This window comes from Gordonia sp. GN26, assembly GCF_054823965.1.
In genome coordinates this window covers 1-57671 of record NZ_JSYC01000151.1, presented here as the reverse complement: position 1 = coordinate 57671, position 57671 = coordinate 1, and the positions used below count along the sequence as shown (strand labels likewise).

The 57671-nt window shown below is 67.1% G+C and carries 56 protein-coding genes; 27 read left to right on the top strand and 29 right to left on the bottom strand.

Translation table 11 applies throughout. The annotated features are described in order from the left end of the window. Positions 1-125: 125 nt before the first annotated feature. Both OK17_RS20930 and OK17_RS20925 read left to right on the top strand, forming a co-directional pair. Entirely contained in the window at positions 126-560 is a 435-nt protein-coding gene (locus OK17_RS20930; protein WP_232717840.1) for a hypothetical protein, read from the top strand. A gap of 1 nt (position 561) precedes the next feature. Then, a complete protein-coding gene (locus tag OK17_RS20925; protein ID WP_461418633.1) occupies positions 562-1740 on the top strand; it encodes a zinc-dependent alcohol dehydrogenase in 1179 nt (392 codons plus the stop codon). An 81-nt stretch (positions 1741-1821) separates the two neighbouring features. On the opposite strand, the gene OK17_RS20920 is transcribed toward OK17_RS20925, so the two are convergent. Further along, on the bottom strand, positions 1822-2625 hold the full coding sequence (locus OK17_RS20920; RefSeq protein ID WP_232717838.1) for a SigB/SigF/SigG family RNA polymerase sigma factor: 804 nt from the start codon (positions 2623-2625) through the stop codon (positions 1822-1824). A gap of 415 nt (positions 2626-3040) precedes the next feature. Here OK17_RS20920 and OK17_RS20915 point away from each other — a divergent pair, with 415 nt between their 5' ends. Next, complete coding sequence (locus tag OK17_RS20915) at positions 3041-3487, top strand: STAS domain-containing protein (RefSeq protein WP_461418632.1); 447 nt, start codon at positions 3041-3043, stop codon at positions 3485-3487. A 24-nt stretch (positions 3488-3511) separates the two neighbouring features. Here the strand turns inward: OK17_RS20915 and OK17_RS20910 are convergent, their stop codons facing one another. After that, positions 3512-4195: a GAF and ANTAR domain-containing protein gene (locus OK17_RS20910; protein WP_461418631.1), complete on the bottom strand. Its 684-nt coding sequence runs from the start codon at positions 4193-4195 to the stop codon at positions 3512-3514. 166 nt (positions 4196-4361) lie between these two features. Between OK17_RS20910 and OK17_RS20905 the strand changes: the two genes are divergently transcribed. Continuing rightward, positions 4362-5336, top strand: a complete 975-nt coding sequence (locus OK17_RS20905) for an isopenicillin N synthase family dioxygenase (protein ID WP_461418630.1) — start codon at positions 4362-4364, stop codon at positions 5334-5336. Between the two features lie 81 nt (positions 5337-5417). Here the strand turns inward: OK17_RS20905 and OK17_RS20900 are convergent, their stop codons facing one another. Together OK17_RS20900 and OK17_RS20895 are read right to left on the bottom strand one after the other, a co-directional pair. Further along, positions 5418-6554: a CaiB/BaiF CoA transferase family protein gene (locus OK17_RS20900; RefSeq protein WP_461418629.1), complete on the bottom strand. Its 1137-nt coding sequence runs from the start codon at positions 6552-6554 to the stop codon at positions 5418-5420. After that, positions 6551-7738 carry an acyl-CoA dehydrogenase family protein gene (locus OK17_RS20895; protein ID WP_461418628.1) on the bottom strand — a complete coding sequence of 396 codons (1188 nt, stop codon included), beginning with the start codon at positions 7736-7738 and terminating at the stop codon, positions 6551-6553. The genes OK17_RS20900 and OK17_RS20895 overlap by 4 nt, the downstream gene beginning before the upstream one ends. 136 nt (positions 7739-7874) lie before the next feature. Between OK17_RS20895 and OK17_RS20890 the strand changes: the two genes are divergently transcribed. Next, complete coding sequence (locus OK17_RS20890; RefSeq protein WP_461418627.1) at positions 7875-8882, top strand: LacI family DNA-binding transcriptional regulator; 1008 nt, start codon at positions 7875-7877, stop codon at positions 8880-8882. 32 nt (positions 8883-8914) lie between these two features. Here the strand turns inward: OK17_RS20890 and OK17_RS20885 are convergent, their stop codons facing one another. Further along, a complete protein-coding gene (locus tag OK17_RS20885; protein ID WP_461418626.1) occupies positions 8915-9727 on the bottom strand; it encodes a mycofactocin-coupled SDR family oxidoreductase in 813 nt (270 codons plus the stop codon). Between the two features lie 53 nt (positions 9728-9780). Further along, positions 9781-10269 carry a nuclear transport factor 2 family protein gene (locus OK17_RS20880; protein WP_232717830.1) on the bottom strand — a complete coding sequence of 163 codons (489 nt, stop codon included), beginning with the start codon at positions 10267-10269 and terminating at the stop codon, positions 9781-9783. Between the two features lie 119 nt (positions 10270-10388). On the opposite strand from OK17_RS20880, the gene OK17_RS20875 reads away from it, so the two are divergent. From OK17_RS20875 to OK17_RS20845, 7 genes are all read left to right on the top strand, one after another. Next, a complete protein-coding gene (locus tag OK17_RS20875) occupies positions 10389-11015 on the top strand; it encodes a TetR/AcrR family transcriptional regulator (protein ID WP_461418625.1) in 627 nt (208 codons plus the stop codon). Between the two features lie 86 nt (positions 11016-11101). Further along, positions 11102-12295, top strand: coding sequence for an acyl-CoA dehydrogenase family protein (locus tag OK17_RS20870; protein WP_232717828.1), 1194 nt, complete (start codon positions 11102-11104; stop codon positions 12293-12295). Next, positions 12292-13026, top strand: coding sequence for a hypothetical protein (locus OK17_RS20865; protein ID WP_232717827.1), 735 nt, complete (start codon positions 12292-12294; stop codon positions 13024-13026). The genes OK17_RS20870 and OK17_RS20865 overlap by 4 nt, the downstream gene beginning before the upstream one ends. After that, the gene (locus OK17_RS20860; protein WP_461418624.1) at positions 13023-13895 is read left to right on the top strand and encodes an alpha/beta fold hydrolase; all 873 of its coding nucleotides are present in this window, start codon (positions 13023-13025) and stop codon (positions 13893-13895) included. The genes OK17_RS20865 and OK17_RS20860 overlap by 4 nt, the downstream gene beginning before the upstream one ends. Further along, entirely contained in the window at positions 13892-15589 is a 1698-nt protein-coding gene (locus OK17_RS20855; RefSeq protein WP_461418623.1) for an AMP-binding protein, read from the top strand. Before OK17_RS20860 ends, OK17_RS20855 begins: the two co-directional genes overlap by 4 nt. After that, positions 15586-16824 (top strand): acetyl-CoA C-acetyltransferase, encoded by a 1239-nt coding sequence (locus OK17_RS20850; protein WP_461418622.1) that lies wholly within the window; start codon positions 15586-15588, stop codon positions 16822-16824. Before OK17_RS20855 ends, OK17_RS20850 begins: the two co-directional genes overlap by 4 nt. A gap of 40 nt (positions 16825-16864) precedes the next feature. Then, positions 16865-18370 carry a UDP-N-acetylmuramoyl-L-alanyl-D-glutamate--2,6-diaminopimelate ligase gene (locus tag OK17_RS20845; RefSeq protein ID WP_461418621.1) on the top strand — a complete coding sequence of 502 codons (1506 nt, stop codon included), beginning with the start codon at positions 16865-16867 and terminating at the stop codon, positions 18368-18370. Between the two features lie 301 nt (positions 18371-18671). On the opposite strand, the gene OK17_RS20840 is transcribed toward OK17_RS20845, so the two are convergent. Then, the gene (locus tag OK17_RS20840) at positions 18672-19415 is read right to left on the bottom strand and encodes a tyrosine-protein phosphatase (protein WP_461418620.1); all 744 of its coding nucleotides are present in this window, start codon (positions 19413-19415) and stop codon (positions 18672-18674) included. 67 nt (positions 19416-19482) lie between these two features. On the opposite strand from OK17_RS20840, the gene OK17_RS20835 reads away from it, so the two are divergent. Beyond that, complete coding sequence (locus tag OK17_RS20835; RefSeq protein ID WP_461418619.1) at positions 19483-20115, top strand: flavin reductase family protein; 633 nt, start codon at positions 19483-19485, stop codon at positions 20113-20115. Here the strand turns inward: OK17_RS20835 and OK17_RS20830 are convergent. Further along, a complete protein-coding gene (locus tag OK17_RS20830) occupies positions 20112-21062 on the bottom strand; it encodes a PfkB family carbohydrate kinase (protein WP_461418618.1) in 951 nt (316 codons plus the stop codon). The genes OK17_RS20835 and OK17_RS20830 overlap by 4 nt on opposite strands. 262 nt (positions 21063-21324) lie before the next feature. Here OK17_RS20830 and OK17_RS20825 point away from each other — a divergent pair, with 262 nt between their 5' ends. Then, positions 21325-22143, top strand: coding sequence for a GAF and ANTAR domain-containing protein (locus OK17_RS20825; RefSeq protein ID WP_461418617.1), 819 nt, complete (start codon positions 21325-21327; stop codon positions 22141-22143). Beyond that, positions 22140-22925 carry a GAF domain-containing protein gene (locus tag OK17_RS20820; RefSeq protein WP_232717818.1) on the top strand — a complete coding sequence of 262 codons (786 nt, stop codon included), beginning with the start codon at positions 22140-22142 and terminating at the stop codon, positions 22923-22925. Before OK17_RS20825 ends, OK17_RS20820 begins: the two co-directional genes overlap by 4 nt. Positions 22926-22930: 5 nt before the next feature. Here OK17_RS20820 and OK17_RS20815 read toward each other — a convergent pair whose 3' ends face one another. The 3 genes from OK17_RS20815 to msrB form a co-directional block, all read right to left on the bottom strand. Then, positions 22931-23599 carry a GAF and ANTAR domain-containing protein gene (locus OK17_RS20815; RefSeq protein WP_461418616.1) on the bottom strand — a complete coding sequence of 223 codons (669 nt, stop codon included), beginning with the start codon at positions 23597-23599 and terminating at the stop codon, positions 22931-22933. 150 nt (positions 23600-23749) lie between these two features. Continuing rightward, positions 23750-24298 carry a peptide-methionine (S)-S-oxide reductase MsrA gene (gene msrA, locus OK17_RS20810; RefSeq protein ID WP_461418615.1) on the bottom strand — a complete coding sequence of 183 codons (549 nt, stop codon included), beginning with the start codon at positions 24296-24298 and terminating at the stop codon, positions 23750-23752. Next, positions 24295-24780, bottom strand: a complete 486-nt coding sequence (gene msrB, locus OK17_RS20805; RefSeq protein WP_232717815.1) for a peptide-methionine (R)-S-oxide reductase MsrB — start codon at positions 24778-24780, stop codon at positions 24295-24297. Before msrB ends, msrA begins: the two co-directional genes overlap by 4 nt. Before the next feature lie 247 nt (positions 24781-25027). Between msrB and OK17_RS20800 the strand changes: the two genes are divergently transcribed. From OK17_RS20800 to OK17_RS20790, 3 genes are all read left to right on the top strand, one after another. Then, a complete protein-coding gene (locus OK17_RS20800) occupies positions 25028-26434 on the top strand; it encodes an amino acid permease (protein WP_461418614.1) in 1407 nt (468 codons plus the stop codon). 86 nt (positions 26435-26520) lie between these two features. Then, positions 26521-27162 carry a TetR/AcrR family transcriptional regulator C-terminal domain-containing protein gene (locus OK17_RS20795; protein ID WP_461418613.1) on the top strand — a complete coding sequence of 214 codons (642 nt, stop codon included), beginning with the start codon at positions 26521-26523 and terminating at the stop codon, positions 27160-27162. After that, positions 27162-28844, top strand: a complete 1683-nt coding sequence (locus OK17_RS20790) for an acyl-CoA dehydrogenase family protein (RefSeq protein WP_232717812.1) — start codon at positions 27162-27164, stop codon at positions 28842-28844. Before OK17_RS20795 ends, OK17_RS20790 begins: the two co-directional genes overlap by 1 nt. Positions 28845-28916: 72 nt before the next feature. Here the strand turns inward: OK17_RS20790 and OK17_RS20785 are convergent, their stop codons facing one another. The 4 genes from OK17_RS20785 to OK17_RS20770 form a co-directional block, all read right to left on the bottom strand. After that, positions 28917-29276, bottom strand: a complete 360-nt coding sequence (locus OK17_RS20785; RefSeq protein ID WP_461418612.1) for a hypothetical protein — start codon at positions 29274-29276, stop codon at positions 28917-28919. Next, entirely contained in the window at positions 29273-30082 is an 810-nt protein-coding gene (locus tag OK17_RS20780; protein WP_461418611.1) for a hypothetical protein, read from the bottom strand. The genes OK17_RS20785 and OK17_RS20780 overlap by 4 nt, the downstream gene beginning before the upstream one ends. Before the next feature lie 16 nt (positions 30083-30098). Further along, a complete protein-coding gene (locus OK17_RS20775) occupies positions 30099-31346 on the bottom strand; it encodes a hypothetical protein (RefSeq protein ID WP_461418610.1) in 1248 nt (415 codons plus the stop codon). Between the two features lie 490 nt (positions 31347-31836). Beyond that, entirely contained in the window at positions 31837-32748 is a 912-nt protein-coding gene (locus OK17_RS20770; protein WP_232717808.1) for a LysR family transcriptional regulator, read from the bottom strand. Between the two features lie 294 nt (positions 32749-33042). Here OK17_RS20770 and OK17_RS20765 point away from each other — a divergent pair, with 294 nt between their 5' ends. Then, positions 33043-34251: a GGDEF domain-containing protein gene (locus OK17_RS20765; protein WP_461418609.1), complete on the top strand. Its 1209-nt coding sequence runs from the start codon at positions 33043-33045 to the stop codon at positions 34249-34251. Here the strand turns inward: OK17_RS20765 and OK17_RS20760 are convergent. Then, positions 34229-35593, bottom strand: a complete 1365-nt coding sequence (locus OK17_RS20760; protein ID WP_461418608.1) for an FAD-binding oxidoreductase — start codon at positions 35591-35593, stop codon at positions 34229-34231. The genes OK17_RS20765 and OK17_RS20760 overlap by 23 nt on opposite strands. Before the next feature lie 87 nt (positions 35594-35680). Here OK17_RS20760 and OK17_RS20755 point away from each other — a divergent pair, with 87 nt between their 5' ends. Continuing rightward, entirely contained in the window at positions 35681-36106 is a 426-nt protein-coding gene (locus OK17_RS20755) for a nitroreductase/quinone reductase family protein (RefSeq protein WP_461418607.1), read from the top strand. A gap of 86 nt (positions 36107-36192) precedes the next feature. Further along, a complete protein-coding gene (locus OK17_RS20750; protein WP_232717804.1) occupies positions 36193-37137 on the top strand; it encodes a serine/threonine-protein kinase in 945 nt (314 codons plus the stop codon). Positions 37138-37172: 35 nt separating this feature from the next. On the opposite strand, the gene OK17_RS20745 is transcribed toward OK17_RS20750, so the two are convergent. Further along, positions 37173-38300, bottom strand: a complete 1128-nt coding sequence (locus OK17_RS20745) for an amidohydrolase family protein (protein WP_232717803.1) — start codon at positions 38298-38300, stop codon at positions 37173-37175. Positions 38301-38431: 131 nt separating this feature from the next. Here OK17_RS20745 and OK17_RS20740 point away from each other — a divergent pair, with 131 nt between their 5' ends. Then, the gene (locus OK17_RS20740; RefSeq protein ID WP_232717802.1) at positions 38432-39583 is read left to right on the top strand and encodes an FAD-binding oxidoreductase; all 1152 of its coding nucleotides are present in this window, start codon (positions 38432-38434) and stop codon (positions 39581-39583) included. A 15-nt stretch (positions 39584-39598) separates the two neighbouring features. Here OK17_RS20740 and OK17_RS20735 read toward each other — a convergent pair whose 3' ends face one another. The 8 genes from OK17_RS20735 to dnaK form a co-directional block, all read right to left on the bottom strand. Beyond that, complete coding sequence (locus OK17_RS20735; protein ID WP_461418606.1) at positions 39599-40678, bottom strand: hypothetical protein; 1080 nt, start codon at positions 40676-40678, stop codon at positions 39599-39601. A gap of 84 nt (positions 40679-40762) precedes the next feature. Next, a complete protein-coding gene (locus tag OK17_RS20730) occupies positions 40763-41857 on the bottom strand; it encodes a hypothetical protein (protein ID WP_461418605.1) in 1095 nt (364 codons plus the stop codon). 39 nt (positions 41858-41896) lie between these two features. Next, positions 41897-42199, bottom strand: coding sequence for an antibiotic biosynthesis monooxygenase family protein (locus tag OK17_RS20725; RefSeq protein ID WP_006868930.1), 303 nt, complete (start codon positions 42197-42199; stop codon positions 41897-41899). A gap of 75 nt (positions 42200-42274) precedes the next feature. Then, complete coding sequence (locus tag OK17_RS20720; RefSeq protein ID WP_232717799.1) at positions 42275-42742, bottom strand: SRPBCC family protein; 468 nt, start codon at positions 42740-42742, stop codon at positions 42275-42277. 54 nt (positions 42743-42796) lie between these two features. After that, positions 42797-43195, bottom strand: a complete 399-nt coding sequence (locus OK17_RS20715) for a heat shock protein transcriptional repressor HspR (RefSeq protein ID WP_005195171.1) — start codon at positions 43193-43195, stop codon at positions 42797-42799. Between the two features lie 3 nt (positions 43196-43198). Next, positions 43199-44398, bottom strand: a complete 1200-nt coding sequence (gene dnaJ / locus OK17_RS20710) for a molecular chaperone DnaJ (protein ID WP_461418604.1) — start codon at positions 44396-44398, stop codon at positions 43199-43201. 136 nt (positions 44399-44534) lie between these two features. Next, entirely contained in the window at positions 44535-45158 is a 624-nt protein-coding gene (grpE, locus tag OK17_RS20705; protein WP_461418603.1) for a nucleotide exchange factor GrpE, read from the bottom strand. Continuing rightward, positions 45155-47002: a molecular chaperone DnaK gene (gene dnaK, locus OK17_RS20700; RefSeq protein ID WP_461418602.1), complete on the bottom strand. Its 1848-nt coding sequence runs from the start codon at positions 47000-47002 to the stop codon at positions 45155-45157. The genes grpE and dnaK overlap by 4 nt, the downstream gene beginning before the upstream one ends. A gap of 351 nt (positions 47003-47353) precedes the next feature. Between dnaK and OK17_RS20695 the strand changes: the two genes are divergently transcribed. From OK17_RS20695 to OK17_RS20680, 4 genes are all read left to right on the top strand, one after another. Continuing rightward, entirely contained in the window at positions 47354-48547 is a 1194-nt protein-coding gene (locus OK17_RS20695; protein ID WP_461418601.1) for a hypothetical protein, read from the top strand. After that, positions 48544-49629 carry a DUF1214 domain-containing protein gene (locus OK17_RS20690; protein WP_232717795.1) on the top strand — a complete coding sequence of 362 codons (1086 nt, stop codon included), beginning with the start codon at positions 48544-48546 and terminating at the stop codon, positions 49627-49629. The genes OK17_RS20695 and OK17_RS20690 overlap by 4 nt, the downstream gene beginning before the upstream one ends. After that, the gene (locus OK17_RS20685) at positions 49629-50894 is read left to right on the top strand and encodes a sulfotransferase (protein WP_232717904.1); all 1266 of its coding nucleotides are present in this window, start codon (positions 49629-49631) and stop codon (positions 50892-50894) included. The genes OK17_RS20690 and OK17_RS20685 overlap by 1 nt, the downstream gene beginning before the upstream one ends. 117 nt (positions 50895-51011) lie before the next feature. Beyond that, positions 51012-51830: a DUF1353 domain-containing protein gene (locus OK17_RS20680; protein ID WP_461418600.1), complete on the top strand. Its 819-nt coding sequence runs from the start codon at positions 51012-51014 to the stop codon at positions 51828-51830. Positions 51831-51890: 60 nt separating this feature from the next. Here OK17_RS20680 and lon read toward each other — a convergent pair whose 3' ends face one another. From lon to OK17_RS20665, 3 genes are all read right to left on the bottom strand, one after another. Continuing rightward, positions 51891-54218, bottom strand: a complete 2328-nt coding sequence (lon, locus tag OK17_RS20675) for an endopeptidase La (protein ID WP_461418599.1) — start codon at positions 54216-54218, stop codon at positions 51891-51893. Between the two features lie 162 nt (positions 54219-54380). Next, positions 54381-54986 carry a glyoxalase gene (locus OK17_RS20670; protein WP_461418598.1) on the bottom strand — a complete coding sequence of 202 codons (606 nt, stop codon included), beginning with the start codon at positions 54984-54986 and terminating at the stop codon, positions 54381-54383. A gap of 191 nt (positions 54987-55177) precedes the next feature. Continuing rightward, positions 55178-55321: a hypothetical protein gene (locus OK17_RS20665; RefSeq protein ID WP_167330284.1), complete on the bottom strand. Its 144-nt coding sequence runs from the start codon at positions 55319-55321 to the stop codon at positions 55178-55180. A gap of 281 nt (positions 55322-55602) precedes the next feature. Between OK17_RS20665 and OK17_RS20660 the strand changes: the two genes are divergently transcribed. Beyond that, positions 55603-56034: a DoxX family protein gene (locus tag OK17_RS20660; RefSeq protein ID WP_232717791.1), complete on the top strand. Its 432-nt coding sequence runs from the start codon at positions 55603-55605 to the stop codon at positions 56032-56034. Between the two features lie 13 nt (positions 56035-56047). Here the strand turns inward: OK17_RS20660 and OK17_RS20655 are convergent, their stop codons facing one another. Next, complete coding sequence (locus OK17_RS20655) at positions 56048-57535, bottom strand: DHA2 family efflux MFS transporter permease subunit (protein ID WP_461418597.1); 1488 nt, start codon at positions 57533-57535, stop codon at positions 56048-56050. Positions 57536-57671: the final 136 nt, after the last annotated feature.

The window sequence follows — 57671 nt, the reverse complement described above, 5'->3', positions numbered from 1 at the left end:
AGCAGCCCTCTCATCTGCGAAAACTGCCGCGGCACTGCTCGCCGACGTTTCAGCCGACGGTCCCTGAGGTACCCGCTGGTCAACCCTGATGGGGATTCACCACCACACCTGGCGAAGGGACAGCTATGCCAGATCTCACACCTGACCGCGAGGTCGCCTCTCGGGAGGCCATCGCCCGCCGGCCGGAACGGAAGTCCCGCGGCCTGAAGGCCGTCGGCCTCCTCGGGTTCTTTTGCCTCGGACTGATGCTCGTGCTCGGCGGCACGGCTATCGCAGCCGGCGCCAGTGACCGCGACGCGACCATCTGGCTGGCCATCGGCGCAGTCGTGGCGGGCATCCTGGCCGTCGGACTCCTCATCGGCAGCCGCGTGCTCCTGCGGCAGCGTGCCGGACGCGATGGCGAACGTGCGCACCAGGATCCGATCCAGCCGGAGACCACGGCCGAGGAGGCCGAGCGATACGAGGAGCGGTACCACGACTTCCCCGTCGGCCACGCGGGCAAGCACGAGCGGGCCCGGGAAGAACGGTCCGAAGACCGCCACAACGAGGGAAAGGCCTGATATGCGCGCAGTTACTTGGCAGGGCAAGAGAAACGTCTCCGTGGAGACGGTGCCCGACCCCAAGATCATCGAACCCACCGATGCCATCATCAAGGTCACCTCGACCAACATCTGCGGATCCGACCTGCACCTCTATGAAGTGCTGGGCCCGTTCATGAACGCCGGCGACATCCTCGGCCACGAACCGATGGGCATCGTCGAGGAAGTCGGCTCCGACACCGGTGATCTCCGGGTCGGGGACCGTGTCGTCATCCCGTTCCAGATCTCCTGCGGCGCATGTGGTTTCTGTAATGACGGGCTCATGACCCAGTGTTCGACCACTCGTGTGACCGAACAGGGCATGGGTGCTGCTCTCTTCGGCTATTCGCAGCTCTACGGATCGGTGCCGGGTGGCCAGGCGGAGTATCTCCGTGTGCCGCAGGCACAATTCACCCACATCAAGGTGCCGCTGGAGAATCCGGACTCCCGCTACGTGTACCTGTCCGACGTCCTCCCCACCGCATGGCAGGCGGTCGAATACGCCGAGATCCCCAGCGGCGGAACGGTCACCGTTCTCGGCCTCGGTCCCATCGGCGACATGGCAGCGCGGATCGCTTCCCACAAGGGTGCCCGGGTCATCGGCGTCGACCGTGTGCCCGAACGCATTCGGCGCGCACAGGGGCGCGGTATCGAGACCGTGAACCTCGACGAGGTCGACGACGTGGGCGAGGCGATCCGCGACCTGACCGGCGGATTGGGCACGGATTCGGTGATCGATGCCGTCGGGATGGAGGCCCACGGGTCACCCCTGAACAAGGCGATGCAGACCGTCGTCGGACTGCTCCCCGATCCGATCGCACGCAAGGCGATGTCGGAGGCGGGCGTCGACCGACTGGGGGCGCTCTATTCGGCCATCGACATCGTCGAGCGTGGCGGGACGATCTCGCTGTCCGGTGTGTATGGCGGCATGGCCGATCCGCTGCCGATGTTGACCATGTTCGACAAGCAAATCCGACTGCATATGGGTCAGGCCAACGTGAAGCGGTGGGCCGATGACATTCTGCCGCTTCTCACCGATGCCGACCCGCTGGGTGTGGACACGTTCGCCACTCACGAGCTGCCGCTCGATCAGGCGCCGGATGCGTACGACAAGTTCCAGCGCAAGGCCGACGGCATGGTGAAGGTCATCCTGAAGCCGTGACCCGAAACCGGGGCCCACGCTCGCAGCGTGGGCCCCGGGACCGGTGTCGGTTCAGCAGTCAGCCGTTCGGGCGTTACCCGATCAGCCGTGAGCCCGCAGGAGAGGCTCTTCGAACTCGTCGGCGACCTCTTCACGCAGGGTCTCGAGAATCCGGGTCAGGAGCCTCGACACGTGCATCTGTGAGATGCCGATCTCGCGAGCGATCTCGCTCTGGGACATCGAACGGAAGAACCGGAGGGTCAGAATCGTTCGTTCACGCTCGGTGAGTCGGGCAAGCGCCGGCCGTAGCGTCACGAACTCCTCGACCATGTCGAGACGTTCGTCCTCGTCACCCAGGGTGTCTGCGAGGGTCCAGCCGTCCGTGGACGAACCGGCCTCGGCATCAATGGAACTCGCGGTGTACGCAGACCGCGCGACCATTCCCTCGATGACCTCTCCGACAGGTAGTCCGAGGTGCTCGGCGATCTCGCTCGGCCGCGGAGACCGTCCGAGGGACTGCAGGAGTTCCTCGCTGGCCTTCGCGATGTTGAGCGAGGCCTCCTGCGCACGACGTGGCACTCTGATCGACCACGTACTGTCGCGGAAATACCTCTTGACCTCGCCCATCACCGTCGGAACGGCGAAAGCGAGGAAATTGTTGCCACGCTCGACGTCGAATCTGTCGACCGCATGCATGAGACCGATCCGCGCAACCTGGCGCAGATCATCAACCGGTTCGCCACGATCGGAGAACCGTCGTGCGACGTGATCCGCAAGCGGTAGGCACCGCTCGATCACCTCGTCGCGTTTCTTGGCACGTAAGTCGTCATCCCGCTCTATGCGAATCTCTCGCAGTATCGGAAGGACGTCGCTGTAATCGTCGTGCTCGGCGCGTTGTGTCGCCATTTGTCACCACCCAGACGTTCAGATCTTGCGACCGATGGGCTGACTGCTGCCCCATCTAGCATGGATTGATGCAGCGCACGCGACTCGACGCGCATCAAGTACTAGACAATCATGTTCTTCGCCACACGTCCACTTCCGGTGTCTCACGATATGAGATTTTTGGAATCCTTTTACCGTGACCCCATCGGCCTTGTTCGAGTGCCGAAGGACCCGTAGGGTGAGGAGTGCGGTTCAGGTAGGAGCTGCGTACACAAGAGCAACAGAGCACCCAAGGCTCGCTGCACGCGATATCACGGCTTATCTCCGTTCAGGACGATCGTGAACTTGGGCCTCGCGCCGTATACCGGCCGGGCACAAAACAGTTCGATCACTGCTGGATCGTGTCTGTGACGCTCACTACTGAGACGAGCACGTCATGCCTCTTACCACTTCTTTCATATTCCGTTCGGCCTTCGGCGTCGCCGCAGAATCGGCCGCCAGGACGTCCACCCGGCGTTTCGATACGGCGAAATCGTACTGCGTGCAACGCTTCTCCGGCTCTGTCGACCGGGAGACCGCGGCGGATTTCGCCGCCGCCCTCGATCGTGTTGCCAAAGATCAGGTCCATGGTGTCGTCCTGGATCTCTCGGCGGTGAGTTTCTTCGGGTCCGTCGGACTCGTACTGCTGCAGACCTTCGCCGACGATTCCGCCACTCGCGCAGTTCCCATCGTGCTCGTGGGCGGCCGAACCGTCAGCCGCCCCCTCGAGGTCGCCGGAATGGCAGATCGCGTCCGCGTCTTCGAGACCGTCGACGAGGCCGGCCGCACACTCACTGAAGGTGAGATCGGTCCCTCCACAACGGAATTCGCGGTCTCCGAGTAACACTCGACGTACCGGCTCGGCAGATCACCTCTTCAGGGTGATCTGCCGAGCTATCTCGGCCAGCTTGGTGTTCGACTCCTGGGACAGTTTCTTCAAGAGGTCGAACGCTGCCAGCGCATCGATGTCGAAGCGCTCCATCAGGATGCCTTTCGCCTGTCCGATCACGTCGCGGTTGGCCAAGGCACTGTTGAACTGCTGGTCTTTCTTGATGGCGTTCCAGGCCAGAGCGGCGTGGGTCGCGTACACGATGCCGATGTCCTCGGCGTGCAGGTCGAACACATTCGGCTCATCTGCGAAAAGATTGAGCGCCCCGATCTTGTTGCGATTGGCGAAGAGCTGGAAGGACAAGACGGAGCGGATCGGCACCTCGCCCATCGCCCGGCTCCGGTACTTCGGCCACCGTTCGTCGTTCTGAAGATCATGGACGCGGACGACCCGGTCGTGCAGGGCTGCCGACAGGCACGGGCCCTCCCCGACCTCTGCTTGAATCCGGTCGTGGATCTCCGCGATCTCGTGCGTCGCTCCGAAGGATTCGATGGAGCGCCGGTCCGTGGCGACTGTCAGTCCGGCGTACTGAGCTCCGGGGATCTCGGCCACCGCACCTGCCACGATCGTCTTGGCCACCTGTTCGTCGTCGGCTTCGTTGCCGTGCAGCCCTCGTGCCAGCTCCGCGATGCGGAGATGAACGTTGTCGGTCGCTTCGGTCACGATCGGACTCCTCTCAGGCGGCTGACCACGTCGTGGCCTGGGTCGGCGCCGCCGTGATGCTGCGGACCCGAATACCCAACGTAGCGCCTGCAAACCTCATGGATGGGGTTACAGGGCCCCTGAACGACGTTCCGCGCGCGTACGTCGCTCTGGCAGGCTTTGCCTCATGCTCCCCATCCTCGATCTCGGCGACGCTGACACCGATCCCGCGACCTTTCGTGCTGCACTCCGAGAAGCCGCTCACGACCACGGGTTCTGCTATCTGACCGGCCACGGCGTGCCCGTCGAATCGCTGACCGCAGTTCTGCGACTGGCCCGTGAGTTCTTTGCGCTACCCGAGGAGGTCAAGAACGAGATCAGTCAGCTCCAGAGTCCCCAGTTCCGCGGATATTCGCGTCTCGGTGGTGAACTGACCAACGGCCAGGTCGATTGGCGCGAACAGATCGACATCGGTCCGGAACGCGCGGTCATCCCGGGCGCCGACGGGTACTGGCGGCTCCAGGGTCCGAATCTCTGGCCGTCGTCGCCGGCCGGTTTCCGGAACGCCTTCGAGAACTGGGGTGCGGCGCTCTCCGAGGTCGGCTTGCGGTTGCTGCGGCACTGGTCGGTATCGCTCGGCGCCCCGGAGTCCTTCTTCGACGCGGCGTTCGCCGAACTGCCGGCGACCCTGATCAAGGTGGTCCGCTACCCCGGTACCGCCGACAGCACCCAGGGCGTGGGCGCGCACAAGGACTCGGGAGTGCTCACTCTGCTGCTCGTCGAACCCGGCTCGGAGGGCCTCGAGGTCGAGACCGCCGCCGGCACCTGGCTCGAGGTCCCGCCTGTCGAGGGAGCGTTCATCGTCAACATCGGCGAACTGCTCGAGGTCGCAACCGGGGGCTACCTCCGAGCGACCCGGCACCGGGTCCGCGCGCCCCGCCCCGGCACCGACCGGGTCTCGATCCCGTTCTTCCTCAACCCTGCTCTCGACGCGGTCATCCCGATCATCGACCTGCCGCCCGAACTGGCCGCGGCATCCCGCGGCGTCGAGGCCGATCCGAACAACCCGATCTTCGACACCTACGGCGAGAACGCCTGGAAGTCGCGCACCCGCGCACATCCGGATGTCGCGGAACTGCATCACGGAATCGTCGCCAAATAGCCGCAAACCCACCCTTTTTCGCCAAACCCACCCCGCGTCAGAGGGTGGAAATGCCCGAAAAGGGTGGGTTTGTGGCGTGCGTCAGACCTGTTCACTCACCGGCGCGTGCTCGCCGAGCAGAGGCGGCGCCGACCGGTACAACGGCGGGGTGGCGCTCATCCGGATCGGGTTGGCCACCGATCGGAACGGCTCGTCCCGGCGCGAGTCGTCGATCTCGACGACCGGGTCGAGTCCCAGACGTTCGGCGAGCGCGATGGCGTCGGCGATGTCGTTGAGCGGTCCGCAGGGCACTCGCTTCGCGGTGAGGGCGTCGAACCAGTGATCGGCGCTTGCCGTCGACAACGCATCGTTCAGGATCGCCACCAGCTCTTCACGATTCGCAACCCGTGCACTGTTGGTCGCATACCGCTCGTCCGCGGGCAGGTCGGGGCGTCCGAGAACCTCGCACAACCCGGCGAACTGACGGTCGTTGCCGACGGCCAGCACGAACGGACGGTCGGCGGTCTGGAACACCTCGTACGGGGCGATGCTCGGATGCCGGTTGCCCATCGCGGTCGGGACCACTCCGGCCGCCACATAACCCGACGACTGGTTGGCCAGTGCCGAGATCAGCGACGACAGCAGGTTGACCTCGATCCGTTGGCCCTGCCCGGTTCGGTCGCGATGTCGAAGCGCGGACAGGATGCCCACGGCCGCATGCAATCCCGTGATGACGTCGACCACCGCGACACCCACCTTGGTCGGCGTCTGCGGGTCGGGGCCGGTGATGCTCATCAACCCACCGACCGCCTGGATCAGCAGGTCGTATCCCGGGAGTTGGTTGTTGCCACCGAAACCGGTCACCGAGCAGTAGACGATGTCCGGCCGGAGGCCGGTGACCGCGTCGTAACCGAGACCGAGCCGGTCCATGGTTCCGGGCAGGAAGTTCTCGACGACCACGTCGGCCCGCTCGACGAGGCGTCGTGCCTCCTCGAGCCCCTCGGGATCGGAGAGGTCGATCGCCACCGACCGCTTGTTGCGGTTGACCGACAAGAAGTACGACGACTGGTCACCGACCCAGGGCGGACCCCACGACCGGGTGTCGTCACCGACTCCCGGTCGCTCGACCTTGACGACCTCGGCACCGAGGTCGGCGAGCAGCATCGTCGCGTACGGCCCGGCGAGCACCCGGCCGAAGTCGGCGATGACGAGTCCGTCGAGCGCGCCGCGATCGCTCAACGGAATGCGGCTTGGCCCGTGAGGGCGCGGCCGATGGTGAGCTGGTGGACCTCGGAGGTGCCCTCGTAGGTGAGGACGGACTCGAGGTTGTTGGCGTGACGGATGACCGGGTACTCGAGGGTGATGCCGTTGGCGCCCAGAATGGTTCGGCATTCGCGGGCGATCTTGATGGCCTCACGGGTGTTGTTGAGCTTGCCGGTGCTGATCTGCTCGGGGCGGATCTCGCCGCGATCCTTCAGACGACCCAGGTGGTAGGCCAGCAGATGCCCCTTGCCGACCTCGAGCGCCATGTCGGCGATCTTGGTCTGGGTGATCTGGTAGCCGGCGAGCGGCTTCTCGAAGACCTCGCGGGACTGCGAGTAGTCGATGGCGGTCTCGAGGCAGTCGCGGGCGGCGCCGATCGCGCCGAAGATGATCCCGAAACGGGCCTCGCTCAAGCTGGTCAGCGGTCCGCGCAGGCCCTCGGCCTCGGGGAGCATCGCCGACTCCGGGAGACGGACGTTGTCCAGGACGAGCTCGGAGGTGACCGACGCGCGCAGCGACATCTTCTTGTGGATCTCCGGAGCGGAGAACCCGGGGGTGTCGGTGGGGACCACGAATCCGCGGATGCCCGCCGGGCTGTCGGCGAGATCGGTCTGCGCCCACACGACCGCCACGTCGGCGATCGAACCGTTGGTGATCCACATCTTGGTGCCGTTGAGCACCCAGTCCCCGCCGTCACGCTTGGCGTTGGTGCGCATCCCGGACGGGTTGGAGCCGAAGTCGGGTTCGGTCAGGCCGAAGCAACCGATCGCGTCACCGGCGGCCATCCGCGGCAGCCACTCGTTCTTCTGCTCCTCCGAACCCCAGTGGTGGATGGAGAACATCGCGAGCGAGCCCTGCACCGAGACGAGGCTGCGGATACCGGAGTCCACGGCTTCGAGTTCGAGGCAGGCCAGGCCGTAGGCCGTCGCGCTCATGCCCGGGCACCCGTAGCCCTCGAGGTGCATCCCGAGTGCGCCGATCTGACCGAGTTCCTTGGCGATCTCGCGAGCCGGCAACTTCGCGTCCTCGAACCAGTCGCCGATGTGGGGACGCAGACGCGCGTCGGCGAAGTCGCGAACGGTGTCGCGGATCGCGATCTCGTCCGCATCGAGCAACGAGTCCAGGGCGAAGAGCTGCGCCAAGGAGCTGGGTCGGGACATCGGAACCTCCGGGGATCGGGCCTGCTTCTGATCGTACAAGTCCTACGAGAACGTTTGCGAGAACGTTTGCATGGGCTACGGTAGGTGCTCGAACGCGCAGCGTCAACAGCGCTACCGACAGGATGGGGGAACCAGCGTGGCCGGTGGGCAGCGAACGCCGACCCTCAAGGAGATCGCGAAAGCCGCGGGTGTCCACGTGTCGACGGCGTCTCGGGTACTGCGGCAGTCCGAACCCGCGGACGGGTGGTCGGAGTCGGCCCTGCGGGTCCGCGAGGTCGCCGATCAGCTCGGCTACCAGCGCAATCTCTGGGCCGCGAGTCTCCGCACCCGAAAGACCACGACCCTCGGCGTCGTGATGACCCGACTCACCGACGGCGTGGTCGCCACGACCTACCAGGGCATCGAGCAGGAGGCGACACGCGCCGGCTACTCGGTACTGCTGTCCAGCCCGCCCGACGACCCGGAAGCCCAGCGGGCGGCCATCGAACTGCTCGTCGGGCGCCAGGTCGACGGCCTGCTGCTCAGCGGTCTGCACCGACCGGGCAAGGAGTTCATCGCCTCGCTGAGGGTCGGCGACGTACCGATGATGACGCTGACCCGGCACGCCGACGCCGGGCTCCCGTTCGTCGGCGGCGACGACGTGCGCGGTGGCGCGCTCGCCGCACGGCACCTGATCGATCGCGGGTACACCGACCTCGCTGTCATCGCCGGTCCCGCCCACGCCACGACGGCGACGGATCGACTCGAAGGCTTCCGGTCCGAGGTCGCCGAAGCAGGGATCGTGCTGCCCGAGAGTCGTATCGTCGCATCGAACTTCGAGGTGCGCGGCGGCACCGAGGCCGGGCGCATCCTACTCGACGCACCGGACCGGCCGAGGGCGATCTTCGCGGTCTCCGACACGATCGCCGTCGGCGTCCTCGGCGTCGCCCGCGACCTCGGACTTCGCGTCCCCGAGGACCTGGCCCTCGTCGGCTACAACGACATCCCCATCGCGGCACAGCTTCCCGTGCCGCTCACCACGATCCACTCCCCCGCCCTGGAGATCGGTCAGACCGCGGTGCGCGGGTTGCTGGATCTGACCGCAGGTCGCGACGTGGAGTCCCGACGCCTGCCGGTCGAGCTGATGGCCCGCGGCACCACCTAGGAACGCGGCACCGGCCAGGAGTGCGGCACCGGTCAGAAGTGCTGGGCACCGCCGTCGATCGAGATCTCCTCGGCGGTGATGAATTTCGACTCGTCCGACGCCAGGAAGGCCACCACGTTCGCGACCTCGTCGGCCTCGGCGGCGAACTGGTTGAGGAAGGTCATACCCATTCCTGCCAGCCGCGGATTGGCCTTGTTGGTCTCCTCGATGCGTTCGACCATCCGGCCCGAACCCATCGGCGTGATCACCGCACCCGGATGGACGGTGTTGACGCGAATGTCGTGTTGTCCCAACTCCGCCGCGAATGCACGCGACATCCCGACCAGAGCGTGCTTGCTGGTCGTGTAGTGGACCATGAACGGCTGCAACTTCTTTCCGGCGAGCGAGCTGGTGAGGATCACCGATCCGCCACCGCGCTCGATCAGATGAGGCGCCGAGGCGGTGACGGTGTTCCAGACCCCGGTCACGTTGATGTTCATGGTGTCGGCGAAACTCTGCGGGGTCACCTCGTCCCAGGTCTCCGGGATGCAGATGCCGGCATTGGCGACCACGACGTCGAGCCCCCCGAGCGCCTCGACCCCGTCGCCGACTGCCGCGCGGAGTCCGTCGAGATCGCGGGTGTCACAACGGGTCAGGATCGCCTTGGCGCCCAGATCCTCGACAAGTCGCTGGGTTTCGGCAAGATCGTCCTCGGTGGCGGGTTCGTACGGCACGCCCGGTAAGGGTCCGGCGAGGTCGACGCCGATGATGTGTGCTCCCTCGGCGGCCAGTCGTACCGAATGTGCCCTTCCTTGGCCCCGCGCAACGCCCGTGATGAACGCGACCTTGTCCGCCAGCCGTCCCATGCCGCCCCCTGTTCGCCGGATGCCGGGACCCGATCGGACCCCTCGGCGCGACTCTACGGATTGACGGCGGCCCTCCGGGCCGACTCGAGAGAGAAAAGGTTCTCGTCCCACCCATCGGCGAGTGGGCCGAAGAAGTGGAAGCGCACTTTCTTCACCCGGTACAACCACTGCCCGTCCTGTTTGACCAGCTCGTCGGTGTAGCGACCGGCGGCGATCGACGCGACACCGTCGAGGACGCACGGTTGCCAGAGGAACGACCGTGCCGTGGCCTCGTCGCCGTCGACGTCGATCTCGAGATTGGTGATGAAATGCCAGAACGACGTGAGTCCGCCATCGGCGAGACCGGCGAAGAATGCCTTCATCTCGGCTTTGCCCTTGGGGTTCGACAAACCGTCGAACTCGCCGTCGTCGGTGAAGAGTGCCATCAGCTCGTCCCAGTTCCCGTCGTCGAGATGACGGCAGTACCGGGCGTCGAGCGTCCGAATGGCGTCGATGTCTTCCAGACGGGTCAGCCGCGCCGCCAGGCCGGAGTCGGTCGTCATGATGCCTCCATTAACATTCGTTCACGTGCACCACACCATAAAGCCGCGGAATTCGCAGGTCAACAGAGCAACCAATCACCATCATTGCTGGTGACCACACTTCGACCTAGTCTGAGCACATGAACACCCGATCGCCTTCGGCGACCGCAGCGTCCCGCGACCGCATCCTCGACGCCGCGCTCGACGAGTTCTTCACGGCGGGCTTCCACGGTGCGACCATGCGAACCATCGGCAATCGTGCAGGTTGCAGCGCCGCGAACGTCTACAACCACTTCGAGAACAAGTCCGATCTGCTGGTGGAGATCCTGCGGACCGCGAGCGACGAACAGTTCACCGCGACCCGCAACGCGATCCGTCGGGCCGGGAAGGACCCCGTCCAGCAGTGGCGAGCCGCCGTCGTCGCCCATGCGCTGTACACCGCCCAGCGGCCGCGCGAGTGCCTGGTCGCGAACACCGAGCTGCGCTACCTGGGCGAGATCGACCGCAAACGCGTGGTCGGCTCGCGCGATGCGCAGGAACAACAGTTCATCGACATCGCCGAAAAAGCGGTTGAACAGGGACTTTTCCACATCGATCGGGTCCATCAGGCGGTCACCGCGGTTCTCCTGATGTGCGCCGGGATCCCGGTGTGGTTCCGCCCGGACGGCCCACGGACCGCAGCCGAGGTCGCCGAGGACTACGGCCAGTACGCACTCAACCTCGTCGGATACCGTCCCGACCTCGCTCACCCATTGACCTCGGTATGACCCGATGCTCTAATGGTGAACGACCGTTAATGAGTGATCACGACACCTCTCCGATCACTTCGGCCCGCATTCATTAGGAGAAGGCCATGACCCATCGGCCGTCACAGCCCCGGACCGACAGCCCGCGCTACCTGACCGAGGAGCGCCTCGCCATCCGCGACCTCGCCCGCGATTTCGCGATGAAGCAGGTCCTGCCGGTTGCCAACGAGCTCGACCCCGTCCAGGGCACCATTCCCGACACCCTCAAGAAGGCGATGGCCGAGGTCGGGTTCTTCGGCATCATGATCCCCGAGGAGTACGGGGGTCTCGGGCTCGGCGTCTTCGAGTACTGCCTTGTCGCCGAGGAACTCTCGCGGGCGTGGATGAGCGTGTCCGGACTGCTGGCGCGCGGCAACGGCATGGGCGGCGGCTTCACCCCCGAGCAGGAAGCCGCCCTGCTGCCCCGCGTGGCGCGCGGCGAGTACCTCGGCGCCTATGCGCTCTCCGAGGCCGAGGCCGGCTCCGACGTCGCCAACATCTCCTGCCGGGCCACCCGTGACGGCGACGAGTGGGTCGTCAACGGCACCAAGATGTGGTGCACCTATGCCGACGAGGCCGACTACCTCGTCCTGTTCGCACGCACCGATCCGAACAAAGACCCGGCCAAACCCCACCGCGGTATCAGCGCCTTCCTCGTCGAGAAGGAACGCGGCGAGTTCCCCGAGGGCGTCTCCGGCACCAAGGTCCGCAAGATCGGCTACTTCGGCTGGAACACCTGGGAATTGTCTTTCGACGACTTCCGCATCCCGGCCGACCGCATGCTCGGCGAGGAGGGCAAGGGCTTCTACCTCGCGGTCAGCGGCCTGGAGGTCGGGCGCGCCCACACCGCCGCCCGTGCGATCGGCCTGGCCCGCGCCGCGCTCGAGGATTCCATCGCCTACATGCACACCCGTAAGCAGTTCGGGCACGAACTCGCGGACTTCCAGCACCTGCGTTTCAAGATCGCCAAGATGGCCGCCGACATCGAGGCGGCGCGGCAGTTGATGTACTCGGTCGCCACCGACATCGACACCGGCCGGCGGTGCTCGCTCGAGGCGTCGATGTGCAAGCTCGTCGCCACCGAGATGGCCGAGCGGGTGACGAGTGAAGCCGTCCAGATCCACGGCGGCGCCGGCTACACCACCGACTTCCAGGTCGAACGGCATTGGCGCGACGCACGTCTCACCAAGATCTTCGAGGGCACCAGCGAGATCCAGATGCGGATCATCTCCGATGAACTGCTGGGCAGGGCCGGATCATGACCACCGCCATCGCCTCGCTCCGCGTCGGAGTCCGGACCTCCACCCGCGCCCACCTCGCCGCCGACGTCCTCGACCGCCACGGGCTCCACATTCCCTCACGTTCACAGTCTTTCGGGATGGTTCTCGCCGAGTGGCTCACCGAGCCGGTCCAATGCGCGGAACGTGTCGCCATCTCCTGGTCGGCGACCACCCCCGTCGTCGCAACCGACCACGTCCATGCGACCACCCTGGTCACCAGGGTCGGCGCCGATGGCATCGACCGCGAGGTCCGCCTGATCGACGACGCCGGCCGGGTACGCGAATCCGGCACCGAGACATGGCGTACCGACGTCAGCCCCCAGCCGGTGCCCGAACTCGACTTCTGCTCGGCCGAGTGGGGTGAGCTACTGCGCGCCCGCCTGCACCAGGACACCGTGTTCACCTCGGCGGTCTCCACCTGGGACGGCACCGTCGGACTACGGTGCGGCACCCGCGAAGTGCACCTGCGTATCTACAAGGGGCAGATCATCGACGTCACGCGCCGTTCCCCCCTGGGCGCCACCTTCACCTTCGAGGCCTCTCCCGCGACCTGGGTGGATCTCACGCAGTCCGACTCCGACGACTTCATGCGGCGCGCCCTTCGCGGTGAATTCTCCTCAGCCGGTAACGGTTACGAGTACCTGCGATTGACCAAGCCGCTGCACGCGATCATCCAGAACGCGCGGGCACTGGCCCAGGAGGTGGACTCATGATCGAGGCACGCTACCTCCAGATCCAGGGCGCTCTGGCATTCGTCGAGATCGTCACCGCCGATCCCACTACCTCCGGTGAGCTCAGCGCCGACATCCCGACCGTGCTGTGCATCCACACCGCGGGGCAGAGCGGCGTCCAATGGCGTCGTGCCGCACAGGACATCGCCGACCGCGGATATCGCGTCGTCGTGCCGGACCTGCCGGGTCACGGCCGTTCCGAACCCTGCCCGACGGGCCCGGTCACCAGCCTTGTCGACTACGCGGACTGGTTGACCACCGTCCTGCGGCAGCTGGACGTCGAACGGCCCTATGTCATCGGCTGTTCCATCGGCGGCAAGCTCACGCTGGAGCTGGCGACGCGGCCGGAGTATCCGCTCGCCGGAGCAGTCGCGATGGCGGCCGAGACCGGGCCGGGCCGCGTCAAGATCGCCGGCCTGCGACGTGAACTCGAGGATGTGGCCGGACCGGCCCGAGCGGAGCGCACCTACCTCGGCAGTCTCGCCTCCGTCGGGCGGGCAGTACCCGCCGCGCAGGCACATCTGATCGGTCTCATGCACAAACGTGAGGACCCGGAGATCTCGTCGTCGGACCTCATCGGCTGGGGCAGTCATGATGTCCGCGAACGGCTCTCCGATCTCACCTGCGGGCTACATCTGATCTGCGGGGCCGACGACCCGTGGATCAGCGTCGACGCCGTCCGTCACGCCGCCGCCGAGATCAACGAACTCGACGGCCCACGTGCACAATTCACCGAGCTGGCGGGCTACGGCCACTACCCGATGGAAGAGCTCCCCGACTTCGGAACACTCGCCGACGCCTGGCTGCGATCCCTCCCAGCCGGGAGCCGCACCCCGGAGGCGGTGTCATGACCCTCACAACCCATCCCACGCTCGCCGGAATGCTCGCCGATCTCGTTCACCAGTCCCCCGACACCCCGGTCGCGATGGACGTCGCCGACGGCGAGGTCATCACCCTCACCCGCTCCGAACTCGGCCGTCGTGTCGATCAGTTGCGAGAAGAACTGTCCCGCATCGGCATCCGCCGCGGCCAGTGTCTGGCGGTGTACCTGCCCAACTGGTCCGACGCGTTGGTCTGGCAGTTCGCCGCATCCGCGCTCGGCGCGCACGTCATCGGGGTCAACACCCGCTACAACGTCGGCGAGGTCGCGCACATCCTGACATCGGCACGACCCGCGGTGGTGGCCGTCCCCGCACGGTTCCACGGACTCGACATCGTCGGCACCCTGCGCGAGGCGAGTTCCGCGGCCGATCCTCTCCCGGCGGTCGCGGTGGTCCCCGGCCCGTCGAACCCCGACGCGACGGCTTCCGATTTCGATCTCGGTGCCGGGGCCTGGATCGCCGGCAGCGGCGACACCTCGGGAGTCTCCGCACCCGCGACTCCGTCGACGGCGGCATGGACCCCGGCAGGCGAACGAGCCGCGCCTTCCGGCGAACTCGCGGTCGCGTTCACGACCTCCGGTTCCACCGGGACGCCCAAGCTCGCCGCGCACCGGGATTCGGCCGTGGTCCGGCACGCGCATGCCGACTCGGTGCTCATGGGCGTCCGCGAGGGCGACGTGATCCTGGGCGTTCTGCCGGTATCCGGTGTCTTCGGATTCAGCACGGCTATGGCCGGTCTCGCGGGTGGTGCAGCCATCCTGATGGAGCCCGTCTTCGACGCCGCGGCGACCCTCGCCCGGGTCGAATCGTTGCGCGTCACCCACATCGTCGGCGGTGACGACCTCTTCGGGCGCCTCTACGACACCTGGCACGACGGCCGGCTAACCGATCTGACCTCGTTGCGCTGGCTCGGCATCGCCGACTTTCTCGGCAGGTCCCACGACATCGCACGGTGGGCACGCGACGAGGCCGGGGCGCAGACGACCGGCGTCTTCGGCTCGTCGGAGGTCTTCGCCCTGGCGCTGCTCTGGTCGTCCGACGACCCCGAGTCGGTGCGGTGGAAAGGCGGTGGCCGTCCGGTCGAGTCCGCCATCGAGGTACGCGTTGTCGACCCACTCGACGATCGTGTACTGGGCATCGGCGAGGAAGGTGAACTGCAGTTCCGCGGCCCCAACGTCGTCGACGCCTACCTCGGCAACCCGGATGCCGCCGCGCGTGCGTTCACCGCGGACGGCTGGTTCCGCAGCGGCGATCTCGCACGCGCGCTCGACACCGGCGGGTTCCGTTACGTATGCCGCATGGGGGATGTGCTGCGGCTGCGCGGTTTCCTCGTCGACCCGGCCGAGATCGAGCACCGTCTCGCCGAACACGAGCACGTGCAGACCGCGAAGGTCGTCGGGCTCACCGGTTCGGGTGGTTACACCGAGGCCGTGGCGTTCGTCGTGCCGGTCGACGCCGGCGCAGACCTCGACGCCCCGTCGTTGAAGACCTGGTGCCGTGATCGCCTGGCCGCCTTCAAGGTGCCCGCGGCCGTCCATGTCATCGAGCAGATGCCGACCACCGTGGGCGGCAACGGGACCAAGATCCGGGCCGTCGAACTGCGCGAGTGGGCGCAGAGATGGTCCGGCCAGGAAGTGGACTACCGCAAAGGAACACCCGCATGACCGTCAGCACGCCACCCCCCGCAGCCGACGACGTCGTCATCTGCGAGCCGCTCCGCACGCCGGTGGGACGCTACGGCGGCTCGTTCGTCGACGTACCGGCCACCGAACTGGCCGCCACCGTCCTCTCCGAACTGTTGCGTCGCACCGGGATCGATCCGGCGAGCATCGACGATGTCATCTTCGGGCAGTGCTACCCGAACGGCGAGGCGCCGGCGATCGGGCGTGTCGCCGCACTCGATGCGGGCCTCCCCATCACCGTGCCGGGTTCGCAGCTCGACCGGCGCTGCGGGTCCGGCCTGCAGGCGGTTCTCGACGCCGCGATGCGCGTCCAGACCGGGGTCGCCGACCTGGTCATCGCCGGGGGCGTCGAATCGATGAGTCGCGCAGAGTATTACACCGAATCGATGCGGTGGGGTGCCAAAGGCGCGCCCGCAGCTCTGCACGATCGACTGGCCCGTGGCCGCGTCACCTCCGGCGGCAAGAACCATCCGGTTCCCGGCGGCATGCTCGAGACCGCGGAGAACCTCCGCCGCGAGTACTCGATCCCGCGTCAGGAACAGGACGAACTCGCCGTCGAATCGCATCGACGCGCCGTCGCCGCCATCGACAGCGGCAAGTTCGCGGAAGAGATCGTCCCGGTGGCGGTTCCGCAGCGCAAGGGCGACGACAAGGTCGTCGACCGCGACGAACACCCCCGTGCCGACACCACCCTGGAGTCACTGGCCCGGCTGCGGCCGATCATGGGCAGGTCCGATCCCGGGGCCACCGTCACCGCGGGTAACGCCAGCGGCCAGAACGACGGCGCCGCAGCCACACTGGTGACCACCCGCGCGAACGCCGAGCGTCTCGGCCTCAAACCGCTCGCCCGTCTGGTCACCTGGGCGGTCGCCGGTGTCGGGCCCGAGGTGATGGGCATCGGCCCCGTCCCGTCCACCGCGAAGGCGTTGTCGCGCGCGGGCCTCGAACTCGCCGACATCGACCTCATCGAGTTGAACGAGGCCTTCGCCGCCCAGGCGCTCGCGGTCACCCGGGAGTGGAAGTTCACCGACGCCGATTTCGACCGCACCAACGTCAACGGATCGGGCATCTCGCTCGGCCACCCGGTCGGTGCGACGGGCGTCCGGATTCTGACGACGCTGCTTCGTGAACTCGAACGTCGTGAGGCGCGTTTCGGCCTCGAGACCATGTGCATCGGCGGCGGGCAAGGACTCACCGCGATTTTCGAGCGGGTGTGACCTCAGGTTTCGCGACCCCGAAGGCGGGTACCACCGGTGGATGACGCTCCCGATTCGGGTGAGCCCGGAATCGGGCATGACCGTCGATCGCCTCTCCGAGTACCTCGGAACGCCGATCGTCGGTGACCCCCGTGTCGGCCACCGGATGGTTCGCGACCTCGTCGATGACTCGCGCACCGTCCGCCCGGGTGATGCGTACCTGGCGATTCCGGGGAGTCGCTGGCACGGGCTCGATTTCGAAGACGAGGTGGCAGCCGCCGGCGCGGTCCTGGCGATCAGCGACCGACCGTCGTCGGCACTCCCCACCCTGATCGTCGACGAGCCGCGAAAAGTGGTGGGCCCGTTGGCGTCCTGGTTCCACGACGAACCCTCCCGCGATCTCCGCGTCTTCGGTGTCACCGGCACCAACGGCAAGACCAGCACGACCCACTTCATCGACGCCGCCCTCACCGCGGCGGGCGAATCGGCCGGACTCATCTCCGGCGCACGCATCCGGGGCCCTGGCTACGACCTGGTACCCACACGCACCACCCCCGAGGCACCCATGCTGCAGCGAACGCTGGCGACATTCCGGCGACACGGTGTCACCGGGTGTGCGATGGAGGTCTCCTCCCACGCCGTCGACCAGCACCGCGTCGACGGCACCGCCTTCCGTGTCATGGCCTTCGCCAACTTGAGCGACGACCACCTCGACTATCACGGCTCGATGGAGACCTACTTCGCGACGAAGGCGGACATGTTCACCGTCGAGCGGACGCAGATCGCTGCGATCAGCATCGACGACGACTGGGGTGCACGCCTCGCAGCCGGCACCGCTCCCGAGACATGGACATGCTCGGCCCTGGACGCGACTGCCGATGTGTATGCGACCGACATCCGTTGTGCCGACACAGGAACCCGATTCACCGCTCACACGCCGTACGGCACCGGCGACATCCGCCTACAGACCCTGGGTCCCCACCAGGTCGCCAACGCGCTCCTCGCCCTCACCAGCGTGGTGGCCGACGGGGTCGACGTCGCGGCCGCCGCCGAAGGGATCTCGTCGGTGACCAGCGTCGCGGGACGTTGTGAACCCGTCCGTGCCGGCCAGTCGTTCGTGGCGATCGTCGACTACATGCACAACACCGCAGGTCAGCACGCACTGCTTCCCTACCTGAGGTCGCTCGCGTGCGGACGATTGATCCTGGTGGTCGGCGCGACCGGCGGGCGGGATCCCGGCAAGCGCCGACCGTTGGGCCAGGTGGCAGCACAGTACGCAGACGTCGTCATCGTCACCGATGAGAGTCCGGAGGACGAGGACCCGGACGCGATCAGAGCCGAGGTCCTACGGGGAGCGCGCCACGGGGACTCCGCAGTGGTCGTCGAAGAACCGGATCGGGGAGCCGCGCTCACCCGGGCGGTGTCCATGGCACGTCCCGACGACATCGTGGTCGTGACCGGGCGCGGGAGCGACACCTTCCGGCGGTACGGTCCGCAGACGTTCTTCTTCGACGACCAGGCCGAACTGCGACGGGCCATCGTGGAATCACTTGACACGCAGCCCTGATGCGGCCTGCGGGCACCCAGCAGGCCGGATTCGTGGCACTCCCGTGTTTGACGCGGCATACCGTCGGGCATACGCGTCGCGGAGGAATGCACCACCCCGACGTTTCTCCGCCAGGCCCGTCGGGCGCCCACCCCTTGACGCCCGACGGGCCGACCGCGGAGCCGTATCACTCCACGGGGCCGTGCCAGTGGTCCGCCGAAAACCGCCCCTGAGATCCGCCCTCCGAAGGCGCCCCGTCGGCACCTTGCCGGCGAAATTCCTGCACGGCGGCGTCGGCAGGGTTCGTTTTCCGGGGCGTTTCTCAGCGCGAACCGCGTGCGGCGCCGGGCGCGAATCGTGCCACCCAGCCCTCGAAATGGCCGACTTCACCGCCGTTCGCCTCGAACCAGCCCCACGGGCCACCCCGGTGGCCGGTGACGGCGTCGATGACCAGATCGATCGCCTCCCGCGGCGTGCGCAGGATCGGCGCATCGATCGACGTGCCCCTCGGAACGCGGTCGCGGTGTTGCAGACGCGCCAGGACCCCGGCGATGTTCTGCTCGGTCTGCTGATAGTCGGCGATGATCGCCGCCTCGTCGACGCCGGCGAGGAGTTCGGCGATCGCGACGATCACGCCGGTCCGATCCTTACCGGCCGCGCAGTGCACGAGGGTCGGGCCGGCCGGGTCAAAGGCGTTGAGGGCCGCCGTCAGCCGATCCCCGCCGGTCTGCATCATCGCCGTGTAGATGTCGGTCAGCGCGGTGTCGGCGAGACGGTCCACGCGTGCTCCCGACGACACCTGGCGGTGAACCAAGCGGACCTCGGCCGGCCACGTCACCCGTACCGCACCCGACTCGGACGGATCACGCAGGTCGACCACGGTCGACGGCGGCCACGGCACACCGACCGGATCGTCGTCGTCCGGATAGGGCGCGTCGCTGCGGATCAGCACCCCGGGAGAGGTCGTTCCGCCGGAGACGAGGGGCAGTCCCCCGAGATCACGGATGTTCGCGAGAGATCGCAGAACCCGGTCGGCATCGCGCTCACCAGCAGTGGAGAAGGTCACTCCGGCCTCCGTCGTCTCGCCCGGTCCATGTCCGATTCACCGTACCCCGGTCACGTACGGTGAAGCGATGATCCAGTACCACTCGTACGCCCCCGCAGAGGGGCATCGTCTCGCTCACGACCCCCTCAACGCGATCATCGCGCCGCGTCCGATCGGCTGGATCTCCACGGTGTCCGATGCCGGGGCGCGAAACCTCGCTCCCTACAGCTTCTTCAACCTCTTCAACTACTCCCCGCCGATCATCGGTTTCGCGAGCGTCGGCTGGAAAGACACTGTCGCCAATGCGAAGTCGACCGGTGAGTTCGTGTGGAACCTCGCGACCGATTCGATCGGCGAGAAGATGAACGCCACCTCGGCCGCGCTCCCTGCCGACACTGACGAATTCGAGCACGCCGGTCTCACCGCCCTCGACTCCGAACTCGTGCGCCCGGCCCGGGTCGCCGAGAGTCCGGTGACCTTCGAATGCCTGGTCACCGACGCCTTCCAACTGCGTTCGGCCGCAGGACAGTCCGTGGACACCTGGATGGTGCTCGGCGAAGTCGTGAAGGTGCACATCTCGACGGAACTGCTCGGTGACGACCTCGTCTACGACACGGCACGTGCCCAACCGCTGCTGCGCGCCGGCGGTCGGGGTGACTACTTCTTGCCCAGCAACGAACACCACCGGTACATGGAGCGGCCGAAACCCCTGTCGCGCTAGGTTCCCGACGCCGCGTGCTCGATGGCCTCGGCGGTCGGCATACCGGTTCGCGCCCCGACGTGGGCCACCGACAGCGACGCCGCGGCCGCACCGCGTCGTGCGGCGGCCACAAGGCCGAGCCCTCCCGCCAGCGAAGCGGCCAATACGCCGTTGAAGGTGTCGCCGGCGCCGGTCGTGTCGACCACCGACTCGACCTCACCCGCCGGCACCGACGTCGCGCCGGCACGGTCGACGACCAACACGCCATCGGCGCCCAGCGTGACCACGACGGTGACGTCGAGGTGTTCGGCCAGCGCCGTTGCCATCTCGGCCTCGGCCGGGTCGCGCGGGTCGTCGGGCAGGGTCCGCGCGTACAGGTCGCGCAGTTCTGAGGAGTTCGGCGTGAGGATGTCCGGGACCGAGAGCACCCCGACGAGCTCGTCGAGGACCGGCGCCGGATTCACGACACATGGGATGCCGTGCTCAGCAGCAGCTTTCACTGCTGCGACCGCGGCGTCGGGAGTTATCTCGGTACTGATCAGCACGCATCCGGCACCCCAGTCCGCCGCGCGAGCCACAGCTGCACGGACGCGATCCGGCGCAACCCGGGCGTTCGCCCCGGACCCCACCGCGATCTGGTTCTCGCCGGACGGGTCGACCACGATCAGTGCCGCGCCGGTGGAGACGCGGTCGATCTGGGCAACCTCGGTCACGTCGATGCCCTCGTCCGCCAGTTCGCCGAGCGCGCCCGTACCCATCTCGTCGTCGCCGACCGCGCCGCAGTACCGAACCGCGGCTCCGGCGCGGGCCGCGGCAACCGCGGCATTGGCACCCTTGCCGCCGCCATGACTGCTGACGTCCGGCCCGACGACGGTCTCCCCGGGCCCGGGAAGTCGGTCGGCGGTGACGACCAGGTCGACGTTCACGGCCCCGATCACGAGCACCTTCGCATCGTCGTCATCGGTCATGTCGGCTCCTTCGGGTCGGCCCGGTGCTCGTGCCGATTGTGGCACCTCCATCCGTTCTCGAATGCGCTCGTTGCGCCGACGAGACCGTCCGTTTGTGCGGGCGGGGATGTTGTAGCGTGGCAGACAGCTGTTCTGGTCCCCGTGTGGGCGCCGAGCAGCTGGTATCCGGGTTCAGCTCACGAGACCGGAGTACCGCTGTCCATCAGGTGCCGTCGCACCCCGACGCGAGCGGTACTCACCAGGGCTGTCCCCTCGTCCCAGGATGGAGCCGGTCGTGGTGAGTGGTGATCGCGATGAGGACGGAACCCGTCCTCCCGCCGGCACTCGGGAAGGGTCCCCGGTCTTCGCCGGGGTCGCGGAGGTGTGTGAGACCGCTGTCCGGTGGTGTGGGGTCGACGGCGCGGCCGCGGCGATGTTCACGAAGGAACTCGGAGTGCGTGAGTTGGTCTATGCGACCGACCCGGTGGCCCACCGGATCGACGACCTGCAGTTCACCCTGGGCGAGGGCCCATGTCTCGACGCCTACCTGCTGTCGACCCCGCAGCTCGTCGATGACGTGACGGCGACCGATGCAGGTGCGCACTGGCCGGCTTTCATGGCCGAGGTGGCGGACGCGGGTGTCGCCGCCGTGTTCGCCTTCCCCGTCGAGGACGACGGTCGCCCGCTCGGTGTCCTGGAGCTGTATCGCACCACTGCCGGTCCACTGAGCGAGGCCGAGATCGCCCGGGCCACCGCGTGCGCCGACTCCGCAGCGCGCACCATCGCCGACAACTGGTCGCGATACCTGGACGAATCCGACTCCAGCTCGCCGGCGGACGCGATGGCCGAGGAGATGTCGGCCACGGACCAGTCCGGGGAGTTCTCCCGATCGCGGGTCTACACGGCCTCGGGGATGCTGGCCGTGCAACTCGTGGTGCTACCGGATGAGGCTTTGGACCGGATGCGCGCGTACGCCTTTCGATCGGGGCGGCCGATCGGGCGGGTCGCGGACGACATCATCGCGCGGAAGCTGACGGGCGCCGATCTCGACGACCCGGACCGGGGAGCGCACGATCACGAGAACAACGGGGGCGCACGATGACCGAAGCCTGGCGGGTGAGCACCGCCGTCGCGTCCGTCACCGGGACCATGGTCCACGAGTTCGACCTCCCGACCGTCCTGCAGGACGTCGCGGAGCGGACCCGCCTGTGTTTCGAGGCTCATTCCGCGGCCGTGGTCCTTCTCGACCCGCGCCGGGAACCCGACTCCCCGTCCCTGCACATCGTCGCCGAGTCCTCCGCGGTGGACCACGCGTCGTACCCGCTGCTGTACGCCTCGGGTCCGGCGCTCGAGAGTGCCCGCAGCGGCGCCATCGCGCTAATCTCCGATCTGACCGACGCGACCGACACCCGTTGGCCGCAGTACCGCCGCCACGCACTCGACGCCGGATTCCGCGGTGTACGAGCGTTTCCCGTGGTCGCGATGCGTGCGCCCATCGGTGCGATCGTCGTCCACACCGTCGATCCGTGGTCGTACGACCAACCGAATCAGGCCGGGCAGGTGTTCGCCGACCTGACCTCACTCGCCCTGTCGGTCGCCGGTGGCAGTGACGTCCGCCAGGTCCGACTCGAGGAGTCCATCGACTCGGTTCTGGAAGGAGTCACCGTGACGGCCACCGCCGTGGGGATCATCGCCGAGATCCGGGGCGTCGATCTCGCGGCGGCCCGGGTCCTGCTCACGCGACTGGCGCGCGCACGCGCCGTCACCCCGACCAGCCATGCACGCAGCATCGTCGCCGCCCAGCGGGAGCATCCGCGTGACCCGGGATCGACGGGGGTACTGGACTTCCCGGAGTTCGGGACACCGCCCGCCGACGAGTCCTGACCGGACTACGGCGCGTCGCCGGGCGCCAGGGTCCCCGGCTGGGAGGTCAGTTGTCTCGCCACCTCGACGACGGATTTCTGCGAACTCTGGGACAGCTTCCGCAGCAGGTCGAACGCACGGTCGGCGTCGACGGCGAAACGTTCCATGATCATCCCCTTGGCCTGCCCGATCACATCGCGTGAGGACAGGGCGACCTGGAACTGCTCATGGCGCCGCGCGGCGTCGAGCATCAGCGCCGCATGTGCAGTGAACGCATGGCCTCTGTTGATGGCCTCTTCGCTTACGCCGCCGGCTCGCGTCGAGTAGACATTCAGCGCCCCCAATCGATCACGGTCGGTGAACAATTCGTAGGACACCGCCGATCGGAGGGGAGAGGACACGGCAACGGCGGCCGCCAGCGCGGGCCATCGGGAGTCGGCGCGGAGGTCGGAGGTCCGGACCGTGCATCGGTGACGCGCCGCGTCGAAGGACGGCCCTTCCCCGAGGTCCTGCTGGAGGCGGCCGAACCGGTCGGCGGCGTCGTCGGTGGGCGCAACCGGCCGGAACCGGCTCCCGCTGCCGAGAGTGATCCCGGCGCACTCGACGCCGTCGATGACTTCGGTTGCCGCGCCCGCGATCTCCGCACACACCGCATCTACCCCGAGCAGACTCTTCGAATGCAGGGCACGAGCCACCTGAGCTAGCCTGCCCAACAGATCGGCGCCTTGATGACCAGCCAAGCGGGAACCCTTCCGCGACATCGACTCGACGACCGATCCTTGAGCGTCATCTGTCGGTCCAAAGTTACCTCTGCCGGTCGGCGGGTTCCGACCGGCCCCGGTACGTCACGGTGTGGTCGGCGCACCCCGCTTCGGCAGCACCCAGCCCGCACGCGGGAAGTGGCACGTGTAGCCGTTCGGGAAGTTGAGCAGATAGTCCTGGTGCTCGGCCTCCGCCTCCCAGAACGGACCCGCCGGTTCGATGGTCGTGACGGCCTCACCCGGCCACAGACCCGACGCGTTCACGTCGGCGATCGTGTCCCGCGCGATCTCCTCCTGCTCCGGACTCAGCGGGAAGATCGCCGAACGATAGCTCGTCCCGATGTCGTTGCCCTGACGGTCGCGCGTCGTCGGATCGTGGATCTGGAAGAAGAACGCCAGGATGTCCCGGTAGGTGGTCTGCGTCGGGTCGAAGACGATCTCGACGGCTTCGGCATGTCCGGGATGGTTGCGGTAGGTGGCATGGTCGTTCTGTCCGCCGGTGTAGCCGACGCGGGTGTCGAGGACACCCGGCTGCTTGCGGATCAGGTCTTCCATTCCCCAGAAGCATCCGCCGGCGAGGACTGCGGCCTCGGTGCCGGGGCGGACGGTGATCTGACCGGTCTCGGTGGTCATGCGGTCTCCTCTTCGATGTGGCTGTCTGTGGTTTGGGTATCGCCGAACAGGCCGGCGTACTCGCCGTACCCTTCGCTCTCGAGTTCGCTCACCGGGATGAAGCGCAGTGCTGCCGAATTCATGCAGAAGCGCTGTCCGCCGGCATTGCGCGGACCATCGTCGAAGACGTGGCCCAAGTGGCTGTCGGCGCCCGACGAGCGCACCTCGGTCCGCTTCATCCACAGGGTGCGGTCGGTCGTGGTGGTCACCGCCGCGTCGTCGATGGGCCGGGTGAAGCTCGGCCATCCGGTGCCGCTGTCGTACTTGTCGGTCGACGAGAACAGCGGCTGTCCCGAGACGACGTCGACGTAAATTCCGGGCTCATGGTTGTCCCAGTACTCGTTGTCGAAGGCGCGCTCGGTGCCGTCGCGCTGCGTGACTCGAAACTGCACGTCGGTGAGGCGGTTCAAGGCCTCTGGGGTCTTGCGGTAGTCGTTGCTCACGATTCCTCCTGTCGACACCGGCGGCTCGTCGATCTGGCGGAGCTTTTCCGGCGTCACCGTGCACAACAACGCGAGATCGTGTTTTGGTCCCGCGGCCTCTCAAACGTCCGCGGTCGACCACGTGTGGCGGTGCCGACAACCACGGCTCACCTGCACAGGTCGGACAATTCAGGCTGGCGAATCCGGTCTGCCGGGCGGGTCTACCCTGAAGCCCGCCAACAATCACTGGCGGTCAGGAGTTCTCCACGTGACGATCGAGCACGGCAGCGCCGAACCGGGTGTCGACGAGGGATACGAACGCGGGCTCACCGCGCGCACCGTCCAGATGATCGCCATCGGCGGCGCGATCGGCACCGGCCTGTTCTACGGGTCGGGCGGCGCGATCGAGAAGGCGGGCCCGGCACTGGTCCTCGCCTATGCACTTGCCGGGCTCGCGATCTTCATCGTCATGCGCGCGCTCGGCGAGCTGCTGATCTACCGTCCGATCTCGGGCGGCATCAGCGAGTACGCCGACGAGTTCCTCGGACGCTTCGCCGGCTTCAGCCAGGGTTGGACGTATTGGGCGGTCTGGACGACCACGTGCATGGCCGAGATCACGGTCGCCGGCAAGTACATCAACTACTGGTGGCCGGCGATCCCGGTGTGGGTGACCGCGCTGGTCGCCCTGGTGGTCCTGTTCGGCGCCAACCTCATCTCCGTCGGGCTGTTCGGCAAAGCCGAGTTCTGGTTCTCGGCGATCAAGGTGACCGCCATCCTCGGCATGATCATCGTCGGAATCGGTGTGCTGCTCCCGATCTCCGGGTTCGGCCCCGAGGTCGGGCCGTCGGTCTCCAATCTCTGGAACGAGGGCGGGTTCTTCGCCACCGGCTTCAGCAACGCCCTGCTGAGCCTGCAGATCGTCATGTTCGCCTACGTCGGCGTCGAGCTCGTCGGCGTCACCGCGGGCGAAGCCGAGAACCCGCGGGTCACGCTGCGCAAGGCGATCAACTCGGTGCCGTTCCGCATCGGCATCTTCTACGTCGGCGCCATGTTCGTGATCCTGTCGGTGCGCAGCTGGAAGGACTACCAGGAAGGCGAGAGCCCGTTCGTCTCGGTGTTCTCCTACATCGGCATCCCCGGCGCCGCGGGCATCGTGAACTTCATCCTGCTGACGGCCGCCCTGTCGTCCTGTAACTCGGGTATCTACTCCACCGGCCGCATGCTGCGCTCGCTGGCGCACACGGGCGACGCTCCCAAGCAGCTGACCAAGCTGTCGAGCCGCAAGGTCCCGGCCGCCGGCATCACTCTCAGCGCGGCAGTGATGGTGCTCGGCGTCGTTGTGAACGTCCTCGACCCCGAACACGCCTTCGCCTACATCACCGCTGTGTCGACGGTCGGGATCATCGTGATCTGGTCGACGATCCTGCTCTGCCAGATGGCCTACCGACGCAAGGTCGCGCGCGGCGAACTGCCTGCCTCCGACTACCGCGTTCCGGGCGCCCCGGTCACGACGTGGCTCGCGCTCGCCTTCCTCGCACTCGTCTTCGTGTTGCTGTTCTTCGACGAGGACGGCCGGATCGCGCTCATCGTCGGCGCCGTGTGGTTCGCCGGCGTCGGCATCGGCTATCTCGCCTGGACTCGCAATGCCGGGGAGCCGGCGGACCGCGAGGTCTGAGAAAACCCGCAGAACCCTTGTCGGCGCGGGTCGTGCGAGTTTATTGTTTGCCATACAAACACTGACGTCGAGCGAGCAGGATCTCCATGGCTACCACCGGACGCGCGAGCCGGGAAGCCGGCCGGGCAACCCGCCAGGCGCTGCTGCGTGCCGCCGGCGAGGTGTTCGCCGAGCACGGTGACGCGGCGTCGGTCGCCCAGATCTGTCAGCGTGCCGACGCCTACCCCAACCAGGTCACCTACTACTTCGGCTCCAAGGAACAACTCTTCGTCGAGGTCGCCTGCGCCGGGGTGCTGCGGGCGGGGCGTCGAGCCGAGGAGGCTGCCGCCGAGACCACGACCGTGCGTGACTACACGAACACCCTCGTCGGCACCTTGCTCGGCCCCTGCGCACGGGACGTTGAACTGTTCACCACCGCCATGCTGTTGACGTCACGCCGCACCGATTTGCGGGAGCACATCACCGACACCCTCCGCACACTCCACGAGCGCGGCGAACAGGCGTTGATGTCGACGCTGGTACGCACCGGTTGGAGGCTGCGCGCCGGGATCGACGTAGAGGCGAAGGCGTTCTGGTCGGCCGTCTTCGGCCTCGCGGTCCAGAAGGCCGCCACCGGAGCCGATTTCGGTTACCGGCTCGAGGACGCGGTCGCGGTGATCTTCACGAATCTGCAGATCCCGGAACGGGTTCTGGACCGGCCACTCGTACCCACGCCCCAGGAGGCATGATGACCCAGTCCGCGACGCACATCCATCCGCAGCCGCACCTCACCCATGAGGTGTTCAACCAGTCCGCTCCGCGGGTCGACGTCAACGAGTACGAACTCGACACCGTGCTGACCGAAGCCGTCGCCCGCCACGACGGCGCCTGGGGCGATGCCGAACTCCGGGAGATCGGGGCGCTCGTCGGCAGCGAATCCTTCAAGCACGACGCCCATCTCGCCAACACCATCACGCCGGTGTTGCGGACCTTCGACCGCTGGGGCCACCGCATCGACGAGGTCGAGTACCACCCGGCATATCACCGGATCATCGCCGAGTCGATCGCCCACGGCGCCCACACACGTTGCTGGGCCGACCCGCAGCCGGGATCCCATGTGGTCCGCGCGGCCGCGTTCATGCTGTTCGGGCAGATCGAGCCCGGTCACGCCTGCCCGGTGTCGATGACGCATGCGGTCATCCCCTCGCTCGAACTGCAGCCCGACGTCGCCGCGAACTGGGTACCGAAGGCGTTGTCGCGCAGCTATTCCCCAGAACTGAGCGCCACCAAGGAGTCGGCGATCTTCGGGATGTCGATGACCGAGAAGCAGGGCGGCTCCGACGTCCGCGCCAACACCACCGTCGCCGTTCCCGCGGGGACCGGTGGGCCGGGGGCCGAGTACCTTCTCACCGGACACAAGTGGTTCTGTTCCGCGCCCATGTCTGACGCCTTCCTCGTTCTCGCCCAGGCGCAAGGCGCAGGAGGCGAAGGACTTTCGTGCTTCCTGCTCCCCCGCATCCTGCCCGACGGCACCCGCAACGTCTTCCGCATCCAGCGCCTCAAGGACAAGCTCGGCAACAAATCCAATGCCTCGAGCGAGATCGAACTCGACGGCACCGTCGCCGTCATGATCGGCGAACCCGGACGGGGCGTGCGCACGATCATCGAGATGGTCGCGCAGACCCGCCTCGATTGCGTCCTCGGTTCCGCGGCGGGCATGCGCCAGGCTGTCGCCGAAGCAGCGTGGCACGCCCGGCACCGTGCGGCTTTCGGAGCCACGCTGGCCGACCAGCCGGCAATGACCGCCGTACTGGCCGATCTCGCACTGGAATCCGAGGCCGCGACCACCACGGCGATCCGTCTGGCCCGCGCCCACGACGAGGATGCCGACCCACAGGAGCGCGCCTTCCGCCGACTTGCGACCGCGGTCGCCAAGTACTGGATCTGCAAGCGCGGACCGCACCACGCCTACGAGGCACTGGAGTGCCTGGGCGGCAACGGATACACCGAGGACTTCCCCCTCGCCATGCGCTACCGCGAGCAGCCGGTGATGGCCGTGTGGGAGGGCTCCGGCAACGTCATCGCCCTCGACGTCCTGCGTGCGATGACCCGCGAACCCGAATCGGTCGCCGCCTTCGACGCCGAGGTCTCCCTCGCCCGCGGCGCCGACCGGACTCTCGACGCGCACCTCGACCGACTCCGGGAGCAGCTCGGCGAACTGTCGCGACTCACCCCGGCCGACGCCCAGCGTCGGGCTCGGTCGACCGTCGAGTCGATGGCCCTGGCTCTCGAGGCGTCATTGCTGGTGCGGCACAGCCCGTCGGCCGTCGCCGACGCGTTCATCGCGAGCCGACTGGGCCCCGACCGCAGCTTCGAGTACGGCGCGCTCCCCGGCGGCGCCGACCTCGCCGCGGTCCTCGAGCGGCACTGACAAAGTCGCCGGACCGGCGACTATCCGAACTGACAGTTCGAGCCAACCGAGGCTGCCTGCGGGTCTCAGCAGCTACGCTTGGGTAGCTTTCCAGTGCCTGATTTCATTCAAGAATTGCTCACGCGTCCACTCTTCCAGGTCACGGCGCCCCTGAAGGTCGGGACCATTGCCGTACCCACGGTAGGTCAGCATCCACTCGTCGACGGCGAGTTCGACTCGCCTTTCAAATTCGGCGTATCGAACCCGCTCATCAGCATGGAACAGCTCATAGTCTGTTGAAGACCACTCAGTCGGCATCGGGAATATGAGATCGGCGATAGCGGGAGAATTCAACTCCCCCACAACTTCGCGGACAATCATCGTTCTACTCGGATCTCGCGCCATCTCGCGCAGAACGTCAACGTATGCGGCCGGCAGTCTCGGCTCACTCACTTTGACTGCTTCAGTAAGGACCCGTCCTCTATACGACCGAGCACCCGGGAATCAGTGAGCTCGTCGCGCAACTTCGGATTGCGACGGTAGAAGTCGATCAGGAGCAGAGTCACGTGCGCGCCGAGCGCCGATTCGTCGACGCGGAACTCATGCGACCCGTTGAATCCAGAACCCACCGACAGCCATGCGCCACCCCGCCGATCACCTTTCATTGGAACGGCAACGCAGCGGGACACATCTTGCCATTTGTAGTAGTTTCTGCGGTGCGACAGAGAGTGAGGAAGGCTGACTCCGTCGGGCGTGACTCGCATGAGTGGCTTGTCCCGCACAGCGACCGAAAACGCACGAGCGCAATACATCACACCGAGTACGAGGGCTATCACTGCATAAATCGGACCAGAGAGCCCACCAACAAGGGGCAGAGATATTGAGTCTGTCACGATGCCGACCGCGAACAAAAGCATCCCCGCTCCGGACAACGCGTTCGACGCAGTATCCAACCTCATCACCCGCCTGCTACGTGCAATCTCCAAAGCTCCCGACAGAATACGCACTCGCGCAAGATCGGAGTCCCAAAGCCGGAACCGAGTCGATCGCGACCAACTCGAGGTTTCCAAAGCGAAGCCAGAAGCCACTAACAGCGCCGAGAGCACTCCCAACGGCATCTGGTGGAGCGCCGCCAAGACCGCGAATACGACCAACGCCAATGTGAGCAGCCCGTAGATCGCAACACCGCCTAGGCTTCCCCGCGAGTTGCTCTGCCAGGCCGTTGGGACTGGGAATCGGAGTCCTTCAATCGTGTTCATGATTCGTGGTCGATCCTCACTCTTGGCACATCATTTTTCCGACGGCAGTACCGATCGCCCCCGTGGCAAGGCTCGTTGCGGTACTCACGCCCAAAGCAGCGACCGGGCGCAACTCCGGCCCTGCGAGCATGAGTGCCACCTCACCAGCGATGATCGCGCCACCCTGGTAGCCTGCAACGCATTTCGTGTAGTCGTCCTCCGCCATTCCCACGGCAACTGCTGTGCCTAACACGGCAAGCCCCGGTCCGGAGATTCCCATACCCGCCTCGACCGATGCGGCCTCACCTGCGGAGAGAAACGATGCCGCGGAGAACGGCGGCTGCCTGACGTACGGGTTCAGTCCTGCCACCCCCCCAGATACCCCGCCGCCTGCAAGCGCGCTGGCAATGTCGGAATGAGATGGAATCGTCAACGTGACGCCGTCGACGACCGCCTTCGCATCGCCGCCGCCCTTGCTCTCAGTAATCACTACGGGCGATTTCCCATCGCGCATCAGCTCAGTACGAGTTTCGCCGTCTAACTGCACTTTTCTCGTTGAGTACAGTTTTCCGCCCGAGTCGTAGAACTCCGTTGTCTCGCCTGTCTCATCTGATCGATAGACCTGCTTGCTCCCATCGAGCATCGTCAACCGCGTCACCGGCTTGCCATCGCGCGTCATCGTCTCTTTGCGGGTCACAGTGCCCTGCATGTGCCTGACCAACTCGAGCTGCTGTGCCTCTCGAGCACTTTCTCGAGCGCGTTCAGTGCCTAGAAGACCAGGGACGGCATCTTTTGGAGCCCCAGCAAGGTCGTTCTCCATTTGACCGAAGAAGAGGCTGTCCGGAACCAGAGGAGAAGCAAGCCTATGTTCCGCAAGTCCAAGAGTGGTCAGATGCCCGTTCAGTTGAGTCTGAAATCCCTGCGCGGCCAATGCCATAAGCTTCGCCATGTCAGGCTCCATCGGCGTGGGGCGAACCAAGACCGTCCAGTTATCGGTGACGTACAAGTCACCGGACTCGATGACGGAGACAAGTTCGTCGATCGATGCCTTCGCCCTCGCCAGGGCAGCCGCTTCCCGGCTTACCTGCCCGTACGGACCCAACCCGAGGTCGACGAAGGCACAAGCGTACTTACTTACTCGCCCGACTGCAGCCCCTGCCGCAACTGCGGCTTGGCCCTTCCAGTTCGGGTTCGCGTTGCCGTAACCGTCAGGGACCGCCGATCTCAGATCGGCCAGTTTTCCTCCAGGGCCGAAACCTTCGTTATTTTCGAACAAAGCGTCCAACTCGGCCCCCACTGCTACAACGTCCGCAGGTCGCCAGGTGGCAAGAATCCCACGCGTCGGAATCATCGAGGGGGTTCCCCAACGAACCCCAGGAAGGCTGTCAAATCCTCGTCTGTTGCTTCGTAATTAAGGGCCGCACCTCGGACCGCCGCGGCGAAACTCTCCAACCGTTGCACCACACCAGGTTCGAGTCGACCCAGCTCTGATGCTCGCCAACTCGATGCGTATGCGGTGGCCGATCCCGGCAGGAGCTCCGAGATCCTCGCGTAGTAACTCGCGTATTTGCAAGCGACGATTACATCGGACGCCACTTCCGACTTTCCCGCGATGTCGAGCAGCACATTGCCGTCTACTGTGAGCACAGCCTCCCCCAATCAGCCGCGTCGCACGCTACCAGCGGATGCTCTCAATTTCGCAGCTCGATACACAGCTCGCGTGCAACAAGGGCTCTTTGTTATCCCTCCATCGCCGGATCGCGCAGCTGCTCCGCTCACGCAACCCCTTCCGCCGCCGCCAGGATCTGCCGGCGCAGCGTCGAGGCGGTGTTGGGCAGCCACATCGCCCGGACGGGTGCGAACGGCGGATCGGTGAACTCGACGATGCGGATGGAGTTCGCGTAGATCCAGCCGGGCTCGTTGGTGACGAAGGCGCACGCCTTGGGATGGGCGATCACCGCTGTGTGCGGCGGTGTGCCGAGCAGCGTCGACAGGATGATGCGCGGCTCGAAACCGGCGCGCCGGCACAGCCCGACGAGGATGTCGGTGTACTCGTACTCGTGCTCGGGGCCCCACACGACGATCTCGTAATCGGCGAGGGCGGCCATGTCGACGCGGGCATGGGCGGCGAGCGGGTGGTCACTGCGGACCGCGAGGCGGAGTTCGTGTTCGGTGGCGATCGTGGTCGCCATGTCCGGCGGCGCCGACACACCACGTCCCAGCGCGAGGTCGATCGACCCCGACAGCAACTCGTCGCGCATGAAGTCGGCGAACACCGGGCGCACCGTGATCGGCACCGAGGGGTCGGCGAGAACCACGGGTTCGATGATGCGGAAGACCTCCGACGACGCCAGGTCGGGTGCGTGCCCGATGACGAACGGCGCGGGAGACCCGGCGTTCACGCGCCTGACCTGCGTGGCGAGTTGTTCACCACCGGCCAGCAGGGGTACCGCGCCGCGGTAGAGGGCCTCCCCGGCCGGCGTCGGCGTCAGGCTGCGACGCGAACGGGAGAACAGCTCGACGCCCAGCTGTCGCTCGAGCTCACGGATCGCCGACGACAACGCCTGCTGGCTGATGAACAGGTCGTCGGCGGCGACACGGAGACTCGGCGCCTCCATGACGACGACGAACATGCGGAGTCGACGTAGGTCGATATCGCGAAGTCCGGCGTCCCCAGAACCATTCATCAACCATCCCCTGTCAGTTATCCCGATTGATGTGATTGTAGGTTGAGCTTCGACGCAATATGCTCATTTTTGCATGGCATCGTATTCAGATGTCATTCGCGTTTTGGGCTACCTGCTGAGGTCCCCCCGCGGAGGGGACGGGAGGACCTCGGCAGGTGCTTCTTTTTCACCATTTTCCCGTTTTCGCTGTCGCGCCCGGGTCTCGTCGGCTATCACTTGCTCTGATGAAGCATCGCTAATGCTCGTCAAGACTTCGTATTGTCCGTCCCAACCCCATTTCCGGAGCTCGATCAGGTGGAAGAAACGATCGGCCGGGCGCCGAGATCTACTCCGTTCAGCGGGCTCGGTCGAGACTCGATCACTGCGGAGATCGCACGCCGCAGTGGGCTCTACGACGAAACGCTCGATGTGCTCCGGCAGCTACGCCTGCGCGAACGCCACATCCGGTACACCATCGCCGGGCTGGTGCTGATCTTCGGTGTCGTCGCGGCGCTCGGGTTGTTCACGCCGAGCGGCGGGCAGGGTTCGCTGTGGCGGTCGCTGGTCCTCGGTACCGCTGCCGCCACCACCATCCCCACCGCGATCGCGGTGAGCCGGGTCCACCTGGGTGTGATGTGGTGGACCAAGAAGTCACACGTTCGCGGTTTCAACAACGCCTTCGTGGCCTACGCGGACATCGGGGTGGCGGCGTGCCTGTTCGCCGTCGCCGATCCTCGCCTCGCGCTGTACTTCTCGGCCCTGTTCGCCGTGATCGGCTCCTACAGCGCACATTTCGTACGTGCCCGCGTCGTGTACGTCCACCTGGTGCTGGCGAGCGCGGTGACCTGCACCCTGGGCGTTCTCGCCTGGCTGGACGGCGCTGCACCCGTGACCGTGTTCGCCGCGACCCTGGCCCTGCTCGTCGCCGTCAGCGGAACCGTCACCCTGCACCAGGGATATACGTCCGATCTGCAGCGCACTCTGAAACACCAACTGCGGATGGCCAACACCGATCCGCTCACCGGATTGCTGAACCGCCGCGGGTTCATCCTCGCGACGACGACACTGCTGCGCCGGAGACACGGCGACCGGTTCGCACTCGTCATCGCCGACGTCGACCGCTTCAAACGGATCAACGACGACCACGGTCACGCCGTGGGCGACGCCGTGCTGCAGCAGGTCGCCGAGATCCTCCGGGGCGCGGTGGCCGAACCGGCGGTCGTCGCCCGGCTCGGCGGCGACGAGTTCGCGATCGCGATGCGGCTCGACGAACAGGCGGCGCGGGCCGTCGCCGAGGACATCCGCGGCCGGCCCGTCGACACCGGTGACGGCGAGTGGGCGACCGTCAGCCTCGGCATCGCCGTGGGCCCGCTGTACAGCGAGCACATGACCGATGAGGATGCCACCGAACGCATCCGACGCGACTTCGCCCTCGCCGACGACGCCCTGTTCGAGGCCAAGGCACACCGGCGCGGAACCTACGCCGTCGTGCCGACCACGCCTACAGGATCACGCCCGGATTGAGGAGCCCCTCCGGATCGAGGGCGTTCTTGATGAGCGTCGTCAGCTCCATCACGTCCGGTCCCACCTGATCGGGCAGCCAGCCCTTCTTGAGCCGGCCCACACCGTGCTCGCCGGTGATGGTGCCGCCGAGTTCGATGGCAAGATCCATGATCTGACCGAACGCCGTCTGCGCACGGTCGGCCTCCGCGGTGTCGGCCGGATCGAAGACGATCAGCGGGTGCGTGTTGCCGTCGCCGGCGTGTGCGATCACCGAGATCATCACCTGGTTGTCCGCGGCGATCTTGGCGACGCCGTCGATGAGATCGGGCAGCGAGGGCAACGGGACCCCGACATCCTCCAGCAGTAGTGATCCCAGCTTCTCCACCGCCGGGATCGCCGCGCGGCGGGCAGCGGTGAACGCCTCGCCCTCGGTGGGATCGTCGGTGGTGAAGACCTCGCCCGCGCCGTTCGACTCGAAGGCGTTCCGGATCAGTTCGACCTCCTGGGCACCCGCCGCCCCGGGCGCATCGGACTGGGCGACGAGCAGCGCGCCCGCGTCTCGGTCGAGCCCCATGCGCAGCATGTCCTCGACCGCGTTGATCGCCACCGAGTCCATGAATTCCAGCATCGCCGGGCGGATCTCGCCCGTGACGGCCAGGACGGCACGACTGGCGTCGTGCACCGAGTCGAAGACCCCGACCACCGTGCTCGCCGGCCCCTGCGGCGGGAGCAGCCGCAGGGTCACCTCGGTGATGATGCCGAGGAGCCCCTCACTGCCGACGAAGAGCTTGGTCAGGGGGAGGCCGGCGGAGTCCTTGAGCTGTTTGCCGCCCACCCGGACCGCACGGCCGTCGGCGAGCACCACCTGCAGTCCGAGCACGTAATCGGTGGTGACCCCGTACTTCACACAGCACAGGCCACCGGCATTCGTGGCGACGTTTCCGCCGATCGAACAGATCTCGAACGACGACGGGTCCGGCGGGTACCAGAGGCCCTCGGCCGCCGCCGCGGCCTTGACCTCGGAGTTGAACAGCCCGGGCTGGACGACGGCGGTGCGCGTCGCGGGATCGACGGCGATCTCGCGCATCTTCTCGGTGGAGATCATGATGGCGCCGTCCACCGCGGTCGAGCCGCCGGACAGGCTGGTGCCCGCGCCGCGCGTGATGATCGGGACCCGGTTCTCGGCACACCACCGAACCGTCGTCTGGACCTGCCCGGTCGAGGTCGGGCGGACGAGCGCGAGCGGGGTACCGGCGGCCGGGTCGAAGGCGCGGTCCTGGCGATACCCGGCGAGGATGTCGGGGTCGGTGATCACCATTCCGTCGGGAAGGGCGGCGGCCAGCGAACTCGTATCGGCACTCATGCGTTCAGCGTATTCTTCGACGCCCGGACCGCGGTTTCACTTTGACACACCTGCCGGTCAGGGCTCCGCAGGCGTATCAAGGAGATCGTGACCGACTTCAATTCGACCATCATCAACGAGTTCCGCGCCAACAACGGACATGTCGAGACCGCGGGTTTCGGGAGAAACCTCGTCCTGCTGCACACCCTCGGCGCCAAGTCCGGCCAGCCGCGCATCAGCCCGCTGTTCGGCCTCGCCGACGACGGGTCGTGGCTCGTCATCGGATCTTTCGCGGGTTCGCCGACCACGCCGGCCTGGGTGCACAACCTTCGGGCGCACCCCGACTCGGTCGCCGTCGAGGCCCCGGCAACCGAGGGCATCGAACGTCACGAGACGCAGGTCGTCGAGATCACCGACGCCGACTGGGATGCCGCCTGGGCCAAGTTCACGGCGTTCACCGATCAGTTCGTCAAGTACACCGAGACCGCCCAGGGGCGAAAGTTCCCGATCTTCCGGCTGACACCGAAATCCTGACGGTCGAGCCCGATTCCGGTACCCGGGTCTCGACACCCTCGTCCGGCACCGCGCCCGCGGATCGTCGTCGCTCTACTCTGGGCAGGGTGTTCGAGGTTGGCGACCGCGTGGACGGTTTCACCATCGACGAATTCGTCGGCGGTGGTGCGAGCGCGGACGTCTTCCGCGCCCATCGCGATGACGGCGACGGGCCGGTCGCGCTCAAGGTTCTGCACCCGAATGCCGCCGATCACGCCCGGGTCCGCGAACGGTTCGAGCGCGAGTTCGGCATCGCATCTCTTCTCGACCACCCGCACATCGTCCGGATGCGCGCGCATGGCGAGATCGTCGCGCCGCCCGGCTCTCCCGGCCCGCGCCACCAGCCTTCGATGTGGCTGGCGATGCAATACGCCGCCGGCCCGGCGGCCACCGCACTCATCCCCGGTGACGACACCGAACCCGACGTGGACACGATCCTGCGGGTTGCCGCGCAGATCGCCGGCGCCCTCGACTACGCACACGGCCAGGAGATCCTCCACCGCGACGTCAAGCCGGCCAACATCCTGCTCTCCCGACCGCTCGGCCCCGACGCGGACGACTCCACCCCGGTCGACGCCTATCTCTCCGATTTCGGGATCGCCCAGTTCCTCGACGACACACGGCCGCTCGCACGCAACGGCCGGGTTCAGGGTTCCATCGGGTATGCCTCGCCGGAACTGCTTCAAGCACATCGCCTTTCACCGGCCAGCGACAATTACTCGTTCGCGTGCAGCCTCGTCGAACTGTTCACCGGCACACCGCCGTACCCGCGTCACACGTCCTTCGCGATCACCCACGCACACATCAACGACGATCCGCCGCGCCTGACCCGGCGCCGTCCGTGGCTACCGTCGGCGATGGATTCGATCTTCGCCAAAGCACTTGCCAAATCACCGCAGGACCGCTATCCGACGTGCTCGGATCTCGTCGACATCCTGGTACGCCTCATGCGTGACGTGCCTGTCCCCGAACCGACCCGCTCACGATGGTGGGGACGTCCGCGCCATCCATGACGAACCGCCCGCAGGTCAGGTCAGGTCAGGTCAGGTCAGGTCTCGTCGAGTCCGTAGACGCGAACCGCGGTGTCCCGGAAGATACGTCGCAGCGCCTCGTCCCCCCACTGGGACGCACAGTCGACGAGCGCGCCGATGAGGACGTCGACCGCCGCGTTCGGGCGGTCGATCGGGTAGTTCGAGCCGAACATGATGCGGTCCGAACCGAAGTGGGCGACGACGTGTTCGACGAACGGGCCGATCATCTCGCACAGCGTCGCCTGTCCCCCGATGTTGCCCCACCGTTCGTGGCCGTAGCCGAGAACCGGCATCGCCAACCCGGAAAGCTTCACCACCACATTGCGATACGACGCCAGGGTGGTCATCCGTTCCCGCCACAACCGCCAGATGTCCGCGCGCGCCGCAGCCGTCGCACCGGTACGCGTCCCGATGGGGCCGAACACCCCGGCCGGTATCCCGAAGTGGTTCAGGACGATCGTCGTGTCGGGATACTCCCGCGCCAGCACGATGACGTCGTAGAGCTGATGGGAGTACACCGCCGCCTCGAAGACGAGCTTCCGCGCGGCCAGTTCGGCGAAACCGTCGAGGAAGGCGGCCGAAGCCAGGATGTTGTCGGCGTCGCCGCCGTCGCGGACGCGCGGATCGGGATGGCGCGTCGCCACCAGGCGGATACCCCGGACCCGCGGCGAGACCGCGGATTGTTGATCCAGCATCTCGGCGAAGTCCTGGTCGCGCGGGTCGCCGTGGGCCACGATCGCCCCCAGACGCGGGGCCCCGGAGTGGCCGAACGGGAGTCGCTCCAGATAGCGCGTCTCCTCCACGGCAGTGCTGTGCGCCGACGCCTGCTCCCCTGCGGGTAGTGCCTTACGCCAGTGCGACTCGACATGCACCACGGTGTCGATGGGCACCCCGACGACCGTCGAGACCAGAGCCGCGTCGGTCGCGTACTGCCGCGGCTCGTACGGGCGCGCGACCGTTCGCGGTGTCAGCACGAACTCCCGGTCGGCGCGCGAGGCGATGAACGGGAATGCCCGGTCCCCCAATCGGGGGACGAACCCGTACAGCCGCGACGAGCGGGTCACCGCCCATGGGGTGCGCCGCGGATTCCAGTGCTGCACATGCGCGTCGACGATGGCCGGGAGGACACCGTCGAGGGACGTCATGGTGGTACCTTGCCACACCGGATCACAGTCCGACATACGATGACGGATCCTGAATTCTGTACCGTCGGACGTTAGGGTTGAGCTCTCGGAACAGGCGGGGGACGAACGCCGACGGAGGTTGTCCACAGAGAATGGCGAGCCACTCACGCCACACGTTGCATCAGCTGCGAACAGCGGTGAACCGACAGCCCGACCGGTTCGTGACCAACGTCTACACCCGGATGTTCGCGATCGATCCCGACCTCCGGGACCTCTTCGGCGTCTCGATGGCCGCACAGCAGATCGCCTTCCATCGCGTGATCGACCACGTCCTCGAGGCCATTCCCGCGGAGTCCGGCCACGCCGACCTCGTCGAGTTCCTCGCCCAGCTCGGCCGCGACCATCGCAAGTTCGGGGTCGAACCAGAGCACTACCACGTGATGTACGCGGCCCTCATGGGCGAGTTCGCCAGTCTCATGGAGGGGTACTGGGACGACGAGGCGCAGCAGACCGTCTCCCAGGCGATGATGCTGGTCACCGGCGTGATGCGCGGGGCCGCCGAGACCGCCACCCACCCCGCGCGGTGGACGGCCGAAGTCGTGGAGAAGTACCGCATCAGCCGCGACCTGGCCGTCGTACGTCTCATCTCGCACGCGCCACTGACGTTCCACGTCGGCCAGTACCTCGAGGTGCACGTCCCGCAGTGGCCCAAGCAGTGGCGCAACTTCTCACCGTCGATCCCGCCGAACCCGGCCGGTGAGCTGGAGTTCCACGTGCGAGCGATCCAGGGCGGGACGGTCAGCTCGGCCATCGTCAGCGAGACCAGCGTCGGCGACGTCTGGACCCTGTCGCAGAGTCACGGCACGCTGCACGTCGACCGGGATCGGCCCGTCCTGATGGTGGCCGGCGGCACCGGACTCGCCCCGCTGCGCGCCCTGCTCATCGAGATGTCCAAGCGCGCGGACTCGCCGCCGACGCACATCTTCTACGGGATGCGCTACCCCGGCGAGCTGTACGACCTGAGTGTCCTGCGGCGGATCGCCTCCACCAATCCCTGGTTGCAGGTCACCGCGGTGTCGGAGGAGGAGAGCGACCCGTGGTGGATCACCGCGGTGGCGACACCGGCCGAACTGGGGATCGACCACGAGATCGGCACACTCGCCGACGTCGTCGCCGACGCCGGGAACTGGGCGGACCACCAGGTGCTCATCGCCGGATCGGCTCAGATGATCGAGGCGACCCGACGCAAACTCATCATCGCCGGGGTCCGCGCGAGCCACATCCAGCACGACCCCGTGTACTGACCGCGGGTCGACGCGTCAGGGCGCCGGCGATGCTGCGGGCACCTCGACCGTGGTCGTCTCGGTCTCGGTGATCGTGAACGGTCCCGGGATCTCCTCGGTGACCGTGGTCGTCCGGGTGACCGGACGCGGCGCGCTGGTGACCGTCGTCGTGCGGGCCCGTTCGGTCTCGGTCCGGGTCTGGGTCTGGGTGACCGTCTTCGCGTCGGCGGTGACCGTCACGGCAGCGGGTGTCTCGGTGACCGTCACGGGAACCGGTTCGGGAGTGTCGCCCTCGGCGGCCAGGAGGAGCGTCAGGCCGACCGCGCCGAGGAACACCGCGGCGCCGATCGCAGCGCCGACGAACCACCAGCGTCGTCCGGTCGACACCCGCGGGGCCGCCGCCGGAGCCGACAGGGCCGCCAGGGCGGCGTCGGCCGCGCCGATCGCCGAGGCGAGCGGCGGGTTCTCGGCGACCGTGACGGGTCGCTGGGCGGCGTATTCGAAGGCGGGAGCGATGCCCGGCATCTCCGCGCCGGGCCCGACCACGATGATCGAGGTGATGTCACGACCGCGCGGGAGCTTGGCGACCGCCGTCGCGAGGCCGGACGCGCCTTCGGGATCGGTGACGGGTGCGAGCCGGTGGGTGGTGAAGTCGGCGGTGCCGAGCACAGCGCCCGAGGTCGTGTCGACCGTGGCCACCGTCGTACCGGCCGCCGGCGCCGCATCGCGATCGAGGTCGACCACGGCGACGACTCCGCCTCGACTGGCCTGCGTGCAGGCGATCTCGGCGAGCGCCGAGGCGTAACCGGTCACGACGACGCGGCCGTACCAGGAATCGGCAGCGGTGCCCGCGGCGAACACCTGGACCAGATGCTTTCGGACGCCCTCACGGGAGACGGAGACACCGATCTGGTCGACCACGACCGGCACCGACTCGACGAGCTCGACGATCGCGGCCTCGACCGCGGGGGCCGAGGAATCAGGCAGGTCTACGAGGTTGCTGGCCAGGATGTGGCCGTCGGCGTCGCGCACCACGGACGCGATCTGATCGTCCACGACGGATATCCCGAGAACCACGGATCCGGGCAGTCCCCCACTCGCCGGATCTTGGGTCATCGTCACCTCCACATCGACGTTTGCCCATGAAGCCTAACGGCTGGGATCGGATCCGTGGCAGCCGGACCGTCGCGGGGTACCTCGTCAGACCGACTCGCCGGGATGCTGGGTGTACGCGGCGTCGCGTACCGCCTCGTCGGTCTCCAACCCGGCACCGAGCGCCCCGCCGACGGTGGCGAGCGAGCACGTCAGCCACGCGACCTCCAGGTAGTCGGTGATCCCGGGATCGTGACCGAGGGCGTCGCCGAAGACCTGAGGGACCACGAGGCACAGCGCGCCGACGGTCGCAAGGACGAAGAGCGCGGCATAGAACGCCGCGACCCCCAGCACGACGGTGATGACGGTGACGGTGTTGAACAGGACGATCTGTTCGCGCGACTGCCGGGACGTTCCCCGTTCCCAGAGGTCGGCGCCGATGATCAAAGTGGCGGTGATGGCGACGATCGAGCCGACGGCGACGCCGGTGAGGCGGACCCAGCCGAACGTGTCGGCGAGCAGCCAGATGTCGGCGGTGACCAGTGCGAAGACTCCGGCGGCGATGGCACCGGTCAGGGCCCGGGTCAGTCCGAGCGCGAGGCGCCACGGCCGGTTGGCGCGCACCATCCCCGAGAGGAGCCGGAGATTGCCGGTGAGCACCCGGGCGGTGAAGGCGGTGCCCTCGTCGTCGACGTCGGTGCCCAACTGGCGGACCCGGTGCCGCAGCGGCGACGTCGACGGTGACTTCTCGTGGTCTCGGAGGTCGTCGGCGTCGGCGCCGAGGAGTCGGCCGAGGAGGCCGATGACCGTCGTCCGCGCCCGCTGCCGTAGCCCGGTCGGGCCGAGGGCGGGTACCGACAGGACCGCGACGCCGTGCACCGCATTGGCATGCGCCACGACGGGGCGTCTGCCGACGTGCAGGGGAAGGTCGGTCAGGCAGACCACCAGGTCCCATTCACGTTCGAGGAGAACGTCTCTCGCGGCGTCGACGATCTGGGCATCGGTCGCGGGCGGCTGCACCACGGATGCTTCGACGACCTCGATCTGCCATCGGGCCCCGGGGTAGCTGGTCTGGACGTGCTCGATCAGGTCCGCGTCGACGAGCTTGCGCGCGAGCCCGATCGGTTGCCCGGGAGCGGCCACGACTCCGAGGACGACCACCGCTTCCTCGCCGGATGACGGCGCATCGTCCTGGAACTCCATGGAGGGGCTTCCTTTCGCGGCCGCCCCGGGACGGCCTGATCAGGCGTTGAAGGTCTCGATCAGGGTGTGCTGCTCGACGGCCGACGGAGCCTGCATGCCCGGGGCCTGGTCGTCGGAGTGCGATGCGCGGAACGAATCAGACTTCAGCCACGCCAGGAAGTCCTCCTTGGCGTCGAACTCCATGGTGGAGACGTAGGGCAGGCCCTCGGCCTCGGGACGCATCAGGGTGGCGCGGTGCAGGCCGGGAACACCCTTCAGCGTGGTGCGCATGGAGTCCGAGAATGCCTTCTCGAAGGCCTCGGCGTTCTCGGTGACATCGATGCGGTTGGTGATCACGAACATTTCGTCGACTCCTGGTTCGGGTCCGATAGGTCTCCGCCATCTTATCGACATGCTGTCGGCAAGATGGCGGTGGTATCAGCCGAACCGGTTCGCGAGGGCACGGAGGGTGCCCTCGATGCCCTGCCCGTTCTTCTTGTCATATCCGATCAGCTCCATGATCTTCGGAAACTTGAGCGTGGAGTAGTCGAAGGTCTCGGTGACCTGTGTGGTCGTCGGCGACGTGGCGACGAGGTCCCAGCGCCAGCGATGGCCCATGGGGTGCTTCCACTCGACGACGCGGTCGGTGTCGACGTCGGTCGCGGTGGAGGTGATCGTGTACGGGACGCCGAACTGCTTCATCCCGACGCTGAATCGCGCGCCGGGGGTGAGCTTTTCCGGGCCCTTGACGGGCGTGTCCCGCACCGTTCCCGAACCGTCCAGTTCGGGATGACGATGCGGGTTGGCGATGAGGGCGAAGACCTCTGCAGCCGGCGCGTCCACGACGATGCGCCGTGAAACGCGGTGCGAGCCCGTGTCAACGGTGGTGACGGTGTCGGAAGCCATACATCCAACGTACGCGGGAGCCGTTGATCGCCCTGGTGGAACGAGCCCGACCGTTCAGTCGCCGGATCGCTTCCGCCGCGGCTGCCACACGACCAGCGCATTGGTCCGGGGCACCGGGACGAGCTCGCCCCCGCGTCGGTTCCGCGACGCGGCGACCTCGTCGGAGAGTTCACGGACGCGCTGCTGCAGCGCCTCGACCTGATTGCTCAGGTCGATGATCCGTTTGATCCCTGCGAGGTTGACGCCCTCCTCCTGCGAGAGACGCTGGATCTCACGCAGGAGGTCGACGTCGCGGGACGAGTAGCGGCGACCGCCGCCACTCGTGCGCTGCGGGGTGACCAGACCCAGCCGGTCATAGGTCCGCAGGGTCTGCGCGTGCATGCCGGCGAGCTCGGCGGCCACCGAGATCATGAAGGTCGCGCCGTCGGCGTCGAAGTTCTTCTGACCGGCCATGACTCACTTCCCCCAGTTCGCCCGTGGATCGAAACCGCTCGCCCTCTCGGCCTGATCGTAGGCACGCATCGCCTCGATCGCGGCGTCGTCGAGCTTGTCCGGCACCGCGACCTTCACCGTCACGAGCAGGTCACCTGCACCGCCGGACCGCTTGGGGACGCCGCGACCGCGCACGCGGAGCGTCCGGCCGTCGGTGGTGTTCGGCGGGATCTTGACCCCGACCGAGCCCTCGAGCGTGGGTACCGAGACCGTCGCGCCGAGAACGAGTTCGGAGATCCGCACCGGGAGCTGCACCCGGAGGTCGTTGCCGCTGCGCGTGAACTGCTTGTGCGGCGTGACGTGGACGACGACGTAGAGGTCGCCCGACGGCGCCCCCCGGCGTCCGGCCTCGCCCTGTCCGGCGAGCCGAATCCGTTGTCCGTCTTCGACTCCGGCCGGGATACGCACGTTGATGGTGCGCGTCCGGTTCTTGACTCCGCTGCCGGAGCAGTCGGTGCACGGGTCGTCGATCCACGAGCCGGTGCCCTGGCAGTCCTGGCAGGGTTCGCTGAACCCGAAGGCGCCCTGGTTGCGGCTGACGAAACCGGAGCCGTTGCAGTTGGGGCACACTCGCGGGCTGGTGCCGGGCTTGGCACCCGACCCATGACAGGTGGTGCACGGGGACGGGCTGGTCACCCGCAGCGGGACCGTCGTGCCGAGTGCCGCGTCCTTGAAGGACAGCGTCGTCTCGGTTTCGAGGTCCTTGCCGCGACGGGGACGGCTGGCCGTCGACGTGCGCTGGGATCCGCCACCACGGTTGAAGAGTCCGTCGAAGATGTCGCCGAATCCGCCACCGCCGCCGGTCTGGCCGCCGCCGAACAGGTCGCCGAGGTCGAAGTCGCCACCACCGGTCGTGTACGTCGTACCGCCGCCGGGGAAACCGCCGCCCGGGAAGCCGTTGCCACCGCCACGGAATCGTCCGCCGGCGAACATGGCACGGGTCTCGTCGTACTCTTTGCGCTTCTCCGGATCGCTCAGCACGCTGTGTGCTTCGGACACCCGCTTGAAGCGCTCTTCGGCCGCGGAATCGCCGGGATTGGCATCCGGGTGCAGCTCGCGTGCGAGCTTGCGGTAGGCCTTCTTGATCTCTTCAGCCGAAGCGTCAGAAGCAACGCCCAGGTCCTTGTAGAAGTCATGTTCCAACCACTCACGTTGTGGAGCCACCAGACGTCACCTCCTTCAAGTCTTCTGTTGTCTGGATGGGTATTTCAGTTGTATTCGTGTTCGTACTCTCGCCGGAGAGCCCTGAGGTGCGAGTCGCAGGCTCGCTCCTCGCACCTCAGGGCCACAAACGGTCGTTCTATTGTGCACCGGTCTGGTCGCCGGTGGGCTCGGGATCGGTGACCGTCACCATGGCGGTGCGGATCACCTTCTCGCCCAGCCGGTAACCGCAGCGGTACACCGCGCCGATGACCGGGTGGCCTCCGGTGCCGTCGTGCTGAACCGCTTCGTGGAGTTCGGGGTTGAACTCCTCACCCGCGGCGCCGAAGGACTCGAGGCCCTCGGCGTTCAGCACTGCGGTCAGCTTGTCGGCGACTGCCCGGAGCGGGCCGGTCTCGAGATCGCCGTGCTCGCGGGCACGGTCGAGGTCGTCGAGAACCGGGAGGAGCTTGTCGATCAGGATCTGCTTGCCGTAGGCAACCGATCCCTGCTTCTCCTCGGCAGCTCGCCGCCGGAAGTTGGCGAACTGGGCGCGTTCCCGCTGCAGGTCGGCCGTCAGCTCGGCGAGCCGGGCGTCCGGGGACGCCTCGTCGGCCGGCTGTTCGGTGTCGGACTCGTCCACGACGGGTTCGGCGTCGGCCGGGCCGGGGCCGGCGGCCGGCTCGTCGCGCACCTCACCCGTTTCCGGGTCGATGCGACGACGATCGGTCACCGTCACCGGCTCCTCGCCGGACCCATTCGACGAATGGGATCCTGCGGTCACTTGTTCTCCTTGGTGTCGGCGTCGTCCACGACCTCGGCGTCGACGACATCGGGATCACTGTCGGCGGCAGCGCCAGCCTCACCGTCGGCGGACTCCGCAGCAGCGTTGGCGTAGATCGCCTGGCCGAGAGCCTGCGACTCCTCCGACAGCTTCTCGATCGCGGTCTTGATCGCGGCCGAGTCGGTGCCCTTCAGCGCTTCCTTGGCGTCGTTGACCGTGGCCTCGACCTTTTCCTTCACATCGGCCGGGACCTTGTCCTCGTTGTCCTTGAGGAACTTCTCGGTCTGGTGGACCAGCGACTCCGCCTGGTTGCGGGTCTCGGCCTCCTCGCGACGCTTGCGGTCCTCGTCGGCGTGCGCCTCGGCGTCCTTGATCATGCGGTCGATCTCGTCCTTGCTCAGGCCGGAACCGTCCTGGATGCGGATCGAGTTCTCCTTGCCGGTGCCCTTGTCCTTCGCGGTGACGTGCACGATGCCGTTGGCGTCGATGTCGAAGGTCACCTCGATCTGCGGGACACCCTGCGGCGCAGGCGCGATGCCGCCCAGCTCGAAGCTGCCGAGCAGCTTGTTGTGCGAGGCGATCTCACGCTCACCCTGGTACACCTGGATCTGCACCGACGGCTGGTTGTCCTCGGCCGTGGTGTAGGTCTCCGAGCGCTTGGTCGGGATGGTGGTGTTGCGCTCGATCAGCTTGTGCATCACGCCGCCCTTGGTCTCGATGCCGAGAGACAGCGGGGTGACGTCGAGCAGCAGCACGTCCTTGACCTCGCCGCGCAGGACGCCGGCCTGCAGCGCGGCACCGACGGCGACGACCTCGTCCGGGTTGACGCCCTTGTTGGGCTCGCGGCCACCGGTCAGCTCCTTCACCAGGTCGGTGACGGCCGGCATACGGGTCGAACCACCGACGAGCACGACATGGTCGATGTCGCCGACGGAGATGCCCGCATCCTTGATGACGGCCTGGAACGGTGCGCGGGTGCGCTCGAGCAGATCAGAGGTGATCCGCTGGAATTCGCTGCGCGACAGCTGCTCGTCGAGGAACAGCGGGTTCTTGTCGGCGTCGACGGTGATGTACGGCAGGTTGATCGAGGTGCTCTGCGAGCTCGACAGTTCGATCTTGGCCTTCTCGGCAGCCTCACGCAGACGCTGCAGGGCCATCTTGTCCTTGGTCAGATCGATGCCGTTCTGAGCCTTGAACTTCTCGACGAGCCAGTCGACGACGCGCTGATCCCAGTCGTCACCACCGAGGTGGTTGTCACCGGAGGTCGCGCGGACCTCGACCACACCGTCGCCGATCTCGAGCAGCGAGACGTCGAAGGTACCGCCACCGAGGTCGAAGACCAGGATGGTCTGTTCCTTCTCACCCTTGTCGAGTCCGTAGGCCAGGGCTGCCGCGGTGGGCTCGTTGACGATGCGCAGCACGTTGAGGCCGGCGATCTGGCCGGCTTCCTTCGTGGCCTGACGCTGGGAGTCGTTGAAGTAGGCGGGCACGGTGATCACGGCGTCGGTGACGTCCTCACCGAGGTAGGCCTCGGCGTCGCGCTTGAGCTTCATGAGCGTGCGCGCGCTGATCTCCTGCGGGGTGTACTTCTTGTCGTCGATCTCGACCGTCCAGTCACCCTCACCCATGTGGCGCTTGACCGAGCGGATGGTGCGGTCGACGTTCGTGACCGCCTGGTTCTTTGCCGGCTGACCGACGAGCACCTCGCCGTTACGCGCAAAGGCGACCACGGACGGCGTGGTCCGCGAGCCCTCGGCGTTGGCGATGACCGACGCTTCGCCACCTTCGAGCACCGAAACCACGGAGTTGGTGGTGCCGAGGTCGATTCCAACAGCACGAGACATGTTTGGCTTCCTCCTAGTTTGTGGGTGTGCACCCAAGTCCTTTGGCCCCGCGGTTCGCTGACGCGGGGATGATGTCCGAAACCCAGCGGGACCGGACTTCAGTGCGTCCGACTCATGTCCTACTCACATCGGAGCGTCGAGTCAAACTTACTTGAGTCAGTGTCACTCAGGTTTCTCGAAGTGTGTAACGGGACCCCTTCCGGGTTTGTTCCCGGATAGCTGGAAAAAGTTGAGCGAGTTTCACTCAACACGCGGCCACACAGTGTGGTCCTTGACACACCTGTGCCCGCCGGGCAGATTCTCTCCAACAGGAAGCAAGCGATTCCACTTCACCGTCCCCGAGGGCCGCCCATGACGCAGACCAGTCCTACACCGACGACGGGAACCGGGGACTCCCCTCCCCGTCGCCCGTATCGCATCGCCGTCTGGGGTCCCGGCGAGGTGGGCGGCGCCGTCATCCGGGCCGCACTCGCCGACCCCGCCTTCGAGATCGTCGGCGCCCTCGTCCACAACCGCGAGAAGGAGGGCAAGGACATCGGCGAGCTGGTGCGGTCCGACCCGATCGGGATCGCCGCCACCCGCGACCGCGCGGCCTTCAAGGACCTCGACGTGGACTGTGTCGTCCTCACCCCGGCGCCGGCCGCGGTGATCAAGGGACTCGACGACGACGTCATCGATCTGCTCGAAGCGGGGAAGAACGTCGTGGCGACCGCGGCGTACCACAACGTGTCGATGCCGAACTGGCTCAGCCCTTTCCGCAAGTCCCCGCAACGCATGTTGGAGGCGTGCCACACGGGCGGCGCCACGCTGCACGGGACCGGCGTCCATCCGACTTTCATCGTCGAGCGGGTCGCGATGACGATGGCCAAGGCGATGTCGTCGGTCAGTCATGTGCGATCGGTTGAGGCCGTCGACTTCTCCCGCGCCGGGTCGATGTGGGGCGGGTTGGGAGCGCTCGGATTCGGCGCCGAACTCGATTCCCTCGGCGCCGAGTCCCCGGTCGCACGCGGCGGCGACATCTACTACGGCGATCTCACCGGCAACGTCGCGCACGCGCTGTACGGCGCGGACAGTTCCGAGGTGAGGGTCGAGACGTCACTGCGCGGCATCCCCGCCGAACGAGATGCGCAGGTCGGCGCGACGGCGATCAAGAAGGGCACTGCTGCCGCCCTGCACCTGACGCATCGCGGCTACCTCGGCGACCATCATTTCTTCACCAACGAGGAATGCTGGTATCTCGCTTCGGTACCCACTCGGCCCGCTCGCTCCGCTCCCGGCGCCGAAGTCGTGTTTCGCGGCGATGATCTCCCGTTCGGCGGGTTCACCAGCCCGATCGCGTACACGCTCGTCATCAGCGGCGAACCGGCCGAGATGCGCACCCAACTGGAGTTCGGCATCGGGTCCGGCCACACCAACCCGATCACGACCGCGTCGGTGCGAGCCGTGCTCGACGCCATCCCGGCGGTGGCCGACGCCGAACCGGGCATCCTCATCGACGACGTCGGACCTCATTACCGGCACGACGACCGGGTCCGGCTCCCGTGACCGAGGACGCTCGACCAGAGGTCGCCGCATGGAACGGTCTCATCGACGCGCTCCGCTCCGCAGGTGACAAACTCGCCGCCGACACCGCGGGCCTGGACCCGGCAGAACAGGCCGACGGATTCCGCGCCCTGGTGCGCGGGTTGTCGAATCAGTTGTCACGCCTCGAAGTCGACCGAGAACGCCCGGAGCTCGTGCCGTTCAACGGGTGGCGGCACAAGTTCCTGATGGACAACCCCGATTTCCGGTACTGGGTCACCGAGGTTCGTGGTGATCGTGTCTACCGGATCCGCGGGAACCGCGGCGACGCGTCGTACATGTCGGTGACCGTCTACCGCCGGACGGGCGGCATCGGCTCGGAGGCGACGGCCCGCATCGACAGCGACGCCATCGGATTCGACGACGACGGCAGTTTCGAGATCGACCTCGGCGGTTCCGCACCGGGAGCCGGCGACTGGCTGGAGTTGCCGGAGAAGTCCGGCGCCGTCTGGGTCCGGTTCTTCCACGACGACGTCGAGAAGGACGAACTGGGCTGGTGCAGTATCGAACCGATCGTCGAACCGCCGGTGCCGCCGCCCATCGACGCGGGGAGATTCGCGTCGTCGCTCGGCACCCTGGCGGCCACGACCTCGATACTCCCGACGATCTTCGAGATGTCGACCAAAGACGATCTCGATCCGCCGAACGTCCTGCGTCACTGGTCGGAGATGGCCGGTGGCGCTGTGTTCACCGAACCCGGAATCCACTACGTCCGCGGCGGCTGGCAGCTCGGACCCGGCGAGGCACTGGCCATCGAGGGGGATGTCGTGGAGTGTCGATACTGGAACATATTGGCGTACAGCCGCTTTCTGAACTCGCTCGACTTCCGGTACCGCCCGGTGTCGTATACGGGTGCGACCGCGACGGTCGTCGACGGACGGTATCGATTCGTTGTCGCGGCGGAGAACCCAGGCGGCTCGGGCGACTGGATCGACTCCGAGGGGCGCGACTTCGGGATCATCGTGATGCGTTTCCTCCAGCCTGTCGATACACCTCCACTGCCGTCCGCCCGGGTGGTCCGGCTCGACGACCTGCGAGGCGAGTGATCATGACGTGGACGCCGCCGCAGCGGAGCGAGGTCGCCGAGAGCATCTACGCGGCCGCAGAAGCCGATCGGGTTGCCCGCCCCGAGCGGTACCGGCTGGGGGTCGAGGCAACCGACACCATCGTCGAACGGGCGACTGCCGGGCACGGTGTCGAGGGATTGGGCGACCCGGCACTGTGGCGGCCGGGCCTGGAACAGTACCTGGCGTCGGCGACCGAGGACGGCCGTCTCAACGCTGTCGGAATCCGTAACGCGCAGGACGCGGTGATCGGCAAACTGCGGGCGCGCTCCATCTTCGACAAGACCGTGCGGGAGAGCCCGGAAGTGGCCGAACGCGAGGTGCTCCCGCCGATCGTGATCATCGGCGGCTGGCGCACCGGGACGACGTTCCTGTACCGACTCATGGCGCGCGACCCCAGGCTCCGCGCGCCGCGTCCAGTCGAGCTGTATGCCCCGTGGCGGGTCGCGAGGCTGTCCCCGGAGCAACGCGAACGGCTGATCGACACCCAAACTGCCGAGCCCAACCCGCTCCACGTGCTGAACCCGGCGATGGCCGCGGTCCACGATTCCGGACCGGCCCTCCCCGAGGAGTGCGTACTCGGCATGGGAACGACCATGCGCAACTGGGGCTTCAGCTCGACGATGCGTCTCGACAACTACTCCCGATGGCTGGCCGATCAGGATTTCACCGGTGAGTACGCAGCGCATCGCACTATGCTGCAGATCCTCGACGACGGGTCCCGGCGGCGATGGCTGCTGAAGGCGCCGGCCCACACGCCCGAACTGGCCGCCCTGGCCCGGACATACCCCGGTGTCTGCATCGTCCATCTACACCGCGACATCGTGGAGACCGTGGCGTCGGGTGCCAGCCTGTTCGCGACCTACCGGTCGACCTACAGCGACGAGGTCGACGGTCACGACGTCGGCCGGTTCCAGATCGAGCAGTCGGAGTTGTGGTTCCGTCGAGCGCTTGAGTTCCGTGATTCCCGTACGGCCGGATCGGCGACCGTCGTCGACCTCGACTACCGGGACCTGGTGTCCCGCCCCGGGGAGACCGTCGAACGTGTCTATGCAGCAGCCGATCTCGATGCCCCGGACGTCGCGGCGATGCTCGCCGAGCACAACGGGGAGCAGCCGCGTCATGGCAAGGGCAGACACCGGTACCGCCCAGAGGAGTTCGGGATCGAACCGAATGCCCTGCGCGAACGGATGGCCTTCTACACCGACGCCGTTACCGAGTGGACGTCGAGCGCTGCCCGGCAGTAACCGACGACTCGCGATTCCCGCACGTCGGGTTGCACTTGGGTCTCTGTCTGTCTGGATGTTCCTCGTCTCTGCACTGGGCGGCGCTACCGTCGGAGGTGCCGAGGTCGGGAGGTCGAGATGGGCGACGCCACATCGAGTACCACCCGCTGGGTTCCGTGGCGAGTGGCGCCGTCCTCCGGTTTCGAGGTCGACGATCCGACCGGTCGGGGCAGCGTCGGGATCGTCCAGATCGACGAGCGTCAGTTCGTCGTCCTCAACACCTTTCGATACTCCGACGAGGACGTCGAGAACGATCTGGTGACCAAGTTGGTACGCGGCGGCATGGATGAGTCGCAGGCCCGTGCGGCGGTCGACAAGGCCCGGACGTTCGTTCCGCGCGAGGACAATCCGACGGATCTCGCATCGGTCCCGCGCTTCATGCGCTGGTTCGAGGACTCCTACGGAAAGCACTCGCTGGCGGCGTTGATCCACGACGAGCTCATTTCCGACGCCGTCAACTCGGGTGCACTCGGCAGCGACACCCTGTCCGACCGATTCTTCCGCGAGATGATGCGAACGTCCGGGGTTCCCTGGCTGAAGCGCTGGATCATGTGGTCGGCCGTGGCACTCCGGACCCGTTGGATCGCAGGCGGTTACCGCCGGTGGAGCCTCGTGCTGTGGCTGTTGCTCAGCATCGTGGGGATCACCGCTACAGTCGGCTCCGCGGGTGCGCTGCTGTTCGACTGGCCGTGGACGGTGTGGTCGCCGACGGGGTCGCTCGTGGTGGCGCTGCTGATGATCTTCGTCGCCGCACCCCTGTGGGGACGCCAGTGGGCGGCCAGTCTGATCGGCGCCGTCGGCGCGTTGTGGCTGGTGCCCGCTGCTGCCGTGACGAGTCTCGCCTGGGTGGTCTACCGCGCGTTGGAGGGGATCGCCCGCACTCTGCGGCTCCGTTGATACGAAAAGCGGGGCGCCGCCCGGTGGCCCGGACGACGCCCCGCTGATCGTGCTCCGACGTCAGGCTGCGCTGACCTGTTCTCCCGCTGCGGGTTCCAGAGCCTGCGCGACGATCTCGGCGACGTCGGTCATCGGGCGCACGTGGAGTGCGTCGAGGACCTCGGCCGGCACGTCGTCGAGATCAGGCTCGTTGCGCTGCGGGATGAAGACGGTCTTCAGCCCGTTGCGTTGTGCGGCAAGCAGTTTCTGCTTGACCCCGCCGATCGGCAGGACGCGGCCGTTCAGCGTGACCTCGCCGGTCATGCCGACCTCGGCGCGCACCCGTCGACCCGTCGCCATCGACACCAGCGCGGTGACCATGGTGACGCCCGCACTCGGACCGTCCTTGGGCACAGCTCCGGCCGGAACGTGCACGTGGATGGTCTTGTTGAGCGACTCGGGGTCGACGCCGAGCTGCTCGGCGTGCGCCCGCACGTACGACAGCGCGATCTGCGCCGACTCCTTCATCACGTCACCGAGCTGACCGGTCAGCTTCAGGCCGGGCTCGCCGTCGGTGGCGTTGACCTCGATGAAGAGGACATCACCACCCATTCCCGTGACGGCGAGACCCGTTGCGACACCGGGCACTGCGGTCCGTTCGGCCGATTCCGGGGTGAACCGGGGCCGGCCGAGGTAGTCGCGCAGGTCCGGCTCGTCGATGGTGACCGGAGCGGTCGCCGTACCCTGCGCGAGGTTGGTCGCCGCCTTGCGCAGCGCCTTCGCGAGGAGCCGTTCGAACTGTCGCACACCGGGTTCCCGGGTGTAGTTCGCCGCGATCTCGCGGAGCGCCGCGTCGGTGACGCTCACCTCGTCGGTAGTCAGTGCTGCCCGCTCGGCCTGTCGAGGCAGCAGGTAGTCGCGAGCGATGGCCACCTTGTCGTCCTCGGTGTAGCCGTCGAGGGTGACGAGCTCCATGCGGTCGAGCAGGGCCGACGGGATGTTCTCGATGACGTTGGCGGTCGCGAGGAACAGGACGTCGGACAGGTCGAGGTCGAGATCCAGGTAGTGGTCGCGGAAGGTGTGGTTCTGCGCGGGGTCGAGGACCTCGAGCAGGGCCGCAGCCGGGTCGCCCCGGTAGTCCGAACCCACCTTGTCGATCTCGTCCAGCAGCACAACGGGATTCATCGATCCCGCCTCGCCGATCGCGCGCACGATGCGACCCGGCAGCGCGCCGACGTAGGTACGGCGGTGACCGCGGATCTCCGACTCGTCACGCACACCGCCGAGCGCGACGCGCACGAACTTGCGGCCCAGCGCCCGGGCGACGCTCTCGCCGAGCGACGTCTTGCCGACGCCGGGCGGGCCGGCGAGCACCATGACGGCGCCCGATCCGCGTCCGCCGACGACCTGCAGGCCGCGTTCGGCGCGTCGAGCACGCACTGCCAGGTATTCGACGATGCGGTCCTTCACGTCGTCGAGGCCGTGGTGGTCGGCGTCGAGGATCTCCCGAGCACCCTTGATGTCGGTGGAGTCCTCGGTGCGGGTGTTCCACGGCAGGTCGAGGACGGTGTCGAGCCAGGTACGAATCCACCCGGTCTCCGGCGACTGGTCGCTGGCGCGCTCGAGCTTCCCGACCTCGCGCAGTGCGGCTTCGCGCACCTTCTCGGGCAGGTCGGCCTCCTCGATGCGCGACCGGTAGTCGTCGGCACCCTCGGGCTCGTCCTCACCGAGTTCCTTGCGGATGGCGGCGAGCTGCTGGCGGAGCAGGAACTCCTTCTGCTGCTTGTCCATCCCCGCGCGGACGTCCTCGGCGATCTTCTCGCTGACCTCGGACTCGGCGAGGTGGTCGCCGGTCCAATCGACGAGCAGCCGCAGTCGCGCGGCGGTGTCCGGTGTCTCGAGGAGTTCGCGCTTCTGCTCGTCGGTGAGCCAGGACGCGTAACCCGACGTGTCGGCGAGGCTCGACGGGTCGGACATCTTGTTGACCGCGTCGATCAGCTGCCACGCCTCGCGGCGCTGCAGCATGGCCAGGACGAGCTTCTTGTACTCGCCGGCCAGGGTCCGCACCTCGTCGGTGACCTCGGGTTCCTCGACCTCGGTGGCCTCGACCCACAGCGCGGCACCGTGGCCGGGTGTCCCGGTCCCGATCTGCGCACGCTTCTCACCCTTGACGACGGCCGCGAGACCGCCGCCCGGGATGCGCCCGACCTGCACGATCGAGGCGATCACCCCGTACGTGGGGTACCGGTCGTCCAGCCGTGGGGCGACCAGCAGTTTTCCGCTCTCACTCGCCCGCGCAGCGTCGACCGTGGCCTGAGCTGCATCGTCGAGCGGAATCGGCACGACCATGCCGGGCAGGACGACGACGTCCGGGACGAAGAGGACCGGCAGTGAATATGTCTGCGACATGAAACCTCCAGAGTTAAGTCTGATCGACTCAACTGCGATGGCTGGAAGTTTGTTCCCGACTGATTTATGCCAGGGGCGAACGGGGCGAGATCAACGCGCGGCGCCGCTTTCCTCGACGAGTTGCTCGCGATGCGCCGAAACGCAGCTGTTGCCCTACCGGCCTCAGCATCCCCAGGTAAACCCGTCCGGGTCGCTGAACTGCCCGGCCTCACCGCCGATCACCAGCCGATGCGAGCCGGAGCCCGCGGCGTCGACACCGGCGTCCTTTGCCGCGGCCTTGCGGCCGTACAGCGCGAGCTTCACCGCGTCCGGGCTGCTCTCGAACTCGACGTATTTGCGGCCGTAACTCTTCCCGACAGTGATTCCGTGGTCGGCGTAGAACTGCTTGGTGGCCGCGACGTCGTCGACGCCGAGCAGGAGGACCAGGTCGTCGACTGTCCGGGCTGGTGCGCCGGTCGGTTTCTTCGACGAGCTGGCGACCTTCCAGATCGCACCGTCGGGCGCCTGGACAACGCCGCCGTACCCCCAGAAGGACTTCTTGGCGCGCTTGAGCACGGTGGCACCGGCGTCGATCGCGGGTTCGAGGAAGGAGTCGGCGACCGCCGGGTCGGCGACCACGAGCGAGATCACGTAGCCGCGGAAGCCCTGGCTCGGGGCCTCTGCGGCCCGGAACCCCAGTCGGTCGCCCAGTCCGAAGGCCTTGTCGTAGAAGACTTCCGCTGCGCTGATGTCGGGAACTTCGAGGGTGAGTGTGTTGATGTTCGTCATGCTTCGACGCTATGGCGCGTCGAACTGTTTACGCTTCTCGATTCCTGATCGATCGTGCGTCACCGCCAGACTCTCCTCGGCTGGCTTCGATACGGCTCGTCGCAAGCTCCTCGCCTACTCAACCAGCAGGCAGGGACGGCTCGTCGCGGGCTCCTCGCCTACTCAACCAGCAGGCGGGCGGCGGAGGTTGTTCAGCCGGGGAGGTCGACGAGGCGGGTCGCGAAGACGACGACCTGGGCGACGACCAGCACCGCCAGCGCGACGGCGAACGCCGCCGCCGTGATGACCACTCCCGCGGAGGCCTTCAGCGCATCCCACACACTCTGTAGCGTCATGACCGCGCTCCGAGGCGCGTGTTGGCGAACAAAGGACCTGAGGACAGGTGTCGGCGTACCGACATCGAGTCGAGGGGCATGGGCTGACCTCCGTGCGGACAAATACCCCGGACGACGGTGTCCGGGGTCACACTTATGTACCACACACATCAGGGTCGATGCGACATAACGGACCCTGGATCAAGTGACCAAATCGCATCGGCCCCTTGGTTACTGGCCAGTCCGAAACCCGATCGGCCACGAACTGCGGTTACACAACCGGCGATCTCCGAGGAGCCTGCATGTCGATCCTGTCCCCCGCCACCGCACGGCAACCGCTGGGCCGCGCGATCGCCCGCATCGCGCTGGGAGCCGTCCTGGCGATCGCCGGGATCGGCCACCTGACTGCGCAGCGCGACGAGTTCCAGGCCCAGGTGCCCGACTGGGTGCCGTTCGGCAAGGACTTCGTGGTCCTGGCCTCGGGCGGGGTGGAGATCGCGATGGGCGCGGCGCTCATCGCCCTGCCGCGGTATCGCAAGGTCGTCTCGTGGATCGTCGCGGCCTTCTTCGTGGCGGTGTTCCCCGGCAACATCCATCAGTATGTCGAGCACATCGACGCCTTCGGCCTCGACACCGACCAGAAGCGTCTGACTCGTCTGTTCTTCCAGCCCGTGCTGGTGCTGTGGGCGGTTGCAGCAGGGACTGGTGAGGTTCATAGCTCGAAACCGCGGTGAGCGCGGGTTCGAGCTATAGATCGGCGGCTTGTTCGCGCCGGGTACAAGCAGCCTGGCAGGCGGTGTCCACCCCGGCCCGGACCTGCGGCCGGAAGCCCGCGCCGGAGCTGATGGTCAGCGCGGCGACGAGCCCGCCGACCGCGCAGAACGCCGCACAGATGTACATCGCCGTCCGGAACCCGCCGCCGAGCGGCTCACCGGGACCGGCGTCGATGCCGGCGACCGCGGGCAACACCGCCACGGCCAGCAGCCCGGCGACGCGGGCCACCGCGTTGTTCACGCCCGACGCGGTCCCCGCGAACGCGTCGTCGACCGCTCCCAGCGCGGCCGAGGTCAGCGGCGCGACGGTCACCGTCATACCGAGCCCGAACAGCAGGACTCCCGGCAATACATGCGCCAGATAATCCGTCCCCGGTTGCACCCGAGCCATCAGCGCGAAGCCGCCCGCGGCGATCAGCGGGCCGACGGTCATCGGCAACCGTGGCCCGGTGGTCTGGGCGAGCTTTCCCACCAAGGGCGACCCGAACAGCATGATGAACGTACTCGGGAACATCGCCGCACCCGCCTCGAACGCCGAGTAACCCAGACTCTGCTGCAGTTGCAGGGCGAGCAGGAACAGCGCGCCACCCAGAGCCGCATACACCAGCAGCGTCGTCAGGTTGGCGCCGGTGAACTGCGACGACCGGAACAAACGCAGCGGCAACAGCGGTGAGCGCACCCGCGTCTCGATGACCGCGAACGCGACGAGCACCGCCACGCCCACTAGACCCGCGACGATCGTTCCGGTCGACCAACCGCGCGACGGACCCTCGATCAGCGCGTAGATGACTCCTGCGAGACCGAGGGTCATCGTCACAGCTCCCGCGACATCGAGCCGACGCGGCGCCGACGGATCGCGCGACTCCGGCACGTGCTTCATCGCGATGACCAGCGCACCCAACGCCAGTGGCACGCTCAGGAAGAACGCCCAGCGCCACGACGCCGCGTCGACGAGCCAACCGCCGACGAACGGTCCCAGCGCACTGGTCGCGCCGGACATCCCGGCCCACAACCCCACCGCGGCACCGCGATCCGACGGCGCGATCTCCGCGTTGATCAGCGCCAGGCTGCCGGGTACGACCGCTGCGGCCGCCACACCCTGGACGAGTCGGGCGGCCACGAGCCACTCGACGGTCGGGGCCACCCCGCAACCGACCGTCGCGACCGCGAACATCGCCAGGCCTCCGGTGAAAACGAGCCGGCGCCCGTATCGATCACCGGCGACCCCGCCCAGCAGCAGGAGTGAGCTCAGGGTCAGCAGATAGCCGTCGAGCACCCACTGTTGTCCCCGGAGTCCGGTGTCGAGGTCACGTGCGATGGCCGGCAGTGCGACATTCACGACCGTGCCGTCGAGGAACGCGACGCCCGACCCCAGGACCGCCGCGACGATCAACCATCGGCCCGCCGCCGATGCAGCCGGTATCCCGCCTGGGACTGCATCCGCCGGACGGTTCGCGGTCATGTCTGCCTTCCCGGACGCCTCGGGTCTGTCTACCCAGAGTCGGGGTCGGAACGCCTACGCGCAACCGCCGCTGTCACGGGCAGACGCGTGGCAGGTGGGCAACGGCCCCTTCGATACGCCCCTCCGCAAGCTCCGG

Excerpts from the sequence above, each read along its gene's own strand:
- OK17_RS20930 (WP_232717840.1), top strand. The coding sequence starts at position 126 with ATGCCAGATCTCACACCTGACCGCGAGGTCGCCTCTCGGGAGGCCATC.
- OK17_RS20925 (WP_461418633.1), top strand. The coding sequence starts at position 562 with ATGCGCGCAGTTACTTGGCAGGGCAAGAGAAACGTCTCCGTGGAGACG.
- OK17_RS20920 (WP_232717838.1), bottom strand. The coding sequence starts at position 2,625 with ATGGCGACACAACGCGCCGAGCACGACGATTACAGCGACGTCCTTCCG.
- OK17_RS20915 (WP_461418632.1), top strand. The coding sequence starts at position 3,041 with ATGCCTCTTACCACTTCTTTCATATTCCGTTCGGCCTTCGGCGTCGCC.
- OK17_RS20905 (WP_461418630.1), top strand. The coding sequence starts at position 4,362 with ATGCTCCCCATCCTCGATCTCGGCGACGCTGACACCGATCCCGCGACC.
- OK17_RS20895 (WP_461418628.1), bottom strand. The coding sequence starts at position 7,738 with ATGTCCCGACCCAGCTCCTTGGCGCAGCTCTTCGCCCTGGACTCGTTG.
- OK17_RS20885 (WP_461418626.1), bottom strand. The coding sequence starts at position 9,727 with ATGGGACGGCTGGCGGACAAGGTCGCGTTCATCACGGGCGTTGCGCGG.
- OK17_RS20880 (WP_232717830.1), bottom strand. The coding sequence starts at position 10,269 with ATGACGACCGACTCCGGCCTGGCGGCGCGGCTGACCCGTCTGGAAGAC.
- OK17_RS20875 (WP_461418625.1), top strand. The coding sequence starts at position 10,389 with ATGAACACCCGATCGCCTTCGGCGACCGCAGCGTCCCGCGACCGCATC.
- OK17_RS20870 (WP_232717828.1), top strand. The coding sequence starts at position 11,102 with ATGACCCATCGGCCGTCACAGCCCCGGACCGACAGCCCGCGCTACCTG.
- OK17_RS20865 (WP_232717827.1), top strand. The coding sequence starts at position 12,292 with ATGACCACCGCCATCGCCTCGCTCCGCGTCGGAGTCCGGACCTCCACC.
- OK17_RS20860 (WP_461418624.1), top strand. The coding sequence starts at position 13,023 with ATGATCGAGGCACGCTACCTCCAGATCCAGGGCGCTCTGGCATTCGTC.
- OK17_RS20855 (WP_461418623.1), top strand. The coding sequence starts at position 13,892 with ATGACCCTCACAACCCATCCCACGCTCGCCGGAATGCTCGCCGATCTC.
- OK17_RS20850 (WP_461418622.1), top strand. The coding sequence starts at position 15,586 with ATGACCGTCAGCACGCCACCCCCCGCAGCCGACGACGTCGTCATCTGC.
- OK17_RS20845 (WP_461418621.1), top strand. The coding sequence starts at position 16,865 with ATGACGCTCCCGATTCGGGTGAGCCCGGAATCGGGCATGACCGTCGAT.
- OK17_RS20835 (WP_461418619.1), top strand. The coding sequence starts at position 19,483 with ATGATCCAGTACCACTCGTACGCCCCCGCAGAGGGGCATCGTCTCGCT.
- OK17_RS20830 (WP_461418618.1), bottom strand. The coding sequence starts at position 21,062 with ATGACCGATGACGACGATGCGAAGGTGCTCGTGATCGGGGCCGTGAAC.
- OK17_RS20825 (WP_461418617.1), top strand. The coding sequence starts at position 21,325 with ATGGAGCCGGTCGTGGTGAGTGGTGATCGCGATGAGGACGGAACCCGT.
- OK17_RS20820 (WP_232717818.1), top strand. The coding sequence starts at position 22,140 with ATGACCGAAGCCTGGCGGGTGAGCACCGCCGTCGCGTCCGTCACCGGG.
- msrA (WP_461418615.1), bottom strand. The coding sequence starts at position 24,298 with ATGACCACCGAGACCGGTCAGATCACCGTCCGCCCCGGCACCGAGGCC.
- OK17_RS20795 (WP_461418613.1), top strand. The coding sequence starts at position 26,521 with ATGGCTACCACCGGACGCGCGAGCCGGGAAGCCGGCCGGGCAACCCGC.
- OK17_RS20790 (WP_232717812.1), top strand. The coding sequence starts at position 27,162 with ATGACCCAGTCCGCGACGCACATCCATCCGCAGCCGCACCTCACCCAT.
- OK17_RS20780 (WP_461418611.1), bottom strand. The coding sequence starts at position 30,082 with ATGAACACGATTGAAGGACTCCGATTCCCAGTCCCAACGGCCTGGCAG.
- OK17_RS20770 (WP_232717808.1), bottom strand. The coding sequence starts at position 32,748 with ATGAATGGTTCTGGGGACGCCGGACTTCGCGATATCGACCTACGTCGA.
- OK17_RS20760 (WP_461418608.1), bottom strand. The coding sequence starts at position 35,593 with ATGAGTGCCGATACGAGTTCGCTGGCCGCCGCCCTTCCCGACGGAATG.
- OK17_RS20745 (WP_232717803.1), bottom strand. The coding sequence starts at position 38,300 with ATGACGTCCCTCGACGGTGTCCTCCCGGCCATCGTCGACGCGCATGTG.
- OK17_RS20740 (WP_232717802.1), top strand. The coding sequence starts at position 38,432 with ATGGCGAGCCACTCACGCCACACGTTGCATCAGCTGCGAACAGCGGTG.
- OK17_RS20735 (WP_461418606.1), bottom strand. The coding sequence starts at position 40,678 with ATGACCCAAGATCCGGCGAGTGGGGGACTGCCCGGATCCGTGGTTCTC.
- OK17_RS20730 (WP_461418605.1), bottom strand. The coding sequence starts at position 41,857 with ATGGAGTTCCAGGACGATGCGCCGTCATCCGGCGAGGAAGCGGTGGTC.
- OK17_RS20725 (WP_006868930.1), bottom strand. The coding sequence starts at position 42,199 with ATGTTCGTGATCACCAACCGCATCGATGTCACCGAGAACGCCGAGGCC.
- OK17_RS20720 (WP_232717799.1), bottom strand. The coding sequence starts at position 42,742 with ATGGCTTCCGACACCGTCACCACCGTTGACACGGGCTCGCACCGCGTT.
- OK17_RS20715 (WP_005195171.1), bottom strand. The coding sequence starts at position 43,195 with ATGGCCGGTCAGAAGAACTTCGACGCCGACGGCGCGACCTTCATGATC.
- dnaK (WP_461418602.1), bottom strand. The coding sequence starts at position 47,002 with ATGTCTCGTGCTGTTGGAATCGACCTCGGCACCACCAACTCCGTGGTT.
- OK17_RS20695 (WP_461418601.1), top strand. The coding sequence starts at position 47,354 with ATGACGCAGACCAGTCCTACACCGACGACGGGAACCGGGGACTCCCCT.
- OK17_RS20680 (WP_461418600.1), top strand. The coding sequence starts at position 51,012 with ATGGGCGACGCCACATCGAGTACCACCCGCTGGGTTCCGTGGCGAGTG.
- lon (WP_461418599.1), bottom strand. The coding sequence starts at position 54,218 with ATGTCGCAGACATATTCACTGCCGGTCCTCTTCGTCCCGGACGTCGTC.
- OK17_RS20670 (WP_461418598.1), bottom strand. The coding sequence starts at position 54,986 with ATGACGAACATCAACACACTCACCCTCGAAGTTCCCGACATCAGCGCA.
- OK17_RS20665 (WP_167330284.1), bottom strand. The coding sequence starts at position 55,321 with ATGACGCTACAGAGTGTGTGGGATGCGCTGAAGGCCTCCGCGGGAGTG.
- OK17_RS20660 (WP_232717791.1), top strand. The coding sequence starts at position 55,603 with ATGTCGATCCTGTCCCCCGCCACCGCACGGCAACCGCTGGGCCGCGCG.
- OK17_RS20655 (WP_461418597.1), bottom strand. The coding sequence starts at position 57,535 with ATGACCGCGAACCGTCCGGCGGATGCAGTCCCAGGCGGGATACCGGCT.